This window comes from Salmonella sp. SAL00672, from assembly GCF_046552175.1.
Taxonomy (GTDB): domain Bacteria; phylum Pseudomonadota; class Gammaproteobacteria; order Enterobacterales; family Enterobacteriaceae; genus Salmonella; species Salmonella enterica.
Genome location: NZ_JBGDUQ010000010.1, coordinates 1 through 57,671 on the forward strand (window position 1 = coordinate 1; position 57,671 = coordinate 57,671).

General features: G+C 53.1%; 44 protein-coding genes (1 of these 44 running past the window's edge). 31 read left to right on the top strand and 13 right to left on the bottom strand.

Annotated features, from left to right (window positions below):
• Positions 1–225 precede the first annotated feature (225 nt).
• Both ACLJTG_RS19175 and ACLJTG_RS19180 read right to left on the bottom strand, forming a co-directional pair.
• A complete protein-coding gene (locus tag ACLJTG_RS19175) occupies positions 226–903 on the bottom strand; it encodes a hydrolase (protein ID WP_000097897.1) in 678 nt (225 codons plus the stop codon).
• A gap of 19 nt (positions 904–922) precedes the next feature.
• Complete coding sequence (locus ACLJTG_RS19180; protein WP_000809969.1) at positions 923–1,783, bottom strand: pirin family protein; 861 nt, start codon at positions 1,781–1,783, stop codon at positions 923–925.
• 108 nt (positions 1,784–1,891) lie between these two features.
• Between ACLJTG_RS19180 and ACLJTG_RS19185 the strand changes: the two genes are divergently transcribed.
• Positions 1,892–2,803, top strand: a complete 912-nt coding sequence (locus ACLJTG_RS19185; protein WP_000597928.1) for a LysR family transcriptional regulator — start codon at positions 1,892–1,894, stop codon at positions 2,801–2,803.
• A gap of 90 nt (positions 2,804–2,893) precedes the next feature.
• Here ACLJTG_RS19185 and infA read toward each other — a convergent pair whose 3' ends face one another.
• From infA to trxB, 5 genes are all read right to left on the bottom strand, one after another.
• Positions 2,894–3,112, bottom strand: a complete 219-nt coding sequence (gene infA / locus ACLJTG_RS19190; RefSeq protein WP_001040187.1) for a translation initiation factor IF-1 — start codon at positions 3,110–3,112, stop codon at positions 2,894–2,896.
• Positions 3,113–3,423: 311 nt separating this feature from the next.
• Entirely contained in the window at positions 3,424–4,128 is a 705-nt protein-coding gene (gene aat / locus ACLJTG_RS19195) for a leucyl/phenylalanyl-tRNA--protein transferase (RefSeq protein WP_001241650.1), read from the bottom strand.
• Between the two features lie 44 nt (positions 4,129–4,172).
• A complete protein-coding gene (gene cydC, locus ACLJTG_RS19200; RefSeq protein WP_001202255.1) occupies positions 4,173–5,894 on the bottom strand; it encodes a heme ABC transporter ATP-binding protein/permease CydC in 1,722 nt (573 codons plus the stop codon).
• Positions 5,895–7,661: a heme ABC transporter permease/ATP-binding protein CydD gene (cydD, locus tag ACLJTG_RS19205; protein ID WP_198898289.1), complete on the bottom strand. Its 1,767-nt coding sequence runs from the start codon at positions 7,659–7,661 to the stop codon at positions 5,895–5,897.
• Positions 7,662–7,775: 114 nt separating this feature from the next.
• Positions 7,776–8,744 carry a thioredoxin-disulfide reductase gene (gene trxB, locus ACLJTG_RS19210; RefSeq protein ID WP_000537406.1) on the bottom strand — a complete coding sequence of 323 codons (969 nt, stop codon included), beginning with the start codon at positions 8,742–8,744 and terminating at the stop codon, positions 7,776–7,778.
• Positions 8,745–9,290: 546 nt separating this feature from the next.
• On the opposite strand from trxB, the gene lrp reads away from it, so the two are divergent.
• The 10 genes from lrp to ACLJTG_RS19260 all read left to right on the top strand — a co-directional run bounded on the left by lrp (position 9,291) and on the right by ACLJTG_RS19260 (position 24,894).
• The gene (lrp, locus tag ACLJTG_RS19215) at positions 9,291–9,785 is read left to right on the top strand and encodes a leucine-responsive transcriptional regulator Lrp (RefSeq protein ID WP_000228469.1); all 495 of its coding nucleotides are present in this window, start codon (positions 9,291–9,293) and stop codon (positions 9,783–9,785) included.
• 134 nt (positions 9,786–9,919) lie between these two features.
• Entirely contained in the window at positions 9,920–13,924 is a 4,005-nt protein-coding gene (gene ftsK, locus ACLJTG_RS19220) for a DNA translocase FtsK (protein ID WP_198898290.1), read from the top strand.
• A 142-nt stretch (positions 13,925–14,066) separates the two neighbouring features.
• Positions 14,067–14,678, top strand: coding sequence for an outer membrane lipoprotein chaperone LolA (lolA, locus tag ACLJTG_RS19225; RefSeq protein ID WP_001519746.1), 612 nt, complete (start codon positions 14,067–14,069; stop codon positions 14,676–14,678).
• A gap of 9 nt (positions 14,679–14,687) precedes the next feature.
• Entirely contained in the window at positions 14,688–16,031 is a 1,344-nt protein-coding gene (gene rarA / locus ACLJTG_RS19230) for a replication-associated recombination protein RarA (RefSeq protein WP_000067785.1), read from the top strand.
• 258 nt (positions 16,032–16,289) lie between these two features.
• A complete protein-coding gene (gene serS, locus ACLJTG_RS19235) occupies positions 16,290–17,582 on the top strand; it encodes a serine--tRNA ligase (protein ID WP_000886697.1) in 1,293 nt (430 codons plus the stop codon).
• Between the two features lie 236 nt (positions 17,583–17,818).
• Complete coding sequence (gene dmsA / locus ACLJTG_RS19240) at positions 17,819–20,263, top strand: dimethylsulfoxide reductase subunit A (RefSeq protein ID WP_000850262.1); 2,445 nt, start codon at positions 17,819–17,821, stop codon at positions 20,261–20,263.
• Between the two features lie 10 nt (positions 20,264–20,273).
• The gene (gene dmsB, locus ACLJTG_RS19245) at positions 20,274–20,891 is read left to right on the top strand and encodes a dimethylsulfoxide reductase iron-sulfur subunit DmsB (RefSeq protein WP_000213069.1); all 618 of its coding nucleotides are present in this window, start codon (positions 20,274–20,276) and stop codon (positions 20,889–20,891) included.
• Between the two features lies 1 nt (position 20,892).
• Positions 20,893–21,756 (top strand): dimethyl sulfoxide reductase anchor subunit family protein, encoded by an 864-nt coding sequence (locus ACLJTG_RS19250; RefSeq protein ID WP_000534681.1) that lies wholly within the window; start codon positions 20,893–20,895, stop codon positions 21,754–21,756.
• 350 nt (positions 21,757–22,106) lie between these two features.
• Positions 22,107–23,255 (top strand): MFS transporter, encoded by a 1,149-nt coding sequence (locus ACLJTG_RS19255; RefSeq protein ID WP_000109271.1) that lies wholly within the window; start codon positions 22,107–22,109, stop codon positions 23,253–23,255.
• A 217-nt stretch (positions 23,256–23,472) separates the two neighbouring features.
• Complete coding sequence (locus ACLJTG_RS19260) at positions 23,473–24,894, top strand: APC family permease (RefSeq protein ID WP_001134268.1); 1,422 nt, start codon at positions 23,473–23,475, stop codon at positions 24,892–24,894.
• 291 nt (positions 24,895–25,185) lie between these two features.
• Here ACLJTG_RS19260 and pflA read toward each other — a convergent pair whose 3' ends face one another.
• Positions 25,186–25,983 (bottom strand): pyruvate formate lyase 1-activating protein, encoded by a 798-nt coding sequence (gene pflA / locus ACLJTG_RS19265; RefSeq protein ID WP_000067973.1) that lies wholly within the window; start codon positions 25,981–25,983, stop codon positions 25,186–25,188.
• 118 nt (positions 25,984–26,101) lie between these two features.
• Positions 26,102–26,428 carry a hypothetical protein gene (locus ACLJTG_RS19270; RefSeq protein ID WP_010989001.1) on the bottom strand — a complete coding sequence of 109 codons (327 nt, stop codon included), beginning with the start codon at positions 26,426–26,428 and terminating at the stop codon, positions 26,102–26,104.
• Between the two features lie 130 nt (positions 26,429–26,558).
• Between ACLJTG_RS19270 and sopD2 the strand changes: the two genes are divergently transcribed.
• Entirely contained in the window at positions 26,559–27,518 is a 960-nt protein-coding gene (sopD2, locus tag ACLJTG_RS19275; protein WP_021000120.1) for an SPI-2 type III secretion system effector SopD2, read from the top strand.
• A gap of 75 nt (positions 27,519–27,593) precedes the next feature.
• Here the strand turns inward: sopD2 and pflB are convergent, their stop codons facing one another.
• From pflB to ycaO, 3 genes are all read right to left on the bottom strand, one after another.
• Positions 27,594–29,876 carry a formate C-acetyltransferase gene (gene pflB, locus ACLJTG_RS19280; RefSeq protein ID WP_001292799.1) on the bottom strand — a complete coding sequence of 761 codons (2,283 nt, stop codon included), beginning with the start codon at positions 29,874–29,876 and terminating at the stop codon, positions 27,594–27,596.
• Between the two features lie 59 nt (positions 29,877–29,935).
• Complete coding sequence (gene focA / locus ACLJTG_RS19285) at positions 29,936–30,793, bottom strand: formate transporter FocA (RefSeq protein ID WP_000642539.1); 858 nt, start codon at positions 30,791–30,793, stop codon at positions 29,936–29,938.
• A gap of 404 nt (positions 30,794–31,197) precedes the next feature.
• Entirely contained in the window at positions 31,198–32,958 is a 1,761-nt protein-coding gene (ycaO, locus tag ACLJTG_RS19290) for a 30S ribosomal protein S12 methylthiotransferase accessory factor YcaO (RefSeq protein WP_198898291.1), read from the bottom strand.
• 136 nt (positions 32,959–33,094) lie between these two features.
• On the opposite strand from ycaO, the gene ACLJTG_RS19295 reads away from it, so the two are divergent.
• The 14 genes from ACLJTG_RS19295 (at position 33,095) to ACLJTG_RS19360 (ending at position 49,012) form a co-directional block, all read left to right on the top strand.
• Entirely contained in the window at positions 33,095–33,787 is a 693-nt protein-coding gene (locus tag ACLJTG_RS19295) for a DUF421 domain-containing protein (protein ID WP_000642866.1), read from the top strand.
• Between the two features lie 185 nt (positions 33,788–33,972).
• A complete protein-coding gene (serC, locus tag ACLJTG_RS19300; protein WP_198898292.1) occupies positions 33,973–35,061 on the top strand; it encodes a 3-phosphoserine/phosphohydroxythreonine transaminase in 1,089 nt (362 codons plus the stop codon).
• 70 nt (positions 35,062–35,131) lie between these two features.
• Positions 35,132–36,415 (top strand): 3-phosphoshikimate 1-carboxyvinyltransferase, encoded by a 1,284-nt coding sequence (aroA, locus tag ACLJTG_RS19305; RefSeq protein WP_000445191.1) that lies wholly within the window; start codon positions 35,132–35,134, stop codon positions 36,413–36,415.
• 142 nt (positions 36,416–36,557) lie between these two features.
• Positions 36,558–37,319 (top strand): M48 family metallopeptidase, encoded by a 762-nt coding sequence (locus ACLJTG_RS19310; protein ID WP_000792301.1) that lies wholly within the window; start codon positions 36,558–36,560, stop codon positions 37,317–37,319.
• A 172-nt stretch (positions 37,320–37,491) separates the two neighbouring features.
• Positions 37,492–38,175: a (d)CMP kinase gene (cmk, locus tag ACLJTG_RS19315; protein WP_000125007.1), complete on the top strand. Its 684-nt coding sequence runs from the start codon at positions 37,492–37,494 to the stop codon at positions 38,173–38,175.
• Positions 38,176–38,288: 113 nt separating this feature from the next.
• Complete coding sequence (gene rpsA / locus ACLJTG_RS19320) at positions 38,289–39,962, top strand: 30S ribosomal protein S1 (RefSeq protein ID WP_000140324.1); 1,674 nt, start codon at positions 38,289–38,291, stop codon at positions 39,960–39,962.
• Positions 39,963–40,117: 155 nt separating this feature from the next.
• Positions 40,118–40,402, top strand: coding sequence for an integration host factor subunit beta (ihfB, locus tag ACLJTG_RS19325; protein WP_000167332.1), 285 nt, complete (start codon positions 40,118–40,120; stop codon positions 40,400–40,402).
• A 229-nt stretch (positions 40,403–40,631) separates the two neighbouring features.
• On the top strand, positions 40,632–42,896 hold the full coding sequence (locus tag ACLJTG_RS19330; RefSeq protein WP_023193417.1) for a ComEC family protein: 2,265 nt from the start codon (positions 40,632–40,634) through the stop codon (positions 42,894–42,896).
• A gap of 36 nt (positions 42,897–42,932) precedes the next feature.
• Positions 42,933–44,681 carry a lipid A ABC transporter ATP-binding protein/permease MsbA gene (gene msbA / locus ACLJTG_RS19335; RefSeq protein WP_000551246.1) on the top strand — a complete coding sequence of 583 codons (1,749 nt, stop codon included), beginning with the start codon at positions 42,933–42,935 and terminating at the stop codon, positions 44,679–44,681.
• On the top strand, positions 44,678–45,655 hold the full coding sequence (gene lpxK, locus ACLJTG_RS19340; RefSeq protein WP_000561676.1) for a tetraacyldisaccharide 4'-kinase: 978 nt from the start codon (positions 44,678–44,680) through the stop codon (positions 45,653–45,655). Before msbA ends, lpxK begins: the two co-directional genes overlap by 4 nt.
• A 43-nt stretch (positions 45,656–45,698) precedes the next feature.
• On the top strand, positions 45,699–46,931 hold the full coding sequence (locus ACLJTG_RS19345; RefSeq protein WP_079951481.1) for a winged helix-turn-helix domain-containing protein: 1,233 nt from the start codon (positions 45,699–45,701) through the stop codon (positions 46,929–46,931).
• A 51-nt stretch (positions 46,932–46,982) separates the two neighbouring features.
• Entirely contained in the window at positions 46,983–47,165 is a 183-nt protein-coding gene (ycaR, locus tag ACLJTG_RS19350) for a protein YcaR (protein WP_000350061.1), read from the top strand.
• Complete coding sequence (kdsB, locus tag ACLJTG_RS19355) at positions 47,162–47,908, top strand: 3-deoxy-manno-octulosonate cytidylyltransferase (protein WP_000011576.1); 747 nt, start codon at positions 47,162–47,164, stop codon at positions 47,906–47,908. Before ycaR ends, kdsB begins: the two co-directional genes overlap by 4 nt.
• A gap of 210 nt (positions 47,909–48,118) precedes the next feature.
• A complete protein-coding gene (locus ACLJTG_RS19360) occupies positions 48,119–49,012 on the top strand; it encodes a YcbJ family phosphotransferase (RefSeq protein ID WP_000436889.1) in 894 nt (297 codons plus the stop codon).
• On the opposite strand, the gene elyC is transcribed toward ACLJTG_RS19360, so the two are convergent.
• The gene (elyC, locus tag ACLJTG_RS19365; RefSeq protein ID WP_000899563.1) at positions 48,992–49,768 is read right to left on the bottom strand and encodes an envelope biogenesis factor ElyC; all 777 of its coding nucleotides are present in this window, start codon (positions 49,766–49,768) and stop codon (positions 48,992–48,994) included. The genes ACLJTG_RS19360 and elyC overlap by 21 nt on opposite strands.
• 135 nt (positions 49,769–49,903) lie before the next feature.
• On the opposite strand from elyC, the gene cmoM reads away from it, so the two are divergent.
• The 5 genes from cmoM to ldtD all read left to right on the top strand — a co-directional run.
• Positions 49,904–50,707, top strand: coding sequence for a tRNA uridine 5-oxyacetic acid(34) methyltransferase CmoM (cmoM, locus tag ACLJTG_RS19370; RefSeq protein WP_001154025.1), 804 nt, complete (start codon positions 49,904–49,906; stop codon positions 50,705–50,707).
• Entirely contained in the window at positions 50,700–52,022 is a 1,323-nt protein-coding gene (mukF, locus tag ACLJTG_RS19375) for a chromosome partition protein MukF (protein WP_001288828.1), read from the top strand. The genes cmoM and mukF overlap by 8 nt, the downstream gene beginning before the upstream one ends.
• The gene (gene mukE / locus ACLJTG_RS19380) at positions 52,003–52,707 is read left to right on the top strand and encodes a chromosome partition protein MukE (RefSeq protein WP_000060025.1); all 705 of its coding nucleotides are present in this window, start codon (positions 52,003–52,005) and stop codon (positions 52,705–52,707) included. The genes mukF and mukE overlap by 20 nt, the downstream gene beginning before the upstream one ends.
• Positions 52,707–57,173, top strand: coding sequence for a chromosome partition protein MukB (mukB, locus tag ACLJTG_RS19385; RefSeq protein WP_000572753.1), 4,467 nt, complete (start codon positions 52,707–52,709; stop codon positions 57,171–57,173). Before mukE ends, mukB begins: the two co-directional genes overlap by 1 nt.
• Positions 57,174–57,517: 344 nt before the next feature.
• A protein-coding gene (gene ldtD / locus ACLJTG_RS19390) for a L,D-transpeptidase (RefSeq protein ID WP_079951480.1) crosses the window boundary here: on the top strand, positions 57,518–57,671 show its 5' portion. Its footprint extends 1,694 nt past the window's final position; the window shows 154 of its 1,848 coding nt (coding positions 1–154); the start codon lies at positions 57,518–57,520; its stop codon lies off the right edge, out of view.

A 57,671-nucleotide genomic window follows, 5' to 3' on the forward strand; every position in this document is an offset into this window, starting at 1 on the left:
GGGGATTCGAACCCCCGATACGTTGCCGTATACACACTTTCCAGGCGTGCTCCTTCAGCCACTCGGACACCTCACCATATTGTATTGCTGCCTGACCACTTGGGGGGGCAACGGGGCGCTACTATAGGGAGTTGCGCTAAAACGGTCAAGCAGAATTTACATATTCACTGTCGTTTGCTCATGCAATAGACATAATCCCCGCCCAAACTGGCGCGGGGAGGCAAATTAGCGCTGTGAATCCAACATTTCGTTGTTTTTCACCACATCCTGCGCTTTGCTGTAGCTTTCGATCAGCAGTTGATAGGCCGGGAATACCTGAGTATAAACGTCGGCCCACGCGGCGGCGTCTTCACGGTTCCAGGTGCCTTGCAGCTCAGAGGCGACTGCGGCAGTATCCATCGGTACGACGCCAGCCTGTACGATACGCGCCAGAGTGATTTCCTGCGCCATCTTACTGTAGGTGCCGGATGCGTCGATCACGGCAAATACCTTATAGCCTTCCGCTACCGCGCTAATGGCCGGGAATGCCATGCACACGCTGGTAATCGTCCCGGCAATGATCAGCGTCTTACGACCCGTCGCTTTTACCGCGTTCACGAAATCTTCGTTATCCCAGGCGTTAATTTCACCTTTGCGTGCAATATACTGCGCATGTGGCGCATTAGCGTGGATCTCCGGGATCAGCGGGCCGTTCGGACCTTGCGGTACGGATGCCGTGGTAATGACCGGCATTTTCGCTAACGTCGCCATCTTCGCCAACGCCGCGGCGCGAGCGCGTAATTCCGGCATTGGCATATCGCCTACGGTCTGGAAAAGACCGCTTTGATGATCGATTAAAAGCATCACGGAATCGTTAACATCAATTACCGGGCGCAAACCATTAAAATTAGCAGGACTTGACATCGTGTTCTCCTTCATGTTTTCAGATTTGGCCAAAACGGCCGGAGTTGAAATCGCGGACTGCTTCTGCGATCTCTTGTTTCGTGTTCATAACAAATGGGCCGTAACCCACAATCGGTTCATTCAGCGGCTCGCCTGATAACAGCAATACGCTGGCGTCGCTGCTGGCCTCAAGGTGCAGCGTTTTCCCTTGCTGGCTCAATACCACCAGTTGCGCTTCGTTGACCGGCGTCGTGCCGTTCACCGTGATATTGCCTTTCAGTACCACCAGCGCGGTGCTCCATCCTTCCGGCTGTGCCAATGTAAGCTGGCGATTGCGTTGCAGGCGCATATCCCAGACATTGAGCGGCGAGAAAGTGTGCGCTGGGCCTTTTGTCTCTTCATAACGCCCTGCAATGACCCGCACGACTCCGGCGTCATCCGGTAACGTAACGGTCGGGATAACATCGTGGGTAATGCTTTGATAACCCGGGGTGGTCATTTTGTCCTTCATGGGAAGGTTAACCCACAACTGCACCATTTCCAGTTCGCCGCCCCGACGGGTAAACGCGTCGGAGTGGAACTCTTCATGCAAAATGCCTGCGCCTGCGGTCATCCACTGAACGTCGCCCGGGCCGATAACGCCGCCGCGACCGGTAGAGTCCCGATGCTCGACTTCGCCACTATAAACAATCGTCACGGTCTCGAAACCGCGGTGTGGATGCTCCCCAACGCCGCGTTTTTCATTACCCGGCGTAAATGTGTGCGGCCCGGCATAATCCAGCAGCAGGAAGGGACTCAACTGCTGCGCATGTGACTGATAAGAAAAGAGTGAACGAACCGGAAATCCATCGCCAACCCAGTGCGGGCGAGGTGCGGTATAGACGCCTGTAATCTGTTTCATGGTGTTCTCCTCAGTGGCGTTGTCTTGATGTGAATAAGCTTATATTCATGACAAAAGGTTCGGTAGTGGCTAAAATGGCTCATACCGTTCCATTAATAGGACAATGTAATGATAAAAACGGATCTCAATGATTTTGCGTGGTTTGTGCATGTGGTCGAAGAGGGTGGGTTTGCCGCGGCGGGGCGTGCGCTTGATGAACCAAAATCAAAACTGAGCCGGCGTATTGCGCAACTGGAGGAACGGCTGGGCGTGCGATTGATTCAGCGAACCACCCGGCAGTTTAACGTTACCGAAGTGGGACAAACATTCTATGAGCACTGTAAAGCGATGCTGGTGGAAGCTCAGGCGGCGCAGGATGCCATTGCCGCATTGCAGGTAGAGCCTCGCGGTATCGTGAAGCTGACCTGCCCGGTGACGCTGCTGCATGTACACATCGGCCCAATGCTGGCGAAGTTTATGGCGCGTTATCCTGATGTTTCGCTACAGCTTGAAGCGACCAATCGTCGGGTGGACGTCGTAGGGGAGGGGGTGGATGTGGCGATTCGCGTCAGGCCGCGCCCGTTTGAAGATAGCGACCTGGTGATGCGCGTCCTGGCTGACAGAGGGCATCGCCTGTTTGCCAGCCCGGATCTTATCGCACGGATGGGAATCCCTTCCGCGCCGGCGGAGTTGAGCCATTGGCCAGGGCTAAGTCTTGCATCCGGCAAGCATATTCACCGCTGGGAACTTTATGGCCCGCAGGGCGCACGTGCGGAAGTCCATTTTACCCCGCGTATGATTACTACAGACATGTTGGCGCTACGCGAGGCGGCGATGGCGGGCGTGGGGCTTGTGCAGCTACCTGTCTTAATGGTGAAAGAACAACTGGCCGCCGGTGAACTGGTCGCGGTGCTGGAAGAGTGGGAGCCCCGGCGGGAGGTTATTCATGCTGTGTTCCCATCCCGGCGAGGGCTATTACCTTCCGTACGTGCGTTGGTCGATTTTTTGACGGAAGAGTATGCGCGGATGGTGGAAGAGTAACCTGCTCGTCATTCATCGACTTAATGGACGCAAAAAAGGCCGGTTAAACCGACCTTTTATCCAGCCGCCCTTCAGGGCGTGAGGAGACAATTAGCGACTACGGAAGACAATGCGGCCTTTGCTCAGGTCGTACGGGGTCAGCTCAACGGTCACTTTGTCGCCCGTCAGGATGCGGATGTAGTTCTTACGCATTTTACCGGAGATGTGTGCAGTAACCACGTGACCGTTTTCTAACTCTACGCGGAACATGGTATTAGGTAACGTTTCGAGAACGGTACCTTGCATTTCAATATTGTCTTCTTTGGCCATCTAATCCTCTGGGGTATCACTACCATAATTTGAACCGGCAAGATAATGCCGAACTTCTTTTGATAAGTAAAGATTTGTGCGTTTAAAACACAGCAAACCAGGTTTAGCACATGATTCCGCGATACACGACAACGCCGCGTTATACACCTTTTCCCTGATACTACCGCCTGATGTATCGACATAAGCGCAACATATAAGGGAACGGTGAAATAAACGATGGGCGTTACCTGACAACGGGCTGCGGGATAATGAGCTAAACCAATTCTGCGGCAGCAATTATAACACCCCAATAAAAAATGTGCCGAAAACATTCACTTCCGGGGCAAAAATAATGTCCGCGGCACCCAAAAACGGGAGGCCAGCGGCTGTTGGCGTAAGGCCGCGAGGTGATCGAGGTAGTCACGACGTGGAATTTCAATGGCACCGAGCGAGGCGGTATGACTATTAAGTACCTGACAATCAATAAGTTTACCGCCGTGGCGGGTAAATTCAGCGCAAAAAACCAGCAGTGCGGTTTTAGAGGCATTCTCCTGGCGGCTAAACATCGATTCGCCGCAAAATAGCGCCCCCTGCGAGACGCCATACATCCCGCCGACCAGTTCCCGATCGCGCCACACTTCAATGGAGTGCGCGTGGCCCAATTCATGTAATCGGCGATAGGCTTCCTCAATACCACGCGTTATCCAGGTGCCTTCGTCACGGTGATTGGCGCATCCATCAATGACCCGATCGAAAGCGTAATTGAGCGTCACGCGGTAAGGGGATGCGTTGTGAAAGCGCTTCATGCTGCGACTGAGATGAAACTTTTCAGGCCACAGCACGGCGCGCGGATCGGGCGACCACCACAGAATCGGGTCGCCCGGCGAAAACCACGGGAAAATCCCGTGCTGGTAGGCCATTAACAACCGGGCAGGGCTGAGATCGCCGCCCAGCGCCAGTAAACCGTTAGGCTCGCGTAAAGCGCCTTCCGGCGAAGGGAAGGCGATAGAATGTCGGGAAAGCTGAACCAGACGCATGACGGCGAAACTCCAGTACGCAAGTCGGATCGTTCAATAATAGCTTACAGACGTTGTTTAAACTGATAATAGCGCCCTTGTCCGGCTAACAATTCTGCATGAGTGCCTCGCTCAATGATGTGCCCGTCGTCCATTACGATGATTTGATCAAAACGGGCCAGGCCGCGCAAACGGTGAGTCACCATCAGGACGGTTTTTTCGCGCATCACATCGGCAAGTAATTCCAGCATTTCGCTCTCGGTGGTCGCATCCAGCCCCTCAGTGGGCTCATCCAACAGCATTAACGGAGCATCATGCAACAGCGCGCGGGCGATGGCCAGACGACGAAGTTCGCCGCCGGATAGCAGGCGACCGCCTTCGCCGAGCCAGCTATTAAGCCCACTATCTTCGAGCAGATTTTCGAGGCCGACGCGACGCAGCATGTCGGAAAGGGCTTCGTCGCTGGCATTGGGCGCCGCCAGTAATAAATTATCACGCAGCGTGGCGCTGAACAGGTGGACACGCTGCGGCACCACGCTGATAGTCCGGCGTAAGGCGGATTCGCTCAGCGAGGATAGCGGAAGATCGTTGAGCAGAATTTCGCCTTGTTGCGGGTCCCAGGCGCGGGTGAGTAGCTGCAACAGCGTTGATTTTCCGCAGCCGGTACGCCCCAGAATAGCGACATGCTCGCCAGGATTAGCCTGTAATGAGAGGGCATTGAGCGCATTAATCGGCTGGTCGGGATAACGAAACGAAACGTCCCGCAGGGTGAGTGTGACCTTTTCCGGCGCGGGAGTTTCTGCTTGCGGAAAGGTCACCTCCGGTTTTTGCTCCGTTAATTCAGTGATACGAAGCGCAGAGGCGATAACCTGCCCCAGATGCTGGAATGCGCCGGTAACGGGCGCAAGCGCCTCGAAAGCCGCCAGCGCGCAGAAGACAAACAGCGCGATGAGCGCGCCGGGCTGCGTATTGCCGCCAACGCCGCCGGAGGCCATCCACAACATTAACATCACCGCCAGCGCACCAATCAGCAGCATTAACGCCTGCGATAAGGCGGTGAGTTCAGACTGTCGGCGTTGGGCCTCATGCCATTGTAATTCGGTGGCTTCCATTTGCGCCCGATAGCGTTTGCTGGCGCCAAAAATGGTGAGTTCCGCCTGGCCCTGTAACCATGACGTGAGCTGCTGGCGATACTGACCTCGTAGATGCGTCAGATTTTGGCCGGTATTTTTGCCGGCGCGATAAAACACCGGCGGCATAATAAACAGCGTCAACAGCATAATGCCGCCCAGCGTGATCGCCAGCGTCACGTCGAGAACGCTAAGCCCCAGGGTGACAATCATAATCACTACAAAAGCGCCGACCAGCGGGGAGATGACGCGCAAATAGAGATGGTCCAGCGTGTCGACGTCGGCAACGATGCGGTTCAGCAGTTCACCTTGCTGATAACGCGCCAGACCCGCGGGGGAGAGCGGTAAAAGTTTGCTGAAGGTATAAATACGCAGATGTTGCAGCACGCGGAACGTGGCGTCATGACTTACCAGACGTTCAAAATAACGACCGGCGGTACGGGTAATGGCCGCGCCGCGCACGCCGGCCGCCGGGAGCATATAGTTAAAACTGTAAATTCCCGCGAAGCCTGCGATAGCGGACGCGGACAGGAACCAGCCGGAAAGCGTCAGCAGCCCGATACTGGCAAGCAGGGTCAGGATTGCCAGCGCAATTCCCAGCGTTAGCATCCATTTGTGGCGTTTATAAAGCGTCAGATAAGGGAGTAGCGCGCGCATTTAAATATCCTCCTGACGGTGAGCCAATAACGTCGCAAAAGCGCCGTTGGCGGCGCTGAGTTCGGCATAGCTGCCTTGTTCGACAATCGCGCCATCTTGCATAACCCAGATAGCGTCCCAGTCGGCGAGATCTTCCAACTGATGCGTCACCATTAATGTGGTCTGGCGTTTTGACGCCGCTTTTAACGCCTGCATGACGCGTTGCTCGCTGTGAGCGTCCAGGCTTGCCGCCGGTTCATCCAGCAGTAGCAGTTGACAGGGATTAAGTAGCGCGCGGGCGACCGCTACACGCTGTGCCTGGCCGACGGAAAGTCTGCTGGCATGATTGCCGAGCGGGGTGTCTACTCCCTGCGGCAGCAGCGGTAAAAACTCGCTTACCCATGCGGCGTCAAGCGCGGCATAAAGTTCCTGCTCGCTGGCGTCCGGGCGCGCCAGTAATACATTTTCGCGTAGCGTCGCTGCAGGTAATTGCGGGTTTTGTCCGACCCAGGAGAGATGCTGGCGCCAGGATTCCGGCGAGAGATCGCGAAGCTCGACACCGTTAATACGCAAAGAGCCCTGATAGGAGAGAAAACCGGATAATACATTCAACAGAGAGCTTTTACCGGAACCGCTGCGTCCTACCAGGACGGCGCGTTCTCCTGCCGCTAATGAGAAATTCAGCGGCCCGGCAAGCGTTTTGCCTTCTGGCGAGGTGATAATAAGATTGACTGCGTCAATGGTTACAGGTTCGTTTTCCGCCAGCTCAACTTCGCCGCGCGCCGGGTGGGCGAGGGGTGTTTCCAGAAACGTCTTCAGACTATCCGCCGCGCCAACCGCCTGCGCCTTAGCATGGTAAAACGTGCCGAGGTCGCGTAACGGCTGGAAAAACTCCGGCGCGAGGATCAAGGCGAGGAACCCGGCGGCGAGCGTCACGCCGGTACCGTAATGACCAAAGTTCAGTTCGCCCAGGTAAGAGAAGCCAAAATAAACGGCGACCAGCGCAATAGAAAGCGAGGTGAAAAATTCCAGCACGCCGGAAGATAAAAAGGCGAGGCGCAGTACTTCCATCGTGCGCTGACGAAAATCCTGCGATGCTGCGCGAATGCTTTCGGTTTCCGCTTCTCCACGACCGAAAATTCGCAGCGTTTCCATCCCGCGCAGACGGTCAAGAAAATGGCCGCTTAGCCGGGCAAGCGCCAGGAAATTGCGGCGGTTGGCGTCAGCCGCGCCCATCCCCACCATTACCATAAATAGGGGAATGAGCGGGGCGGTGCCCAGCAGAATCAGCGCCGCCGCCCAGTTTGACGGGAAAATCGCCGCCACGATTAAGAGCGGTACGCAAACGGCAAGCGCCATTTGCGGCAGATAGCGCGCATAATAGTCATGCATATCGTCAATCTGCTCCAACACCAGCGTCGCCCAGCTACCGGCGGGCTTGCCCTGAATCCAGGCAGGGCCGGCTTGCTGCAGACGATCCAACACCTGACGGCGGATTTCAAAGCGAATATGTTGTCCGGCATGAAAACCGACGCGCTCGCGCAACCACACCACCCAGGCGCGAAGGACAAAGACCAGTATCAGCAGGATAAAAGGGAGCAACAGCGCTTCCCGTGGAATGTTCTCCATGATCATATGTTGCAGGATACGCGCCATGATCCAGGCCTGAGCGACAATTAATACGCCACTCATGAACCCCAACAGGCGGGAAATATTCAACCACCGTTGGGAGATTACGCTTTGCTGTTTTAACCAGCGGGTCAGCTCTTTTTGACGGGTTTTATTCATTGCACGCTTAGCAGGTGAGTTATTAGAATTTCAGGCAGGGGCAATGTTACAACGACGCAAAAATAAAGGCGACTTATAGTCGCCTTTTTTACTTTTGTTACTGATTTGTAAAAACTATTTGCTCGCGTCGGCCAGACCATCGAGATAGCGTTCGGCATCCAGCGCCGCCATACAGCCCGTACCTGCAGAGGTGATCGCCTGACGGTAAATATGATCCATAACGTCACCCGCCGCGAATACGCCAGGGATGCTGGTTTGTGTGGCGTTGCCATGGGTGCCGGACTGAACTTTGATATAACCATTTTCCAGCTCAAGCTGGCCTTCGAAGAGCGCCGTGTTTGGGCTATGGCCGATGGCTACGAAAAGTCCGGCGATGTCCAGAGTCTCGATATTATCGCTCTGCTGCGTGTCGCGAAGACGCAGACCAGTAACGCCCATCTGATCGCCGGTCACTTCTTCCAGCGTCCGGTTGGTGTGCAGGATGATATTGCCATTTTCGACTTTATCCATCAGGCGCTTAATGAGAATTTTTTCAGCGCGGAAACCGTCACGGCGATGGATAAGGTGCACTTCCGAAGCGATGTTGGACAGATAAAGCGCTTCTTCAACCGCGGTGTTGCCGCCGCCGATCACCGCCACTTTCTGATTGCGGTAGAAGAAACCGTCGCAGGTTGCGCAGGCGGAAACGCCGCGCCCTTTAAAGGCTTCTTCCGATGGCAGCCCCAGATAGCGCGCGGAAGCGCCGGTCGCAATGATCAACGCATCACAAGTGTACTCTGCGCTGTCACCTGTCAGACGGAACGGACGATTTTGCAGATCCACTTTGTTGATGTGATCAAAGATTATCTCGGTTTCAAATTTTGCCGCATGTTCATGCATGCGTTCCATCAGCAGCGGGCCGGTCAAATCGTTTGGATCGCCGGGCCAGTTTTCCACTTCCGTCGTGGTAGTCAGTTGACCGCCTTTTTCCATACCGGTAATAAGTACCGGCTGTAAATTTGCGCGCGCGGCATACACCGCCGCGGTATATCCCGCCGGTCCTGAGCCCAGAATAAGCAGCTTACTGTGTTTGGTCGTGCCCATGAGATCCCCATAGTTGTTGGCAGACAATGAGCAGAATTGTAGGGAATTTACAGACGTAAAAAAAGAGCATAACGATTTTGTTAACAATATGTGTAATAGCATGAACCGATGAACGACCGCGACAGCGACGTTATCATCACAAACTTTAATTAAAATCGGTAACTTATAAGGTGACGAAATGACAGTTTACCGCCCTCTCTAATGAATAACTGGCATGTTGTACTAAAAATCGATGTTTTGCTTTGACAATCACCTGCTGTTTTGCGAAAACATTCGAGGAAGAAAAAAACTGTGTTATGTATGTGCTGCATAATCATGCATGTAAATACCATGTTTACCGGGCTAGTGAAATCTACGCATGGCGTGGACAGACGCCATTCGTGATGTCGATAGCTGCCGTGAGGCAACGGTCTTCTCACCATAGACCAGGCATTGCGCGCCGTTAATCCCTCTGGGTTTCGGTCTATTGTGATGGGCAGCGACTCTGAACAGTGATGTGAGTAGAGTCAGGCAGGAGTAGGGAAGGAATACAGAGAGACAATAATAATGGTAGATAGCAAGAAGCGCCCTGGCAAAGATCTCGACCGTATCGATCGTAACATTCTTAATGAACTGCAAAAGGATGGGCGTATTTCCAACGTCGAGCTTTCTAAACGAGTAGGACTTTCGCCGACACCTTGCCTTGAGCGTGTGCGTCGGCTGGAGCGACAGGGGTTTATCCAGGGCTATACGGCGCTGTTGAACCCGCATTATCTGGATGCGTCACTTCTGGTATTCGTTGAGATTACCTTAAATCGCGGCGCGCCGGATGTGTTTGAACAGTTTAATGCCGCCGTGCAAAAGCTTGAAGAGATTCAGGAGTGTCATTTGGTTTCCGGCGATTTCGACTACCTGTTGAAAACCCGTGTACCGGATATGTCAGCGTATCGAAAACTATTGGGAGAGACGTTGCTGCGCTTGCCAGGTGTGAACGACACCCGAACTTACGTAGTGATGGAAGAGGTAAAACAGAGTAATCGTCTGGTTATTAAGACACGCTAACACGGAACAGGTGCAAAATCGCCGTAGTTTGATTACACTCCTGTTAATCCATACAGCAACAGTGCCGGGGCAACCCGGTGCTGTTGTCCGTTTTAGCATCGGGCGGGAAAAGCCTGGAACCTGGAGAGCCTTTTTTGAGCCAGGAATATACTGAAGACAAAGACGTCACATTGACGAAGTTAAGCAGCGGGCGCCGACTTCTGGAAGCGTTGTTGATACTTATTGCCCTTTTTGCCGTCTGGTTGATGGCGGCCTTGTTGAGCTTTAACCCTTCGGACCCCAGTTGGTCGCAAACCGCCTGGCATGAACCCATCCATAATTTAGGCGGCGCGCCGGGCGCGTGGCTGGCCGATACACTGTTCTTTATTTTTGGCGTAATGGCCTACACCATCCCTGTCATTATTGTCGGCGGGTGTTGGTTTGCGTGGCGTCATCAGTCTACGGATGATTACATCGACTATTTTGCTGTGTCGCTACGCCTTATCGGCGTGCTGGCGCTGATTCTCACTTCCTGCGGACTGGCGGCCATTAATGCCGACGATATCTGGTATTTCGCCTCCGGCGGCGTAATTGGCAGCCTGTTAAGCACCACGCTGCAGCCGTTGTTGCATAGTAGCGGCGGAACGATAATGCTTCTCTGTATTTGGGCTGCCGGGCTGACGCTCTTTACCGGCTGGTCCTGGGTCAGTATCGCCGAAAAATTAGGCGGCTGGCTGCTTAATATACTGACCTTCGCCAGCAACCGTACCCGGCGTGATGATACGTGGGTTGACGACGAAGAGTATGATGACGAATACGATGAAGAAACCGACGGCGTGCAGCGTGAATCTCGCCGGGCGCGTATTTTGCGCGGCGCGTTGGCGCGTCGTAAGCGACTGGCTGAAAAATTCAGCAATCCACGGGGCCGTCAGACCGATGCCGCGCTCTTTTCCGGCAAACGGATGGATGATGACGAGGACATTCAGTATAGCGCGCGCGGCGTCGCTGCCGATCCGGACGACGTTCTGTTTTCGGGCAACCGTGCGACGCAGCCGGAATATGATGAATATGATCCGCTGTTAAACGGCCATTCTGTCACCGAACCGGTCGCCGCCGCTGCGGCTGCAACCGCCGTCACCCAGACGTGGGCAGCGTCCGCCGATCCCATAATGCAAACGCCGCCCATGCCGGGGGCTGAGCCGGTTGTCGCGCAACCGACCGTGGAGTGGCAGCCCGTACCGGGGCCGCAAACCGGCGAACCGGTTATCGCGCCTGCGCCGGAGGGGTATCAGCCGCATCCGCAATATGCTCAACCGCAAGAGGCGCAAAGTGCGCCGTGGCAGCAACCTGTGCCTGTCGCTTCCGCGCCGCAATACGCCGCGACGCCAGCGACCGCAGCAGAATATGACTCTCTTGCGCCGCAGGAAACACAGCCGCAATGGCAGGCGCCGGATGCCGAACAACACTGGCAGCCGGAGCCGACCCATCAGCCGGAGCCGGTTTATCAGCCGGAGCCGATAGCGGCTGAACCTTCCCACATGCCGCCGCCGGTTATCGAACAGCCGGTTGCCACCGAGCCTGAACCTGACACAGAAGAGACCAGACCCGCCCGTCCTCCGCTTTACTATTTTGAAGAGGTGGAAGAGAAACGCGCCCGTGAGCGCGAACAACTGGCGGCATGGTATCAACCGATTCCGGAGCCGGTAAAAGAGAACGTGCCGGTCAAACCTACGGTATCTGTCGCGCCGTCCATACCGCCAGTGGAAGCGGTAGCCGCCGCCGCGTCGCTTGACGCAGGTATTAAGAGTGGCGCCCTGGCAGCAGGCGCCGCGGCCGCTGCGCCTGCATTTAGTCTGGCTACCGGCGGCGCGCCGCGTCCGCAGGTGAAAGAGGGGATTGGTCCGCAACTGCCGCGTCCGAACCGCGTTCGCGTGCCGACCCGACGGGAACTGGCATCGTACGGTATTAAGCTGCCGTCACAGAGGATTGCAGAAGAAAAAGCCCGCGAGGCGGAGCGCAATCAGTACGAGACGGGCGTGCAGCTCACCGATGAAGAAATAGATGCAATGCATCAGGACGAGTTAGCCCGTCAGTTTGCGCAGTCGCAGCAGCATCGTTATGGTGAGACGTATCAGCACGATACTCAACAGGCAGAAGATGACGATACCGCTGCGGAAGCTGAATTAGCCCGCCAGTTTGCCGCTTCGCAACAGCAGCGCTATTCCGGCGAGCAACCCTCTGGCGCGCAGCCGTTCTCACTGGACGATCTGGATTTCTCGCCAATGAAAGTATTGGTTGATGAAGGTCCGCACGAACCGCTGTTCACGCCGGGTGTCATGCCCGAGTCAACGCCTGTTCAGCAACCGGTAGCGCCGCAGCCTCAGCCACAGTACCAGCAGCCGCAGCAGCCGGTAGCGCCGCAGCCGCAGTATCAGCAGCCGCAACAGCCGGTAGCGCCTCAGCCGCAGTATCAGCAGCCGCAACAGCCGGTAGCGCCGCAGCCGCAGTATCAGCAGCCGCAACAGCCGGTAGCGCCGCAGCCACAGTATCAGCAGCCGCAGCAGCCGGTAGCGCCGCAGCCACAGTATCAGCAGCCGCAACAGCCGACAGCGCCGCAAGACAGCCTGATCCACCCGCTGTTGATGCGTAACGGCGACAGTCGTCCATTACAGCGTCCGACGACGCCGCTGCCTTCGTTAGATCTTCTGACGCCGCCGCCGAGCGAAGTTGAACCGGTAGATACCTTTGCGCTGGAACAAATGGCGCGTCTGGTTGAAGCGCGTCTGGCGGATTTCCGCATTAAAGCTGATGTGGTGAACTATTCGCCAGGCCCGGTCATTACTCGCTTTGAACTCAATCTGGCCCCGGGCGTTAAAGCGGCGCGTATCTCCAACCTTTCCCGGGATCTGGCGCGCTCATTGTCAACGGTAGCCGTACGCGTTGTGGAAGTCATTCCAGGCAAACCTTACGTAGGGTTGGAATTGCCGAACAAGAAACGGCAAACCGTTTATCTGCGCGAAGTGTTGGATAACGCCAAATTCCGCGAGAATCCGTCGCCGCTTACCGTGGTGTTAGGTAAGGATATCGCGGGCGATCCGGTAGTGGCGGATCTGGCGAAAATGCCTCACCTGCTGGTGGCCGGTACGACCGGTTCCGGTAAGTCGGTCGGGGTTAACGCCATGATCCTCAGTATGCTGTATAAAGCGCAGCCGGAAGACGTTCGCTTTATCATGATCGACCCGAAAATGTTAGAACTTTCGGTCTATGAAGGTATACCGCATCTGCTGACGGAAGTTGTTACCGACATGAAAGACGCGGCTAACGCGTTACGCTGGAGCGTCAATGAGATGGAGCGTCGCTATAAGCTGATGTCCGCGCTCGGCGTGCGTAATCTGGCTGGTTATAACGAGAAAATCGCCGAAGCGGCCCGCATGGGACGCCCGATTCCGGACCCGTACTGGAAGCCGGGCGACAGTATGGATGTTCAGCATCCGGTTCTGGAAAAACTGCCGTATATCGTGGTACTGGTTGATGAATTTGCCGACCTGATGATGACCGTCGGTAAAAAAGTTGAAGAGTTGATCGCGCGTCTGGCGCAGAAAGCGCGCGCTGCGGGGATTCACCTGGTACTGGCGACGCAGCGTCCGTCGGTCGATGTGATTACTGGTTTAATTAAAGCCAACATTCCAACCCGTATCGCTTTTACCGTATCCAGCAAGATCGACTCCCGCACCATTCTTGATCAGGGTGGCGCTGAGTCGCTGTTAGGTATGGGGGACATGCTCTACTCCGGACCAAACTCCACCATGCCGGTACGTGTCCATGGGGCGTTTGTGCGTGACCAGGAAGTCCATGCGGTGGTGCAGGACTGGAAAGCGCGCGGTCGTCCGCAATATGTGGATGGCATTACCTCCGACAGCGAAAGCGAAGGTGGCGGTGGCGGTTTTGACGGCGGCGAAGAATTAGATGCGCTATTCGATCAGGCCGTTAATTTCGTCACCCAGAAGCGTAAAGCGTCCATTTCCGGCGTTCAGCGTCAGTTCCGCATCGGCTATAACCGTGCGGCGCGTATTATCGAACAGATGGAAGCGCAGGGTATTGTCAGCGCTCAGGGGCATAACGGTAATCGTGAAGTGCTGGCTCCGCCGCCTTTTGAGTAAACCTGTAAGCCGGATGGCGCTGTGCAGGCTGCCATCCGGCAACAAAATTCAGTATTTTCTTCTTTCCTCATGCTGATTTTTGGCCTGGAATAGAAAGCAAAAGGAGCTCCTGGTCGGGAGTGTCGAAACCTGAGGAATAATGATGAAAAAAATGGCAATCGCCTGTGCATTACTTTCAAGCGTTGTAGCCAGCAGCGTATGGGCTGACGCCGCCAGCTCTCTGAAAAGCCGTCTGGATAAAGTGAGCAGCTTTCATGCCACCTTTACTCAAAAAGTCACCGATGGCAGCGGTGCCGCGGTGCAGGAGGGACAGGGTGATTTATGGGTTAAGCGGCCAAATCTATTCAACTGGCATATGACGCAACCTGACGAGAGTATTCTGGTTTCTGACGGCAAAACGTTATGGTTCTATAACCCGTTTGTAGAACAGGCTACCGCCACGTGGTTGAAAGATGCCACCGGAAATACACCGTTTATGCTGATTGCCCGCAACCAGGCCAGCGACTGGCAGCAGTATAATATTAAGCAGGATGGCGATAATTTTGTGCTGACGCCGAAAGCCAGCAACGGCAATCTGAAACAGTTCACCATCAATGTGGGACGCGACGGGACTATCCACCAGTTTAGCGCCGTAGAACAAGACGATCAGCGTAGCGCCTATCAGCTAAAATCCCAGCAAAACGGCGCGGTTGATCCGTCAAAATTTACGTTTACTCCGCCGCAAGGGGTAACGATAGACGACCAACGTAAGTAGAGGCGATGAGTGAGCAATCTGTCGCTCGATTTTTCTGATAATACGTTTCAACCGCTGGCCGCGCGAATGCGGCCGGAAAATTTAGCACAGTATATCGGCCAGCAGCATTTGCTGGCCGCAGGTAAACCGTTGCCTCGCGCTATTGAGGCCGGGCATCTGCACTCCATGATTTTATGGGGGCCGCCAGGGACGGGGAAAACCACGCTCGCTGAAGTGATCGCCCGCTACGCCAGCGCCGATGTCGAGCGTATTTCCGCCGTCACTTCTGGGGTAAAAGAGATTCGCGAAGCTATTGAGCGCGCCCGCCAGAATCGTAATGCCGGACGCCGTACCATCCTGTTTGTCGATGAAGTGCATCGCTTTAACAAAAGCCAACAGGACGCCTTTTTACCGCATATCGAAGATGGCACTATCACCTTTATCGGCGCGACCACGGAAAATCCCTCTTTTGAGCTGAACTCGGCGCTATTGTCGCGAGCGCGGGTCTATCTGCTGAAATCGTTGACCACTGACGATATTGAGCAAGTACTGGACCAGGCGATGCAGGACAAAACGCGTGGTTACGGCGATCAGGATATCGTGTTACCAGATGAGACACGGCGAGCGATTGCTGAGTTGGTCAATGGCGACGCGCGGCGCGCCTTAAATACGCTGGAAATGATGGCTGATATGGCGGAGGCGGATGACAGCGGCAAACGCGTTTTATTGCCCGCCTTGTTGACCGAGATCGCCGGCGAGCGCAGCGCGCGTTTTGATAACAAAGGCGATCGCTTCTACGATCTTATTTCCGCCTTACATAAATCAGTGCGCGGCAGCGCGCCGGATGCCGCCCTCTATTGGTATGCCCGTATCATTACCGCGGGAGGCGATCCGCTGTACGTGGCGCGTCGCTGCCTGGCGATTGCCTCGGAAGATGTGGGTAATGCCGATCCGCGCGCGATGCAGGTCGCCATTGCCGCATGGGATTGTTTTACCCGCGTTGGCCCGGCTGAAGGCGAAAGGGCGATCGCGCAGGCTATCGTTTATCTCGCCTGCGCGCCGAAGAGCAACGCCGTCTATACCGCCTTTAAGGCTGCGCTGGCCGACGCGCGCGAACGTCCTGATTATGACGTTCCTGTCCATCTGCGTAATGCGCCAACCAAACTGATGAAAGAGATGGGCTATGGCCAGGAGTACCGCTATGCCCACGATGAGCCCAATGCCTATGCTGCGGGTGAAGTGTACTTCCCGCCGGAAATCGCGCAAACGCGCTATTATCATCCGACAAATCGTGGTCTGGAAGGCAAGATTGGCGAAAAGCTCGCCTGGCTGGCTGAACAGGATCAAAATAGCCCCACAAAACGCTACCGCTAGTGTAAACGTTGCGGTAAGGTTATCTCTAAATATGATGCTCCAGGTATCATGGCGTTGATGATGAATCTCGTTATGCCTGATAGCACGTTGCTTATGAGGTCCGCGGGTATAGCGCAATGGATGCGTTGTTGCTGTCGTCGGTCAGGTAAGGCGAAAACGTCGCTATTACGTAAACGCGGTTTACGTTCATCAATACAATCAGAGGCGATCATCAATTGATCGCGTTTCCTTTTATTATTCGATAAGCACAGGATAAGCATGCTCGATCCCAATCTGCTGCGTAATGAGCCAGACGCAGTCGCTGAAAAACTGGCACGCCGGGGCTTTAAGCTGGATGTAGATAAGCTGCGCGCTCTTGAAGAGCGTCGTAAAGTTTTGCAGGTCAACACGGAAAACCTGCAGGCGGAGCGTAATTCTCGATCGAAATCCATCGGCCAGGCGAAAGCGCGCGGGGAAGATATCGAGCCTTTACGCCTGGAAGTGAATAAACTGGGCGAAGAGCTGGATGCGGCGAAAGCCGAGCTGGATACCTTGCTGGCGGAGATCCGCGATATCGCACTGACCATCCCAAACCTGCCTGCGGATGAAGTGCCGGTAGGTAAAGATGAAAACGACAACGTTGAAGTCAGCCGCTGGGGTACCCCGCGTGAGTTTGATTTTGAAATCCGCGATCACGTCACCTTAGGGGAAATGCACTCCGGCCTCGACTTTGCCGCCGCGGTTAAGCTGACCGGCTCCCGTTTTGTGGTGATGAAAGGACAGATTGCGCGTATGCATCGCGCATTGTCGCAGTTCATGTTGGATCTGCATACGGAACAGCACGGCTATAGCGAAAACTACGTGCCGTATCTGGTTAACCACGACACGCTGTATGGCACCGGTCAACTGCCGAAATTCGCAGGCGACTTGTTCCATACCCGTCCGCTGGAAGAAGAAGCAGACAGCAGCAACTATGCTTTGATCCCGACGGCGGAGGTTCCGCTGACCAATCTGGTACGCGATGAAATCATCGACGAAGATCAACTGCCGATTAAAATGACGGCGCATACGCCTTGTTTCCGTTCTGAAGCAGGTTCTTATGGTCGTGATACCCGTGGCCTGATTCGTATGCATCAGTTTGACAAAGTTGAGATGGTGCAGATCGTTCGCCCGGAAGATTCTATGGCTGCGTTGGAAGAGATGACCGGCCACGCGGAAAAAGTGCTCCAGCTACTGGGACTGCCGTACCGTAAAATCATTCTGTGCACTGGCGATATGGGCTTCGGCGCCTGCAAAACCTATGACCTCGAAGTCTGGGTTCCGGCGCAGAATACCTACCGCGAGATCTCTTCCTGCTCTAACGTCTGGGACTTCCAGGCGCGTCGTATGCAGGCACGTTGTCGCAGCAAGTCCGACAAAAAGACCCGTCTGGTCCATACCCTGAATGGTTCTGGTCTGGCGGTAGGTCGTACCCTGGTGGCTGTGATGGAAAACTATCAGCAGGCTGATGGCCGCATTGAAGTGCCGGAAGTATTACGTCCGTACATGAACGGACTGGAATATATCGGCTAATCCTCGCTTTCTCCTCTTCTAAAAAGCGCCTTCGGGCGCTTTTTTTATGCCAGTTTGATACCGGACAATAATCCCTACCCTATTAGGGGTAATACTGATTTCGAATGAAGGTCAGTTTTTAACACTATTTTTCTATTTTTTCGATATATATCAGACTTTATAGCGAAGTTGTCGCTATATAAAATTCTATACATCGTTTTATTGTTTTTTTATTGTGAGCAGCAGAGTGAGCCCTTATGAAAACTAAGATCCCTGATGCCGTGCTGGCAGCCGAGGTGAGCCGTCGTGGTTTAGTCAAAACCACCGCGATAGGCGGCCTGGCGATGGCCAGTAGCGCATTTACCCTGCCATTTACCCGCATCGCTAACGCCGCAGAGGCGATAAGCCCGACGAAAACCGACGAGAAAGTCGTCTGGAGCGCCTGTACGGTAAACTGTGGCAGCCGTTGTCCGCTACGTATGCATGTTGTGGATGGCGAAATCAAATATGTAGAAACGGATAATACCGGAAACGATGATTACGATGGCTTGCATCAGGTTCGCGCCTGCCTGCGCGGTCGTTCTATGCGTCGTCGCGTCTATAACCCGGATCGGCTCAAGTATCCGATGAAGCGCGTCGGCGCGCGCGGCGAAGGTAAATTTGAGCGTATTAGCTGGGACGAAGCCTACGATATCATTGCCACCAATATGCAGCGTCTTATCAAAGAGTATGGCAACGAGTCCATTTATCTGAACTATGGCACGGGTACGCTGGGCGGCACTTTGACACGTTCATGGCCGCCAGGAAAAACGCTGGTCGCTCGTCTGATGAACTGCTGTGGCGGTTATCTGAACCACTACGGTGATTACTCTTCCGCGCAAATCGCAGCGGGTCTGAATTACACCTATGGCGGCTGGGCGGATGGCAATAGTCCATCCGACATTGAAAACAGTAAGCTGGTGGTGTTGTTTGGTAATAACCCTGGCGAAACCCGCATGAGCGGGGGCGGTGTAACCTATTATCTTGAACAGGCGCGGCAGAAATCAAACGCGCGGATGATCATTATCGACCCTCGTTACACCGACACTGGCGCTGGTCGCGAAGATGAGTGGATTCCGATTCGTCCAGGTACCGATGCGGCGCTGGTCAATGGTCTGGCATATGTCTTAATCACCGAGAACATGGTCGATCAGCCGTTCCTGGATAAATATTGCGTCGGTTATGACGAAAAAACCTTGCCTGCCAGCGCGCCGAAAAACGGTCACTACAAAGCCTATATTCTGGGCCAGGGTAAAGACGGTATCGCGAAGACGCCGGAGTGGGCGGCGCAAATTACCGGTATCCCGGCGGATCGCATTATTAAGCTGGCGCGAGAAATCGGCAGCGCTAAACCCGCCTATATTTGCCAGGGGTGGGGGCCACAACGTCATGCTAATGGAGAAATCGCCACGCGCGCCATCTCGATGCTGGCGATCCTGACGGGTAATGTTGGGATTAACGGCGGTAACAGCGGCGCGCGCGAAGGGTCTTATGCCCTGCCATTTGAACGTATGCCCACGTTAGAAAACCCGGTTGAAACCAGCATCTCCATGTTTATGTGGACCGATGCCATTGAACGCGGCCCGGAAATGACGGCGCTGCGTGATGGCGTGCGGGGTAAAGATAAGCTGGACGTGCCGATCAAAATGATCTGGAACTATGCTGGCAACTGTTTGATTAACCAGCACTCTGAGATTAACCGCACCCACGAAATCCTGCAGGATGACAAGAAATGCGAAATGATCGTCGTTATCGACTGTCATATGACTTCGTCGGCAAAATACGCCGATATTCTGTTACCGGATTGCACTGCTTCTGAGCAGATGGACTTTGCGCTGGATGCCTCCTGCGGAAACATGTCTTACGTTATCTTCACTGACCAGGCAATTAAACCGCGCTTCGAGTGTAAGACGATTTATGAGATGACCAGCGAACTGGCGAAACGTCTTGGCGTGGAACAACAGTTTACCGAAGGACGGACGCAAGAAGAGTGGATGCGTCATCTGTACGAACAGTCGCGTAAATCCATTCCGAATCTGCCCACCTTTGAGGAGTTCCGTAAGCAAGGCATCTTCAAACAGCGCGACCCCGAAGGCCACCATGTCGCCTATAAAGACTTCCGCGAAGATCCGCAAGCGAATCCACTTACAACGCCATCGGGCAAGATTGAAATCTATTCACAGGCGTTGGCGGATATCGCCGCTACCTGGGAGCTGCCGGAAGGCGACGTGATCGATCCATTACCGATCTACACGCCAGGTTTTGAAAACTATAACGATCCGCTAACGGATAAATTCCCGCTGCAGTTGACGGGTTTCCACTATAAAGCGCGTGTGCATTCCACTTATGGCAACGTAGACGTACTGAAAGCCGCCTGTCGCCAGGAAATGTGGATTAACCCAATGGATGCGCAGAAACGCGGTATCAACAATGGTGATAAAGTCCGCATCTTCAACGATCGCGGCGAAGTACACATCGAGGCTAAAGTGACGCCGCGCATGATGCCGGGCGTGGTCGCCCTGGGAGAAGGCGCATGGTATGACCCGGATGCAAAACGCGTGGATCAGGGCGGATGTATTAACGTACTGACGACCCAACGTCCTTCTCCGCTGGCGAAGGGGAACCCGTCACATACGAACCTCGTTCAGGTTGAAAAGGCGTAAGGAGTAACCGATGACAACCCAGTATGGATTTTTTATTGATTCCAGCCGTTGCACCGGTTGCAAAACCTGCGAACTGGCCTGCAAGGACTACAAAGATTTGACCCCGGATGTCAGCTTCCGCCGCATTTATGAGTATGCGGGTGGCGACTGGCAGGAGGATAACGGCGTCTGGCACCAGAACGTCTTTGCCTACTATCTCTCCATCTCCTGTAACCACTGCGAAGACCCGGCCTGTACCAAAGTCTGTCCGAGCGGCGCGATGCACAAGCGCGATGACGGTTTTGTGGTGGTGAACGAAGAGGTCTGTATCGGCTGCCGCTACTGCCACATGGCCTGCCCGTACGGCGCGCCGCAGTACAACGCGGCCAAAGGTCATATGACCAAGTGCGACGGCTGTTATGACCGGGTGGCGGAAGGCAAAAAGCCGATCTGCGTCGAATCCTGCCCGCTGCGGGCGCTGGATTTCGGCCCGATAGACGAACTGCGCAAAAAACACGGTGAGCTGGCTGCCGTCGCGCCGTTGCCGCGCGCGCATTTCACGAAGCCGAATATTGTGATTAAACCCAACGCCAACAGCCGCCCGACCGGGGACACCACCGGTTATCTGGCCAATCCGAAGGAGGTATAAGATGGGAAGTGGATGGCATGAATGGCCGTTGATGATCTTCACGGTCTTTGGTCAGTGCGTGGCCGGTGGTTTTATTGTTCTGGCTCTGGCGCTGATGAAGGGCGACCTGCGCGCGGAAACGCAGCAGCGGGTGATCGCCTGTATGTTTGGTCTGTGGGTGCTGATGGGGATTGGCTTTATCGCCTCGATGCTGCATCTGGGCTCGCCGATGCGCGCGTTTAACTCGCTTAACCGCGTGGGTGCTTCCGCACTGAGCAATGAAATTGCCAGCGGCTCGGTGTTTTTTGCGGTCGGCGGGATTGGCTGGCTGCTGGCGGTACTGAAAAAGCTGCCGCCGGCACTGCGCACACTCTGGCTGATTATCACGATGGTACTGGGCGTCGTCTTCGTCTGGATGATGGTACGCGTCTATAACAGCATCGATACAGTACCGACCTGGTATAGCGTCTGGACGCCGCTGGGCTTCTTCCTGACGCTCTTTATGGGTGGCCCGCTACTGGGTTATCTGCTGCTGCGCATCGCAGGCGTGAACGGTTGGGCGATGCGTCTGTTGCCTGCGGTTTCGGTGCTGGCGCTGGTGGTTATTGCCATTATGGTGGCCATGCAGGGCGCGGAACTGGCGACGATTCACAGTTCCATTCAGCAGGCGTCTGCTCTGGTGCCGGATTATGGTTCGCTGATGGCCTGGCGTATGGTGCTGCTTGCGGCGGCGTTGTGCTGCTGGATTGTGCCACAGTTAAAAGGGTATCAACCTGCGGTACCGTTGCTCTCTGTCGCCTTCATTCTGATGCTGGCGGGGGAATTGATTGGCCGCGGCGTATTCTATGGGCTGCATATGACCGTGGGCATGGCGGTAGCCAGCTAACGCGTTGACGCGCATTCGGCCTGCAGAACGTGCAGGCCGAATACGCCTTTAGCCGCCCATCAATCTAAGGAATATAACCGGGGCGTAGAAGGCGCATATAAATCCATAGAGAAGAAAACGAAGCTAAAGGAACCATGAAATTTTTCGACTGAACAAAACGCCGATTTTGCGGGTTAGATCAATAAAAACAAGGGGATGAATTTTTAGCCTTTCAATATATTCACGCGCAGAATAAGTAAATCAAATCGATAGTCTCAAAACTTGCGGATCGCCCATGCGGAGCCGATTGACAATGTTTTTGGCGATGGCATGATGCGCATGAAATTTGAACTTCCTCACGGTTTTTATTCATGTCCACCTATACCCGTCCCGTCATGCTTTTGCTGTGCGGGCTACTTTTGTTGACCCTGGCCATTGCGGTACTGAATACGCTTGTGCCGCTGTGGCTTGCTCAGGCAAACCTTCCGACCTGGCAGGTGGGGATGGTCAGCTCGTCTTATTTTACCGGCAATCTGGTCGGGACGTTATTTACCGGGTATTTAATTAAACGCATTGGGTTTAACCGTAGCTATTATCTTGCCTCGCTGATCTTCGCCGCGGGTTGTGTCGGATTGGGGGTGATGGTGGGGTTCTGGAGCTGGATGAGCTGGCGTTTTATTGCCGGCATCGGCTGCGCCATGATTTGGGTGGTTGTCGAAAGCGCGTTGATGTGCAGCGGAACCTCGCATAATCGCGGGCGCCTGCTGGCTGCCTATATGATGGTCTATTACATGGGGACCTTTCTTGGACAATTATTGGTCAGTAAAGTATCTGGTGAATTGCTGCACGTCCTTCCCTGGGTGACCGGAATGATTCTGGCGGGAATTCTGCCGCTACTCTTTACCCGAATTGTAAATCAGCAAACGCAGGCACGTCATTCCTCTTCTATTAGCGCCATGCTGAAGCTACGCCAGGCGCGTCTTGGCGTGAATGGTTGTATTATTTCCGGCATTGTTCTTGGTTCATTATATGGCCTGATGCCGTTATATCTGAAGCATCAGGGGATGGCTAACGCCAGCATCGGTTTCTGGATGGCGGTGCTGGTGAGTGCCGGTATTTTGGGGCAATGGCCAATGGGACGTCTGGCGGACAAATTTGGTCGCTTGCTGGTGTTACGCGTACAGGTATTCGTTGTCATACTCGGCAGTATTGCCATGTTAACCCAGGCGGCGATGGCGCCAGCTCTGTTTATTCTGGGGGCGGCGGGTTTTACGCTTTATCCCGTTGCAATGGCCTGGGCCTGTGAAAAAGTCGAACACCACCAGCTTGTGGCAATGAACCAGGCGCTGTTGTTAAGTTATACGGTAGGGAGCCTGTTGGGGCCGTCTTTTGCTGCGATGTTAATGCAGAATTATTCAGATAATCTGCTGTTTATTATGATCGCCAGCGTATCGTTTATTTATCTGCTGATGCTGTTACGTAACGCCGGCCAGACGCCTAATCCTGTCGCCCACATCTGACTGTTCTCTGAATCGTATGCAGGACGTGAGTCTTGCATACTCTTTGTTTATGTTTTACGTAAAATAATTGACCTGCATAATTTTCTTGCTTTACTGAAAAATAAAATGTGCCGAAGGTTATAATTTTGCGCTCCTCTATTTTCTCTCTTCGTCTTTACCGCGCATAATCCCCCGCTTCATTTATAGTAATAGCATTGTGTTCACGAAGGATCGCGTTATGCCGAATGTGCAGGAAAAACAGTTGCGATGGTACAACATCGCCCTGATGTCGTTTATTACCGTTTGGGGATTCGGCAATGTTGTCAATAACTATGCTAACCAGGGGTTAGTGGTTGTCTTCTCCTGGGTGTTTATTTTTGCGCTCTATTTTATTCCTTATGCCTTAATCGTGGGGCAACTGGGCTCAACCTTCAAAGAGGGAAAAGGGGGCGTCAGTACCTGGATTAAGCATACGATGGGGCCGGGGTTGGCTTACCTTGCGGCATGGACCTATTGGGTCGTGCATATTCCCTACCTGGCGCAAAAGCCGCAGGCGATACTCATTGCATTGGGATGGGCTTTAAAAGGCGACGGCTCGTTGATAAAAGAATATACCGTCGTTGCCTTGCAGGGGTTGACGCTGGCATTGTTTGTTTTCTTTATGTGGGTTGCTTCCAGGGGGATGAAATCGCTAAAGGTTGTTGGGTCTGTGGCCGGGATTGCCATGTTTATCATGTCAATTTTATATGTTGTGATGGCAGTGACCGCGCCAGCAATTACAAACGTTGAAATTGCGACCACTAACATCACCTGGCAGTCATTTATTCCTCATATCGATTTTACCTATATCACCACCATCTCTATGTTGGTCTTTGCGGTTGGTGGGGCAGAGAAGATCTCGCCTTATGTCAACCAGACGCGGAATCCAGGAAAAGAATTTCCGAAGGGGATGCTCTTTTTAGCCGTCATGGTTGCGGTCTGCGCTATCCTCGGTTCGTTGGCGATGGGAATGATGTTTGATTCCCGGCATATACCTGACGATTTAATGACCAATGGGCAATATTATGCATTCCAGAAATTGGGTGAGTATTACCATATGGGTAATTCATTAATGGTGATTTATGCCATTGCCAATACTCTGGGGCAAATCGCCGCGCTGGTGTTTTCTATTGATGCGCCACTGAAAGTTTTACTGGGTGATGCAGACACTAAATATATCCCGCAGCGCTTATGTCGTACTAACGCTTCAGGTACGCCTGTTAACGGTTATTTGCTGACATTAGTGTTGGTCGCTATCTTGATTATGTTGCCAACGCTTGGCATCGGCGATATGAACAACCTGTACAAATGGCTGCTTAATCTCAACTCAGTTGTTATGCCGCTGCGCTATCTGTGGGTATTTGTCGCCTTTATTGCCGTCATTCGACTGGCGCAAAAGTACAAACCCGAATATGTGTTTATTCGCAACCGGGCGTTGGCGTTAACTGTGGGAATATGGTGTTTTGCCTTCACCGCGTTTGCCTGCCTTACCGGTATTTTCCCCAAAATGGAGGCGTTCACGCCGGAGTGGACATTCCAGCTGACGTTGAACATCGTGACGCCTTTTGTCCTGGTCGGGTTGGGATTAATTTTCCCACTGCTGGCGCGTAGAAACACATAACGACGCTCTTTTCCACGGCGCTCCTGTCAGGCGAGCGCCTTTTAAGGTTACAGGTGCCTGGGTTCCTGGCGGAGACCACGGTATTAACAGGCGCCGGGGCAGCAATAGTTGTCAGACCTTCAACCCAGCAGCAGATAAGCGACTCTGTATTTAATACCTGGTAAGCGCAATATTGTTAACCAGGCCTGTCTGATGGCGGGGTCGGGTATTTTAGCGGTAAGAGCGTTATCCAGACAGCAAAACGGCTACCGTCATGGGTAGCCGTTTAAAAGCGGATAAGATAGCAGGCGATTAATACATCACTTTATGACCATACTGCTCAAGAATACCCTTTACACGCTCCATGGTCTCTTTTTTAGGCGGCTTCACGCCATCCAGTTTATATTCTTCGCCCATTGCCACCCATTTATGTTTGCCCAGCTCATGATAGGGCAGCAGTTCGATTTTTTCGACATTACCCATATCGCGGGTAAACTCGCCCAGGCGATGCGCGGAATCATCGTCGTCAGACCAGCCGGGAACGACAACGTAACGGATCCAGACCTTCACATTTTTCTTTGATAAATACTGCGCGAATTCCAGCGTCCGGTGATTAGAGACACCGACCAGATTCTGGTGGATCTCATCATTCATCTGCTTGAGATCGAGCATCACCAGATCGGTAACGTCCAACAGTTCATCAATCACCGGGTCATAACGGCGCACAAAGCCGTTGGTGTCGAGACAGGTGTGGATACCTTCTTTTTTACAGGCGCGAAACCAGTCGCGTACAAATTCTGCCTGCAAAATGGCCTCGCCGCCGGATGCCGTCACGCCGCCGCCAGAAGCATTCATAAAATGCCGATAGGTCACCACCTCTTTCATTAAGTCTTCAACGGTGATTTCTTTACCGCCATGCGTATCCCATGTGTCGCGGTTATGGCAATACAGGCAGCGCATCAGGCAGCCCTGAAAAAAGGTAATAAAGCGGATGCCTGGGCCATCAACGGTGCCACAGGACTCAAAGGAGTGAATGCGACCAATAACCGGCTTTTTATCAGCAGTTACTGCAACACTTTCATTTGTAATACAATTGGTTAAGTTACTCATATCGCTTCGGCTAGCTCTAAATAACATGGGGTTTATGGACACATTCCGGGCATGTTGAGCACCCTGGTAAGGGGGTTGCATCCTGTAAAAAAGCGGTACTGCGAGCGTAAATTTTGGACTACAGAATGTGTGGCTGTTCCAGAATGTGCTGCAATGGAGCTATTTTACCTCTATTCAGTATAAAATATACGGCAAATCTATGCTGCATAACTCGCACCGCCAGAAATTCTGGCTCATTCATCAGCTCGTAACGCCTCAACCGCAATACATACTGCAAGTGTATCATCCATAGCGCCCTGGTTTTACTGTTTATGATCCGCCTCTTTTTTCGAATGGTTGGCGCCGTTTTGTTGTGGTCAGAACGAAAATAATTCTCAACATAATTCAGATGTGTCCAAAGAACGTTATGCGCTGTCCAGCGCCTGGCGTCGCATTCAACGCGCAATCAGGTGTAAATCTGATGTCATTTCTAAACCCAGGCTGATTCAATCTCTTAAATAGAGTGTGGTTTTAATCAAAAAATGAGAGCAACGGATTGGATCTTGCTTTCGCGGTAAATAATCAAGGGAGTTATTATGCCAGTTACGTTAAGTTTTGGTAATCGTCATAACTATGAAATTAATCATTCACGGCTAGCCCGTTTGATGAGTCCTGATAAAGAAGAAGCGCTATACATGGGGGTATGGGATAGATTTAAGGACTGCTTCAGAACACACAAAAAACAAGAGGTGCTGGAGGTATTATATACACTCATCCATGGATGTGAACGTGAAAATCAAGCTGAACTTAATGTTGATATAACCGGCATGGAGAAGATACATGCCTTTACACAATTAAAAGAATATGCTAATCCATCTCAACAAGACCGCTTTGTTATGCGTTTTGATATGAATCAGACACAAGTTTTATTTGAGATTGATGGCAAGGTTATTGATAAATGTAATTTGCATCGTCTCCTCAATGTTTCAGAAAACTGTATTTTTAAAGTGATGGAAGAAGATGAAGAAGAGTTGTTTCTTAAAATATGTATTAAGTATGGAGAAAAAATTGCTCGCTATCCAGAATTATTAGAAGGATTTGCTAATAAACTTAAAGATGCAGTTAATGAGGATGATGACGTTAAGGATGAAGTTTATAAGCTTATGCGATCTGGAGAAGATCGAAAAATGGAATGTGTTGAATGGAATGGTACTCTTACTGAAGAGGAGAGGAATAAACTACGCTGTCTTCAAATGGGGTCTTTTAATATTACTACCCAATTTTTTAAAATAGGTTACTGGGAATTAGAGGGGGAAGTCCTGTTTGATATGGTTCATCCAACACTTAGCTATCTGCTACAAGCATATAAACCGTCATTGTCATCTGATTTAATAGAAACTAACACCATGCTGTTTTCTGATGTATTAAATAAGGATTATGATGATTATCAAAATAATAAAAGAGAAATTGATGCTATTCTAAGAAAAATATATAGATCACATAATAACACTTTATTTATAAGTGAAAAGTCGAGTTGTCGCAATATGCTTATATAAAAAGTCATTAAAAAGGCCCCACTGATATGGAGCCTTTTTTGTACGCTTTTTATGGCGTAATTTCAGTCAAACCCATTACATGGTCTGCGTGAAGGTACGAGTAATAACGTCCTGCTGCTGTTCTTTCGTCAGGGAGTTAAAACGTACTGCGTAACCAGATACACGGATGGTCAGCTGCGGATATTTTTCCGGATGTTCCATCGCGTCCAGCAGCATTTCACGGTTCATGACGTTGACGTTCAGGTGCTGACCGCCTTCGATGGACGCTTCGTGGTGGAAGTAACCATCCATCAGACCTGCCAGGTTAGTCTTACGAACTTCGTCGTCTTTACCCAGTGCGTTCGGAACGATAGAGAAGGTATAAGAAATACCATCTTTCGCGTAAGCAAACGGCAGTTTAGCAACGGAGGTCAGAGAAGCGACAGCGCCTTTCTGGTCACGACCGTGCATCGGGTTAGCACCTGGTCCGAACGGCGCGCCAGCGCGACGACCATCCGGGGTGTTACCGGTTTTCTTACCATACACAACGTTAGAAGTGATGGTCAGAACAGACTGCGTCGGGATAGCGCCACGGTAGGTGGTCAGTTTCTGAATTTTCTTCATGAAACGTTCTACCAGGTCAACCGCCATGTCATCTACACGAGCGTCGTTGTTACCAAACTGCGGGTATTCGCCTTCGATTTCGAAGTCGATAGCCAGACCATCTTCGTCACGAATCGGTTTAACTTTCGCATATTTGATGGCAGACAGGGAGTCAGCAGCAACGGACAGACCTGCGATACCACACGCCATGGTGCGGATAACGTCACGGTCGTGCAGCGCCATCAGAGAGGCTTCGTAGCTGTACTTGTCGTGCATGTAGTGGATAACGTTCAGCGCGGTGACATACTGTTTAGCCAGCCAGTCCATGAAGTGATCCATGCGATCCATCACTTCGTCGAAGTTCAGAACATCGCCTTTGATCGGTTCGGATTTCGGACCAACCTGCATTTTCAGTTTTTCATCAACGCCGCCGTTGATAGCGTACAGCATGGTTTTCGCCAGGTTTGCACGCGCACCGAAGAACTGCATTTGTTTACCAACGATCATCGGGCTTACGCAGCATGCGATAGCGTAGTCATCGTTGTTGAAGTCCGGACGCATCAGGTCATCGTTCTCGTACTGCAGAGAAGAGGTGTCGATGGAGACTTTAGCGGCGAATTTCTTGAAGTTCAGCGGCAGTTTTTCAGACCACAGAACGGTGATGTTCGGCTCCGGAGACGGCCCCATGGTGTACAGGGTGTTCAGGAAACGGAAGCTGTTTTTGGTGACCAGAGTACGGCCATCAACGCCCATACCGCCGATAGATTCGGTTGCCCAAATCGGGTCGCCGGAGAACAGTTCATCATATTCAGGAGTACGCAGGAAGCGAACCATACGCAGTTTCATGACCAGGTGGTCAATCATTTCCTGTGCGTCTTGCTCGGTGATTTTGCCTGCTTTCAGGTCACGTTCGATGTACGCATCCAGGAAGGTGGATACACGACCGAAGGACATTGCTGCGCCGTTCTGAGATTTAACCGCAGCCAGGTAACCGAAGTAAGTCCACTGGATTGCTTCCTGAGCGTTAGTCGCCGGACCAGAGATATCGCAGCCGTATTTAGCTGCCATTTCTTTGATCTGACCCAGAGCGCGGTGCTGTTCAGCGATTTCTTCACGCAGACGGATAGTCGCTTCCAGATTTACGCCGTTTTCCAGATCGGATTGCAGAGACGTAAACTGCGCGAATTTGTCTTTCATCAGGTAGTCGATACCGTACAGCGCTACGCGACGGTAGTCACCGATGATACGGCCACGGCCATACGCATCCGGCAGACCGGTCAGAACGCCGGATTTACGGCAACGCAGGATGTCCGGAGTATAAACGTCGAATACGCCCTGGTTGTGGGTCTTACGGTATTCGGTGAAGATTTTTTTGATCATTGGGTCCAACTCGCGATTGTACGCTTTGCAGGAACCTTCAACCATTTTGATGCCGCCGAACGGGATAATCGCACGCTTCAGCGGAGCTTCAGTCTGCAGACCAACAATTTTCTCAAGCGCTTTGTTGATGTAGCCAGCGTCGTGAGAAGTGATGGTGGAAGCAACGGAGGTGTCAAAGTCAACAGGCGCGTGAGTGCGGTTTTCCTGTTTAACGCCTTCCATTACGCTGTCCCACAGCTTGGTGGTCGCGTCAGTAGCGCCAGCCAGGAAGGACTCGTCACCCTCATACGGAGTGTAGTTTTTCTGAATGAAGTCACGGACGTTTACTTCATTCTGCCAGTCACCTTTGGTAAAACCTTCCCAGGCTGTGGCTAACTTTTCATTAAGCTCGGACATGTAACACCTACCTTCTTAAGTGGATTTTTTATTTACTGCGTGTAATGGGCATCAACAGATTAATGATGCTCGTTACCACGCAGGTAAATGACCCAGTATGTCAACCCGACCAACAAACCGCCGCCGATAATATTACCGATCGTGACCGGAATCAGGTTATCAGTGATGAAGCTCATCACGGTCAGGTGAGAAAAACTTTCCGGAGACGAACCGACCGCGGTCCAAAACTCCGGTGTAGCGAAATCGCGTATTACAATACCCATAGGAATCATAAACATGTTTGCGATACTGTGCTCAAAACCGCTGGCGACAAACATGGCGACGGGCAGTACCATGATGAACGCTTTGTCCATCAGGCTACGACCTGAGTAGCTCATCCACACGGCCAGACAAACCATCAGGTTCGCCAGAATACCGAGGCAGACAGCTTCAATAAAAGTGTGGTGCATTTTGTGGTCGGCGGTTTGCAGGACGTTAAGTCCCCATTGACCGTTGGCAGTCATATACTCGCCGGAAAGCCACATCAGTAACACGAAAAGCAGAGCGCCAATCAGGTTACCAAAATAGACGTTTAACCAGTTTTTAGCCAGTTGCCCCCAAGTGATGCGACCGCTAGCTTTAGCTACAACGATCAGAACAGTAGAGGTGAAGAGATCAGCGCCGCAAATAACACAGAGAATCAGTCCCAAAGAGAAACAGATACCCCCGATAAGTTTCGCCATGCCATAAGGCATCGCGCCAGTACCGGTTGTCGCAGTAATATAAAAAACAAAGGCAATTGAAATGAATACGCCGGCGGTAATCGCCAGATAGAAAGTCTTAAGCGGATGTTTCGTTGCTTTATAGACGCCTGCTTCTTCAGCCACTTTGGCCATTGCTGCAGGGAGTAAAAGGTCAAAAGGGTTGTCAGCTTTCACACTAACTCTCTCTTTATTAAGTCGGCGACGAGATACTAACAAAGCATTATAGATGAGAATTTGATATAGATCATATCTCGCCTGGCTTATAGGCCCGTAAGTCGCATGGCTTTTATGCAATTACGGTGTAACTTTTTGATTATCCTAATAAAAATAAATTTTAAAAATTATAAATAGAGTTGAATTTTTTCCTGACTCCTCCTGCTGCACGGTTAATTAATATGGAGTAATCAACAAATAAAGTAACATCACTATGTCAATTAATTTAATATCAACAACCAATATTTAACCTTGTTATTACATTTTTCGCCGTTTAGCGAAAATAAATAAAACGGGGCCGCAAAGGCGCCCCGTAATATAACGCAGCCGAGAGGGTAAACCTACCCTAAGTCACTCATATGGCCTTATTTTGACCAGTATGCCGCTTTCGCACGCTGTAATTTATCATACGCTTTTAACAAGGACTGATGCGCCGGGAACGCTTGTAGATCGTGGTCGACAGCCGGTAGTCCATAAAAAGCCGCTTCACCGCTAAGCGCGGCGCTGGCGGCCTCTACAGCCTCTGCGCCATACATTTTTATAAAAGCATTGAGATATTGCAGTGGCTGACGCGCATCTTCTTGCGACAGGAGCAGCAGAGTTTGCAGGCAACGGTAATAGTTTGCGCGTGCCGGACTAAAGACCGACGAATTGAACTCCATCGTCCATTCTGTCCAGATTAGCGCCTGCTCCAAATCGCCGCCCGCTAACGCTAACATTGCTTTTAATTCGCCGACGCGCAGTGTATACCAACCATTGTCCGCTCCGGTCGCCAGACCCAACAGTTCACGCACGCGGGTGAAATCGTCAAAACCTTCTTCATCCAATTGTTCAATCAGATTGAGATAATCTTCTTTATTCCAGGCGCTACCGGGCAGCGAAAGCAGAGTCTCACGAAGATGGCTACCCATATTGTTGTTGGCCAGCCACAGATCTTCGGCAGGATAAATATCAGACATTCCCGGTACGATAATACGACAGGCGTATACGCCGAGATGCTCGTAATCGGCAATGTAAACCTCTTTATCTTCAGCAGCAAAGATGGCCATCAGCGTGGCGAATTCTTCTTCGGTAGTGCCGGAAAAACTCCAGTCCGTGAACGGATAATCGGCGTCCTGTTTGAACAGATCCCAGGAAATCAGGCCGCTGGAGTCGATGAAGTGGGTCTCCAGATTAGTGTGCTCCGCGACTTCTTCATCATCGAACGTTGGTGGCGTGAAGACATCAAGATCTTTCAGACCGCGTCCCTGGAGTAGCTCGGTCACTGTACGCTCCAGCGCAACGCCAAAGTCAGGATGGGCGCCAAAAGAAGCAAAGCAGGTACCGTTAGCCGGGTTGAACAGCACGACGCAGATAACCGGATACTTACCGCCCAGCGAGCCGTCATAGGCGAAAATCGGGAAACCCTCGGCTTCCAGCGTGGCGATTGACTCCATTACCGCCGGATAACGCGCCATCACCTCTGCGGGAATCTCCGGCAGACTGATACTTTCCGCAATGATGCGATTTTTCACATAACGCTCGAAGACTTCCGACAGTCCCTGAACGCGGGCTTCACTACGCGTATTGCCGGCGGACATTCCGTTAGAGACGTACAGGTTGCCGATGATATTCATCGGAATATACACGGTCTGGTTATCGGACTGACGGGTAAATGGCAGGCCGCAGACGCCGCGAGCTTCATTGCCGGACTGAAGATCAATTAACTGGCTTCCGGTGAGTTCATTTTCCGGATCGTAAAACGCGCGCAGACGGGCATCAAGCAAGCCTTCCGGTACGTCGTCATTTTCAGTCAGCGGAAACCACTTTTCGTTCGGATAATGCACGAATGGCCCGTTGGCGATCGTTTCGCCAAGCCAGAAATCAGCAAAAAAGTAGTTGGTTGACAGACGCTCGAAGTATTCGCCCAGCGCCGAGGCCAGCGCCGCTTTTTTGGTCGCGCCTTTTCCGTTGGTAAAGCATAACGCGCACTCTTTATCGCGAATATGCACTGACCAGACGTTTGGCACCGGGTTCAGCCAGGAGGCCTCTTCGATGTGAAAGCCGAGGTCGAGTAACTTTTGCTGGAAGCGGGCGATGGAGTCTTCCAGCGCGGCGTCTTTGCCGGGAATAAATGTTTGCGTCATGAAAATCACTTTTGTCGTACGGAAAGCGCGCAATGATACGGGTTTTATGTGACGGGCGCTATCTCGCCGGGACATCGGCGGAAATAAAAGTATTGGCTATGCTTTTACACTGGCATTCACAGGAAGAGCATAAAAAATGAAAGCATTTGATTTGCAACGAATGGCGCTGGATAACGTGCCGGTAGCGTTTTTGGGGGAAGTGGCGCTGCGTAGCTTTTACACCTTTGTTCTGGTGTTTCTTTTCTTAAAGGTGACAGGACGACGCGGCGTACGGCAAATGTCGCTTTTTGAAGTGCTGATCATTTTGACATTGGGATCGGCGGCAGGCGACGTCGCGTTTTATGATGACGTTCCGATGCTCCCTGTTCTGGTGGTATTCATCACCCTGGCGCTGCTCTATCGCCTGGTCATGTGGCTGATGGCGCATAGTGAAAAGTTGGAAGATCTGCTGGAAGGCAAGTCGGTGGTCATTGTTGAAGACGGCGAACTGGCGTGGGAAAAACTGCAGCGCTCGAACATGACGGAGTTTGAATTTTTTATGGAGCTTCGCTTGAATGGCGTTGAGCAACTGGGGCAGGTCAGACTGGCCATCCTGGAGACAAACGGACAAATCAGCGTCTATTTCTTTGAAAATAAAGACGTTAAGCCGGGGTTAAGCATTCTTCCTGAGCACTGTACGCCACGCTTTATCGTGGCGCCGGAGGCTGGCGACTATGCCTGCGTACGTTGCAGTGAAGTGATACGCATGAACGCCGGGGAAAAGCAATTATGTCCGCGCTGCGCAAATCCAGAATGGACGAAGGCAAGCCGGGCTAAACGCGTTGTTTAACAGCGAAAATATCGGATTTATACGGTTAATCCGGAAGATTCTGTTGTGTGACGAATGCCGCATTTTCTCCTCGCATTGTTTTACCCATTGCGGCGCGTGTCACTGAATGATAAAACCGATATTCACATGAATAACGTTTGCCTGATGTCTGTCAGGCAGGAAACAATGCAGCGTGGTGAGGGGAAATGGCTCAGGTCTTTAATTTTAGTTCAGGTCCGGCGATGCTACCGGCGGAAGTACTTAAACTGGCGCAACAGGAACTGCGTGACTGGCACGGTCTTGGTACGTCGGTAATGGAAATTAGCCATCGAGGCAAAGAGTTTATCCAGGTCGCTGAAGAGGCGGAGCAGGATTTTCGCGATCTCCTTAATATCCCCTCCAACTATAAAGTTTTATTTTGTCACGGCGGCGGTCGCGGGCAGTTTGCTGGCGTGCCGCTCAATCTGCTGGGCGATAAAACCACGGCGGATTATGTCGATGCTGGTTACTGGGCGGCGAGCGCCATCAAAGAAGCCAAAAAATACTGTGTTCCGCAGATTATCGACGCCAAAATCACCGTGGACGGCAAACGTGCCGTGAAACCGATGCGCGAGTGGCAGCTTTCCGATAACGCCGCTTATTTACACTATTGCCCGAATGAGACCATTGACGGCATCGCCATCGATGAAACGCCGGATTTTGGCCCGGAGGTGGTCGTCACGGCGGACTTTTCTTCTACCATCCTGTCTGCGCCGCTGGACGTCTCTCGCTATGGCGTAATTTATGCTGGCGCGCAGAAGAATATCGGTCCGGCAGGACTGACGCTGGTTATCGTCCGGGAGGATCTGTTAGGCAAGGCGCATGAGAGCTGCCCGTCCATCCTCGACTACACCGTCCTGAGTGATAACGACTCGATGTTTAATACGCCGCCGACTTTCGCCTGGTATCTTTCCGGTCTGGTGTTCAAATGGTTGAAAGCGCAGGGCGGCGTGGCGGCGATGCACAAAATCAATCAGCAAAAAGCGGAGTTGCTGTACGGTGTGATTGATAACAGCGATTTCTACCGTAACGATGTCGCACAGGCCAACCGTTCGCGGATGAATGTTCCGTTCCAGTTAGCGGACAATACGCTGGACAAGGTCTTTCTGGAAGAGTCTTTCGCCGCCGGTCTGCACGCCTTAAAAGGGCACCGTGTTGTTGGCGGTATGCGCGCCTCTATCTATAACGCCATGCCGATTGAAGGGGTAAAAGCGCTGACCGATTTCATGATCGATTTTGAGCGTCGCCACGGCTAATACGTTTCTTTTTTCATCCCCATGGCCAGTCTGTGGGGTTTTTATTTCTGTTTTTTGAGAGTTGAGTTTCATGGAATCCCTGACGTTACAACCCATCGCGCGGGTCGATGGCGCCATTAATTTACCTGGCTCCAAAAGTGTTTCAAACCGTGCTTTGCTCCTGGCGGCTTTAGCTTGTGGTAAAACCGTTCTGACGAATCTGCTGGATAGCGATGACGTCCGCCATATGCTCAATGCCCTGAGCGCGTTGGGGATCAATTACACCCTTTCTGCCGATCGCACCCGCTGTGATATCACGGGTAATGGCGGCGCATTACGTGCGCCAGGCGCTCTGGAACTGTTTCTCGGTAATGCCGGAACCGCGATGCGTCCGTTAGCGGCAGCGCTATGTCTGGGGCAAAATGAGATAGTGTTAACCGGCGAACCGCGTATGAAAGAGCGTCCGATAGGCCATCTGGTCGATTCGCTGCGTCAGGGCGGGGCGAATATTGATTACCTGGAGCAGGAAAACTATCCGCCCCTGCGTCTGCGCGGCGGTTTTACCGGCGGCGACATTGAGGTTGATGGTAGCGTTTCCAGCCAGTTCCTGACCGCTCTGCTGATGACGGCGCCGCTGGCCCCTAAAGACACAATTATTCGCGTTAAAGGCGAACTGGTATCAAAACCTTACATCGATATCACGCTAAATTTAATGAAAACCTTTGGCGTGGAGATAGCGAACCACCACTACCAACAATTTGTCGTGAAGGGAGGTCAACAGTATCACTCTCCAGGTCGCTATCTGGTCGAGGGCGATGCCTCGTCAGCGTCCTATTTTCTCGCCGCCGGGGCGATAAAAGGCGGCACGGTAAAAGTGACCGGAATTGGCCGCAAAAGTATGCAGGGCGATATTCGTTTTGCCGATGTGCTGGAGAAAATGGGCGCGACCATTACCTGGGGCGATGATTTTATTGCCTGCACGCGCGGTGAATTGCACGCCATAGATATGGATATGAACCATATTCCGGATGCGGCGATGACGATTGCCACCACGGCGCTGTTTGCGAAAGGAACCACGACGTTGCGCAATATTTATAACTGGCGAGTGAAAGAAACCGATCGCCTGTTCGCGATGGCGACCGAGCTACGTAAAGTGGGCGCTGAAGTCGAAGAAGGGCACGACTATATTCGTATCACGCCGCCGGCGAAGCTCCAACACGCGGATATTGGCACGTACAACGACCACCGTATGGCGATGTGCTTCTCACTGGTCGCACTGTCCGATACGCCAGTTACGATCCTGGACCCTAAATGTACCGCAAAAACGTTCCCTGATTATTTCGAACAACTGGCGCGAATGAGTACGCCTGCCTAAGTCTTCTGTTGCGCCAGTCGACGGGCTGGCGCGCCGAGTCCGTATTCGCACTATTTTTATAATTATGACTAATGCTAATTTGTTGATGATTTAACACATTGATTTATGTGTTTTTTATAATAGTTATCAACGGAAGATTAGTATGAAAAATAAATCATTACTACTGGCGGTGGCGATTTCCGCCACGCTACTGGCAGGATGTAAAAATGGCGTGAATGGCAATTTAATCGCCAGTTCAGGCATGTCAGCCTACAAAGCCGCCACACTGTCCGATGCGGATGTTAAGGCATTATCTAATAATGCCTGTAAACAAATGGACAGCGAGAATCAACTGGCAGGTTCGAAAAGCAAATACACCAAACGTCTGAGCAAAATCGCCAAAGCGCTGGGTAACAACATTGACGGTACGCCGGTTAGCTATAAAGTCTATATGACCAGCGATATCAACGCATGGGCGATGGCGAACGGTTGCGTTCGCGTATACTCCGGCCTGATGGATCTGATGACCGATAATGAAATTGAAGGCGTACTGGGCCATGAACTGGGCCATGTCTCTTTAGGGCACTCTCGCAAGGCAATGCAGACCGCTTATGCCACGCTGGCGGCTCGCGATGCGATTTCCGCCACCAGCGGCGTCGCAGCGCAGCTTTCCCAGTCTCAATTGGGCGATCTGGCGGAAGGCGTCATCAATTCGGCGTTTTCTCGCAGTCAGGAGTCGGATGCGGATGACTTCTCTTACGATCTGCTGAAAAAACGCGGGATTAACACCCAGGGCTTAGTCACGGCATTCGATAAATTCGCCACAATGGACGCAGGTCATGCAAAATCATTGATGGACTCCCACCCGGCTTCAGCCGATCGCGCGCAGCATATGCGCGACAGAATTGCCGAAGATAAAAAGTAAATCATTGTCATCTTTCGGGCTGGTTTCTCGCCGGCCCGCTATAATTGCGCAATTATTCCGCATCTGATTACAGACAAAACTGGTTTTTGCACGCAACGTTAACGGTCGCGAGCGTTGGCGCGTATAATGCGCGGCGTTTACGTTAACGGTACGCCTGTTTAAGGAGATAAAGATGACGGCAATTGCCCCGGTAATAACCATTGATGGCCCAAGCGGTGCAGGTAAAGGCACCTTGTGCAAAGCAATGGCGGAAGCATTGCAATGGCATCTGCTGGATTCCGGCGCGATATACCGCGTACTGGCGCTGGCGGCATTGCATCACCATGTCGATCTCGCCTCTGAAGATGCGCTGGTGCCGCTGGCGTCCCATCTGGACGTGCGTTTCGTCTCAACGGACGGCAACCTGGAAGTTATCCTGGAAGGCGAGGACGTTAGCGGCGAAATCCGTACGCAGGAAGTCGCGAACGCGGCATCCCAGGTGGCGGCATTCCCACGCGTGCGTGAAGCGCTTCTTCGCCGCCAACGCGCATTCCGCGAAGCGCCTGGTTTAATCGCCGATGGACGCGATATGGGGACCGTGGTCTTCCCGGATGCGCCGGTAAAAATTTTCCTTGACGCCTCCTCGGAGGAACGTGCGCATCGACGTATGCTACAGTTGCAGGAGAATGGCTTTAGTGTTAACTTTGAACGCCTTTTGGCCGAGATCAAGGAACGCGACGATCGCGATCGTAATCGCGCTGTAGCGCCGTTAGTTCCTGCTGCTGATGCATTAGTTTTGGATTCTACCCGATTAAGCATTGAGCAAGTGATTGAAAAAGCGTTACAATATGCGCGCCAAAAATTGGCTCTCGCTTAAATGCGACCGAATTTGTAGTACCCCCGTTGCAAAGGATTGACAGCGGGTATGTTAAACAACCCCATCCGGCACGGAGCCAGGTGGACGTTAAATATGAAACCTGAAGATTAAACATGACTGAATCTTTTGCTCAACTCTTTGAAGAATCCTTAAAAGAAATCGAAACCCGCCCGGGTTCCATCGTTCGTGGTGTTGTTGTTGCTATCGACAAAGACGTAGTACTGGTTGACGCCGGTCTGAAATCTGAGTCTGCCATTCCGGCTGAGCAGTTCAAAAACGCCCAGGGCGAACTGGAAATCCAGGTTGGTGACGAAGTTGACGTTGCTCTGGATGCAGTAGAAGACGGCTTCGGTGAAACTCTGCTCTCTCGTGAGAAAGCTAAACGTCACGAAGCATGGATCACGCTGGAAAAAGCTTACGAAGATGCTGAAACTGTTACCGGTGTTATCAACGGCAAAGTTAAGGGTGGCTTCACTGTTGAGCTGAACGGTATTCGCGCGTTCCTGCCAGGTTCTCTGGTAGACGTTCGTCCGGTGCGTGACACTCTGCACCTGGAAGGCAAAGAGCTTGAATTCAAAGTAATCAAGCTGGACCAGAAACGTAACAACGTTGTGGTTTCTCGTCGTGCCGTTATCGAATCCGAAAACAGCGCAGAACGCGATCAGCTGCTGGAAAACCTGCAGGAAGGCATGGAAGTTAAAGGTATCGTTAAGAACCTCACTGACTACGGTGCATTCGTTGATCTGGGCGGCGTTGACGGCCTGCTGCACATCACTGATATGGCATGGAAACGCGTTAAGCATCCGAGCGAAATCGTGAACGTTGGCGACGAAATCAACGTGAAAGTGCTGAAATTCGACCGCGAGCGTACCCGTGTATCCCTGGGCCTGAAACAGCTGGGCGAAGATCCGTGGGTTGCTATCGCTAAACGTTATCCGGAAGGTACCAAACTGACCGGTCGCGTGACCAACCTGACCGACTACGGCTGCTTCGTTGAAATCGAAGAAGGCGTTGAAGGCCTGGTTCACGTTTCCGAAATGGACTGGACCAACAAAAACATCCACCCGTCCAAAGTGGTTAACGTTGGCGACGTAGTGGAAGTGATGGTTCTGGATATCGACGAAGAACGTCGTCGTATCTCCCTGGGTCTGAAGCAGTGCAAATCTAACCCGTGGCAGCAGTTCGCAGAAACCCACAACAAGGGCGACCGCGTTGAAGGTAAAATCAAGTCTATCACTGACTTCGGTATCTTCATCGGCCTGGACGGCGGCATCGACGGCCTGGTTCACCTGTCTGACATCTCCTGGAACGTTGCAGGCGAAGAAGCAGTTCGTGAATACAAAAAAGGCGACGAAATCGCTGCAGTTGTTCTGCAGGTTGACGCAGAACGTGAACGTATCTCCCTGGGCGTTAAACAGCTCGCAGAAGATCCGTTCAACAACTGGGTTGCTCTGAACAAGAAAGGCGCTATCGTAACCGGTAAAGTCACTGCAGTTGACGCGAAAGGCGCAACCGTAGAACTGGCTGACGGCGTTGAAGGTTACCTGCGTGCTTCTGAAGCATCCCGTGACCGCGTTGAAGATGCGACTCTGGTTCTGAGCGTTGGCGACGACGTTGAAGCTAAATTCACCGGCGTTGATCGTAAAAACCGCGCAATCAGCCTGTCTGTTCGTGCGAAAGACGAAGCTGACGAGAAAGATGCCATCGCAACTGTTAACAAACAGGAAGATGCAAACTTCTCTAACAACGCAATGGCTGAAGCATTCAAAGCAGCTAAAGGCGAGTAATCCTCTGAAACTTCGGGTCTTTTAGTCCGAAGTATAACGAGATTACTTGACAGATTGCAGGTTTCGGCCTGTAATCAAGCACTAAGGGCGGCTACGGCCGCCCTTAATCAATCTCACGGCTGCAGCCAATTTGCCTTTAAGGAACCGGAGGAATTATGACCAAGTCAGAATTGATTGAAAGACTTGCAACCCAGCAATCTCACATTCCCGCTAAGGCGGTTGAAGACGCGGTAAAAGAGATGCTGGAGCATATGGCCTCGACTCTTGCGCAGGGCGAGCGTATTGAAATCCGCGGTTTCGGCAGTTTTTCTTTGCATTACCGCGCGCCTCGTACCGGACGTAACCCCAAGACCGGCGATAAAGTGGAACTGGAAGGAAAATACGTTCCTCACTTTAAACCGGGTAAAGAACTGCGCGATCGCGCCAATATTTACGGTTAAGTTTTAACGCAAAACTTGAACCCGAAAAAAGCACCGTCAGGGTGCTTTTTTCATTTATACGCCGTCAGGCGTAAACGCTATTCGACCGAAAACTGGAAAACGTTTCGCATTTTTTGCTGCGTCTTACATTTATCAGGTAAAAAACCTGGAATCCGCGCCGTATAGCACAAAATCCCCTCCAGACAATGGCGTCCTGAACCTGCACACTTTCCCGCACAGGGAGGTGTCTATGAAGATAACGACGGTCAGCGTATGCGTAGTATGCGGCATACTTCCGCTCATGATATTGCCAGTATTACCTGACACGTGGATTCTCGCGGTGCTGTTTTGTCTGGCATGTTTGCTTTGCCTCATACCCCATCACTATGCGCGCTACGCGGCATTAACTTTGCTCTTTTTCATGTGGGGGATATTTGCCGCCAGGCAGGCCATCTGGGCGGGAAACGTCCTGCCCGCCGCGACGCAGGAGGCGACAGTCGTCATTACTGCCACCGATCATATGACCACTCATTATGGGCGAATCACCCATTTGCGCGGAAAGCCGCTCTTTCCTGCTGTAGGGATTGTCCTGCATGGCCAGTACTTACCCACGGAAGTGTGTGCCGGGCAACAGTGGGCGATGACGCTGAAGGTCAGAGCGGTACACGGACAGCTTAACGAAGGCGGTTTTGATAGCCAACGTTACGCGCTGGCGCAGCACCAACCGTTGACCGGGCGTTTTCTACAGGCTAAAGCGATTAACCCTGAGTGTAGCTTGCGTGGGCGCTATCTTGCTTCGCTTCGCGCTACGCTTGCGCCTTATCCGTGGCAGCAGGTTATTCTGGCGTTGGGAATGGGGGAGCGGGGAGCGGTGTCGCAGGAGGTGAAGGCCGTTATGCGCGATACGGGGACGGCCCATTTGATGGCGATTTCCGGCCTGCATATCGCTTTTGCCGCGTTATTGGCTGCCGGATTAATCCGTGGCGGACAATTCTTTTTGCCGGTCAGATGGATTCGTTGGCAGACGCCATTGCTGGGCGGCATTCTTTGCGCGATATGTTATGCCTGGCTTACCGGCTTACAACCGCCTGCGCTGCGCACGGTGGCGGCGCTGAGCGTCTGGGGAGGATTAAAATTAAGCGGACGACAGTGGAGCGGCTGGCAAGTCTGGTGCTGCTGTCTGGCCGCGATTATTTTCGCCGATCCTGTGGCGGTTATATCACAAAGTCTTTGGCTGTCAGCATTTGCGGTTGCCGGCCTGTTATTCTGGTATCAGTGGTTTCCTGCGCCAAACGGAAATTTTCCACGAGGCTTACGCTGGTTGCTTAACCTGCTTCACCTACAGGCAGGCATTACACTTCTGCTTTTGCCTCTCCAGGTGGCGCTTTTTCATGGCATAAGCGTTACCGCAATGCTGGCGAATCTTTTTGCCGTACCCTGGGTCACATTTGTGACGGTTCCGCTCATCCTGGCGGGAATGATTCTGCATTTAACCGGGCCGTTTTTTCTTGAAGAGTGGGTATGGTACCTGACCGATCGCGCGTTAGCCGCGCTATTTTACCTGTTGAATGCTTTACCGCAGGGCTGGGTGAATATTGATAACCGTTGGCAGTGGCTGACGTTTTTGCCCTGGCTAATGCTTATCGCGTGGCGATTAAACGTCTGGCGTACCTGGCCGGCGGTCTGTTTATGCGGGTTATTGTTGATGAGCTGGCCACTCTGGCGGCCGATAAACGCCAGTGGATGGCAGGTGCATATGCTGGATGTTGGTCAGGGGCTGGCGATAGCGATCGTCAGGGGCGATAAAGTAATACTCTACGATACCGGTCGGGCATGGCCGGAGGGCGACAGCGGGCAACAGGTTATTATTCCCTGGTTGCGCTGGCATAATCTGACGCCGGAGGGCGTTATTTTGAGTCATGAGCATCTGGATCATCGGGGCGGGCTGCGTTCGCTACAGCAGGTCTGGCCGTCAATGTGGATTCGCAGCCCGTTAGGCTGGCAGGGACATTTGCCCTGTTTTCGCGGCGAGCAGTGGCAATGGCAGGGGCTAACGTTTCAGGCGCACTGGCCGTTACGCGAAAGTGCCGATCGAGGAAATAACCGCTCCTGTGTGGTCAAAGTGGATGACGGCGTACATAGCATCCTGCTCACGGGCGATATTGAAGCGGGCGCTGAACAAAAAATGCTAAGTCGTTACTGGCGACATCTTGCGGCGACGTTTATCCAGGTGCCGCATCATGGTAGTAATACGTCGTCGTCGCTACCATTTATTCAGCGCGTACATGGTGAAGCGGCGCTGGCGTCCGCATCGCGCTATAACGCATGGCGGCTGCCGTCCCGCAAGGTAAAACAGCGCTACCGACAGCAGGCGTATCAGTGGTTTGATACACCCCACCAGGGGCAAATTTCGCTGCTGTTTTCTCCGCAGGGCTGGCGCATACAAGGCTTACGGGATCAAATTTTACCTCGCTGGTATCATCAGTGGTTTGGCGTGTCCGAGGATAACGGGTAGAATATGCGGCTATTTCAACAAATGCTGGTTTTTTGAATGCATAACGATAAAGATCTCTCTACGTGGCAGACCTTCCGCCGACTGTGGCCAACCATAGCGCCTTTTAAAGCAGGTCTGATCGTGGCGGGCATAGCGTTAATTCTCAACGCAGCCAGCGATACCTTCATGCTATCGCTCCTCAAGCCATTACTGGATGATGGTTTCGGTAAAACGGATCGCTCAGTGTTGCTGTGGATGCCGCTGGTGGTTATTGGGCTGATGATATTACGAGGCATCACTAGCTATATCTCCAGCTACTGTATTTCATGGGTGTCAGGCAAGGTGGTAATGACCATGCGCCGTCGCCTGTTTGGCCATATGATGGGAATGCCCGTCGCCTTCTTTGATAAACAGTCTACCGGTACGCTGCTGTCGCGTATTACTTACGATTCAGAACAGGTTGCCTCTTCTTCATCTGGCGCACTGATTACCGTGGTGCGTGAAGGGGCATCGATCATCGGATTGTTTATCATGATGTTCTATTACAGCTGGCAGTTGTCGATCATCCTGGTTGTTTTAGCGCCGATTGTGTCGATTGCGATTCGCGTTGTCTCAAAGCGGTTCCGCAGCATCAGTAAAAATATGCAGAACACGATGGGACAAGTGACTACCAGCGCTGAACAAATGCTGAAAGGACACAAAGAGGTACTGATTTTTGGCGGTCAGGAAGTCGAAACTAAACGCTTTGATAAAGTCAGCAATAAGATGCGACTGCAAGGCATGAAAATGGTCTCTGCCTCGTCAATTTCCGATCCTATCATTCAGCTCATTGCCTCGCTGGCGCTGGCGTTTGTCCTCTATGCTGCGAGCTTCCCAAGCGTAATGGATAGCCTGACGGCAGGGACCATCACCGTGGTGTTCTCCTCCATGATCGCGCTGATGCGTCCATTAAAATCGCTGACAAACGTTAACGCGCAGTTCCAGCGTGGGATGGCGGCTTGTCAAACGTTGTTTGCGATTCTGGATAGCGAACAGGAGAAAGATGAAGGTAAACGTGTCATTGACCGCGCGACCGGCGATCTCGAATTCCGCAATGTGACGTTTACTTACCCGGGCCGTGAAGTGCCGGCATTGCGTAACATCAATTTGAAAATTCCTGCCGGGAAAACCGTGGCGCTGGTGGGGCGTTCCGGATCGGGTAAATCAACTATCGCCAGTCTGATCACCCGTTTCTACGATATTGATGAAGGGCACATCCTGATGGATGGTCACGATCTACGCGAATACACTCTGGCCTCTCTACGTAATCAGGTGGCGCTGGTTTCGCAAAACGTGCATCTGTTTAACGACACGGTCGCTAATAACATTGCTTATGCCCGGACGGAAGAATACAGCCGCGAGCAGATTGAAGAGGCGGCGCGCATGGCCTATGCCATGGACTTTATCAATAAGATGGATAATGGCCTGGATACCATCATCGGCGAAAACGGCGTACTGCTTTCCGGCGGTCAGCGCCAGCGTATCGCGATCGCCCGCGCCTTACTGCGCGACAGCCCGATTCTGATCCTTGATGAAGCTACGTCCGCGCTGGATACCGAATCTGAACGTGCGATTCAGGCAGCGTTGGATGAGCTGCAGAAAAACCGTACCTCTCTGGTGATTGCGCACCGTCTCTCCACCATCGAACAGGCGGATGAGATCGTTGTAGTCGAAGACGGTATTATCGTTGAGCGCGGCACTCATAGCGAGCTGCTGGCGCAACACGGCGTTTACGCCCAGCTACATAAGATGCAATTTGGCCAATGATTGCGCGTATCTGGTCGGGTGAATCCCCGCTATGGCGGTTACTGCTGCCGCTCTCCTGGCTGTATGGCCTGGTGAGCGGGGCGATTCGTCTGAGCTATAAGCTTGGTTTTAAACGCGCCTGGCGAGCGCCGGTACCGGTGGTTGTGGTAGGGAATCTTACGGCTGGCGGTAACGGTAAAACCCCCGTAGTCATTTGGCTGGTGGAAAAGCTGCAACAGCGTGGCGTGCGCGTGGGGGTCGTTTCCCGCGGCTACGGCGGGAAAGCTGCCGCTTATCCGCTGCTCCTGACGCCTGAGACGACAACCGCAGAAGCGGGAGATGAACCGGTATTGATTTATCAGCGGACCGGCGCGCCTGTCGCGGTGGCGCCTGAACGCGCCGCGGCGGTGAAAGCGATTCTGGCGGCGCATAATCTGCAGATTATTATCACCGACGATGGGTTGCAGCATTACCGACTCGCGCGAGATATTGAAATTGTGGTGATTGACGGGGTGCGCCGTTTTGGCAACGGCTGGTGGCTTCCTGCCGGCCCTATGCGCGAACGCGCCAGTCGCCTGAAAACCGTGGACGCCGCTATCGTCAATGGCGGCGTCGCCCGGGCAGGCGAAATACCCATGCAGCTAGCGCCTGGACTGGCGGTGAACTTACGTACGGGAGCGCGTTGCGATGTAGCGCAGCTGAGCAATATTGTGGCGATGGCGGGCATCGGTCATCCGCCGCGCTTTTTCGCCACGCTGGAAGCCTGTGGCGCGCATCCGCAAAAGTGTGTCCCGCTGGCGGATCATCAAACGCTCGCCCCTGCTGACGTTCAGGCGTTGGTCGGTGAAGGACAGACCCTGGTAATGACGGAAAAAGACGCGGTGAAATGCCGTGCTTTTGCCGAAGATAACTGGTGGTTCTTACCGGTTGATGCGCGTTTGTCCGGTGAGCAGCCTGATAAGTTGCTTGAACATATCACCTCGCTGGTTCGCTAGCGTCCCCCAATGCAGCGGCAGTGATGAATTTATGGAGTCATGAATGTCATTGCCGTACCTTTCTCTTTCCCAGGCCCGGTGTCTTCACCTTGCTGCGCAGGGGCTATTGAAAAAGCCGCGCCGTAACGCGCTGCCTGGCGATGTTCTTGCCGCCATCTCACGCATGGCGTTGCTGCAAATTGATACCATCAATGTTGTCGCACGTAGCCCCTATCTGGTGCTGTTTAGCCGTCTCGGTTCGTACCCGCAGGCCTGGCTGGATGAGGCGCTGCGACGCGGCGAGTTAATGGAATACTGGGCGCATGAGGCCTGTTTCTTACCACGCCGCGACTTTAAACTTATCCGCCATCGTATGCTGTCGCCGGAAAAGATGGGCTGGAAATATCGCGCGGCATGGATGCATGAGCACGCGGAAGAAATAGAACAGCTAGTGCGGCATATTCAGGAGCACGGTCCGGTGCGTTCTGCCGATTTTGAACATGCGCGGAAAGGCGTCAGCGGCTGGTGGGAATGGAAACCACATAAACGCCACCTTGAGGGTTTATTTACCGCCGGAAAAGTCATGGTTGTTGAGCGGCGTAATTTTCAACGTGTATATGATTTAACGCCCCGTGTGATGCCGCACTGGGATGATGAACGCGATGGACTGTCACAGTCGCAGGCGGAAAACCTGATGCTGGATAATAGCGCGCGCAGTCTGGGGATTTTCCGTGAACAGTGGCTGGCGGATTACTACCGCCTGAAACGTCCTGACCTGAAGGGATGGCGGGAGAGCCGGGCGGAACAGCAGCAGATTATTCCGGTCGAGGTGGAAACGTTGGGGCGGATGTGGCTTCATGCCGATCTTCTTTCGCAACTGGAACCGGCGCTGAATAACGCCTTAAAGGCGACCCATAGCGCAGTGCTGTCGCCTTTCGATCCTGTGATATGGGATCGCAAGCGGGCAGCGCAGCTTTTCGGATTTAACTATCGGCTGGAATGTTATACGCCTGCGGCGAAGCGCCAGTACGGTTATTTTGTGCTGCCGCTATTATACCAGGGCCGTTTAGTCGGGCGAATGGACGCCAAAATGCACCGTAAAACGGGGGTACTTGAGGTTATCTCGCTGTATCTGGAGGACGATATTCGCCCTGGCGTTAGTCTGCAAAAAGGAATCTGGCAGGCCATTAGTGCGTTTGCTGCCTGGCAACGGGCATCGCGCGTGACGCTGGGACAATGTCCGCCAGGCCTGTTTAGCGCCATGCGTCATGGCTGGGAAATAGACCCTGCACCCTAACCGATTATGTTAATATTGAAGGATTCACAATCCGGTCCATCTGGAGGAACTATGGATCATCGTCTGCTTGAAATCATCGCCTGCCCGGTATGTAACGGCAAACTCTGGTATAACCAGGAACAGCAAGAATTAATTTGCAAACTGGACAATCTCGCTTTCCCGTTACGCGACGGCATTCCTGTATTGCTGGAAAATGAAGCTCGCGCCCTGACATCTGATGAGAGTAAATCATGAGTTTCGTCGTCATCATTCCGGCCCGTTTTTCATCTACCCGACTGCCAGGCAAACCATTAGTGGATATTAATGGTAAGCCCATGATTGTTCATGTCCTGGAGCGGGCGCGCGAATCTGGCGCGGAACGCATTATTGTCGCGACCGATCATGAAGACGTGGCTCGTGCGGTAGAAGCGGCTGGCGGCGAAGTGTGCATGACGCGCGCCGATCACCAGTCCGGCACCGAACGGTTGGCGGAAGTGGTAGAGAAGTGCGGATTCAGCGACGATACCGTTATTGTGAACGTTCAGGGCGATGAGCCGATGATCCCGGCGGTTATTATTCGCCAGGTCGCGGAAAATCTGGCGCAGCGCCAGGTTGGCATGGCGACGCTGGCGGTGCCGATTCACAGCGCCGAAGAAGCGTTTAACCCGAATGCGGTAAAAGTCGTGTTGGATGCCGAAGGCTATGCGCTTTACTTTTCCCGGGCGACGATTCCCTGGGATCGCGACCGCTTTGCAAAAAGTCTGGAAACGGTAGGGGATACTTGCCTGCGCCATCTGGGCATTTACGGCTATCGCGCGGGTTTTATCCGCCGTTACGTGAGCTGGCAACCCAGCCCGCTGGAACATATTGAAATGCTGGAGCAACTCCGTGTGCTGTGGTACGGCGAAAAAATTCATGTCGCCGTCGCCAAAGCGGTGCCCGGCACGGGCGTAGACACCGCCGACGACCTGGAGCGCGTGCGCGCTGAAATGCGTTAACATGATCCTGTTCATGATCGTCTTAGACGGTCATGAACAGCGCGGTATGATAGCGCAAAGATGAATACTCACGTCTGCTCATCAGTGGCGGCTTTCTCGTACCGTTACGATTTTCCTCATTTTTCTTTTCTTCCCTTGATCTGATACGGGTGACATCTGTCCATACGACGCTCATTATTAAAGCAGTAGCACTAATGGGGGTAATCTGGAATGGAACAGTTGCGGGCCGAACTCAGTCATTTGTTGGGTGAAAAACTTAGCCGTATAGAGTGCGTGAATGAGAAAGCGGATTCCGCATTGTGGTCATTATATGACAGCCAGGGCATTCCGATGCCGCTGATGGCGCGAAGTTTTACCACTCCCGGCGTTGCGCAGCAACTGGCATGGAAAACCTCAATGCTGGCGCGTAGCGGTACGGTGAGGATGCCGGTAATCTATGGCGTATTGACGCATGAAGAGCATCCTGGTCCGGATGTGCTGCTACTGGAACGACTGCGCGGTGTGCCGGTCGAGGCGCCGGCGCGCACTCCGGAACGCTGGGAACAGCTAAAAGATCAGATTGTCGAAGGGCTGTTAGCCTGGCATCGGCAGGATAGCCGCGGTTGCGTTGGCGCCGTAGACCATACTCAGGAGAATATCTGGCCTTCCTGGTATCGTCAGCGGGTGGAGGTGCTGTGGACGACGCTAAATCAGTTCAGCAATACCGGCCTGACGATGCAGGACAGACGCATTCTGTTTCGTACCAGAGAATGTCTTCCTTCGTTATTTGAAGGGTTTAACGACAACTGCGTACTGGTGCATGGCAACTTCTGCCTGCGCAGTATGCTTAAAGACGCCCGTAGCGATCAGCTTCTGGCGATGGTCGGCCCCGGGCTGATGCTGTGGGCGCCGAGAGAGTTCGAACTGTTTCGCCTGATGGATAATCCATTGGCGGAGGGATTGCTTTGGCATTATCTGCAACGCGCGCCAGTGGCGGAGTCCTTCATCTGGCGGCGTTGGCTCTATGTGCTGTGGGACGAGGTTGCGCAATTGGTCAATACCGGACGTTTTAACCGTACCAATTTTGATCTGGCGGCGAAATCATTACTCCCCTGGCTTGCCTGATATGCCTTTCAGCCATTGCCAAAGTCGCCCTAATGTTTCATACCCAGCGCGATCGCTGTGCATCAGCCAGACCGGGGACGGAATTGCCCGCTCCCAGGGATTGAGCGGCGAATCGATCGCCAACTGATTCGCCGGCGCGGGAAGCGGATTCAGCCCGGCATGCTGAAAGAAAATCATCGCACGCGGCAAATGCGAGGCGGAGGTTACCAACAGGAAAGGGGCGTCGCCGATGGCCTGCTTAACGGCGGCGGCTTCTTCTTCCGTATCTTTTGGCTTATCCAGCGTAATAATATCGCTACGCGGTACGCCCAGTGACTGCGCCACCCGCGCACCGACTTCCGCCGTGCTTACCGTATTGGTTTTTGCTACGCCGCCGGTAAAAATCAGCCTGGCTCCCGGATTCGCGCGCCACAGCCGAATGCCTTCCGCCAGCCGCGGCAAGCTGTTGTTAATTAAATTAGAGCTCGGCGCCCACTGCGGGTTCCAGGTATAGCCGCCGCCGAGAACCACAATATATTCCACCTTTTGCGGACCCTGCCAGGTAGGGTAGCGGTTTTCTATCGGACGCAGCAGATGGTCAGAGACGGGTTGCAGGCTTAATAGCAATAGCGCCAGCCAACCTACGCTGATAAATACTTTTCCGGTCTTCTGAAAGCGGCTAAACCAGAGCAGCGCCAGGCCGACGCCAATCATCAGCAACATCAGCGGAAGCGGCAATAACATACCGCCAATCACTTTCTTTAGCGTAAAAAGCATCCTTTTTGGTTCCTTTTTTAACCATATAGCGGAGGATTAACGGTGATATTACACCAGACAGGTTCATTCTGGCCGCGGCTGTGACAAAATAGCGGTTTTATCAGATAACGCCTGAGCCAGCCTGTGGAGAGTCCGATGCAGGATCGCAATTTTGATGACATTGCTGAAAAGTTTTCCCGTAACATTTACGGCACGACCAAAGGACAACTGCGGCAAGCCATTCTGTGGCAAGACCTGGATCGCGTGCTGGAGGAGATTGGCGGGCGGAAACTGCGGGTGCTGGATGCCGGCGGCGGCGAAGGGCAAACGGCGATTAAGATGGCGGAACGCGGCCATCAGGTAACATTATGCGATCTGTCTGGCGAAATGATCGCCCGCGCGCGGCAGGCGGCCGAGGCAAAAGGTGTGAGCAAAGACATGCATTTTATACAATGCCCGGCTCAGGACGTCGCTTCGCATTTGGAAAGCCCGGTTGATCTGATATTGTTTCATGCTGTGCTGGAGTGGGTAGCCGATCCTGTCGGCGTATTAGAAACGCTCTGGTCAGTATTGCGCCCTGGCGGCGCGCTGTCGTTGATGTTCTATAACGCTAACGGTTTGCTGATGCACAATATGGTGGCGGGTAATTTTGACTACGTGCAGGCGGGGATGCCTAAACGCAAGAAGCGCACGCTGTCGCCTGACTACCCGCGCGACCCCGCGCAGGTGTACCAGTGGCTGGAGGCGATTGGCTGGCAGATTACCGGTAAAACCGGCGTGCGTGTGTTTCATGATTATCTGCGTGAAAAACACCAGCAGCGTGACTGTTATGAGACCCTGGTCGAACTGGAAACGCGTTATTGCCGCCAGGAGCCGTATATTAGCCTTGGGCGCTACATTCATGTCACCGCGATTAAAAGCCCGGCGCTAGCCGCAGATGCAAGGATAACCTATGAGTGAATTTTCCCAGACAGTCCCCGAACTGGTTGCCTGGGCCAGAAAAAACGACTTTTCCATCTCGCTGCCGGTAGACAGACTTTCCTTTCTGCTGGCGGTCGCCACGTTGAACGGCGAACGCCTTGACGGCGAGATGAGTGAAGGCGAGCTGGTGGATGCATTCCGCCATGTGAGTGATGCGTTTGAGCAAACCAGCGAAACCATCGGCGTGCGCGCGAACAACGCGATTAACGATATGGTGCGTCAACGTCTGCTGAACCGCTTTACCAGCGAGCAGGCGGAAGGCAATGCGATTTACCGATTAACCCCGCTCGGGATTGGCATCACCGATTACTACATTCGTCAACGCGAATTCTCTACGCTGCGTCTTTCTATGCAGTTGTCGATTGTGGCCGGCGAATTGAAGCGCGCGGCGGATGCGGCAGCGGAGGGTGGCGATGAGTTCCACTGGCATCGCAATGTTTACGCGCCATTGAAATATTCGGTAGCGGAGATTTTCGACAGTATCGATCTCACCCAGCGCATCATGGATGAACAGCAGCAGCAGGTGAAAGACGATATCGCACAACTGCTGAATAAAGACTGGCGGGCGGCGATTTCCAGCTGTGAACTGCTGCTTTCCGAAACGTCCGGTACGCTGCGCGAGTTGCAGGATACGCTGGAGGCGGCGGGCGATAAGCTGCAGGCTAACCTGCTGCGCATTCAGGATGCCACGATGACGCACGACGATCTGCATTTTGTCGACAGGCTGGTGTTTGACTTACAAAGTAAACTCGACCGCATTATCAGTTGGGGTCAGCAGTCTATTGATTTATGGATCGGCTACGATCGTCACGTGCATAAATTTATCCGTACCGCGATCGATATGGATAAAAACCGTGTCTTCGCCCAGCGGTTACGCCAGTCCGTGCAGACTTATTTTGACGATCCCTGGGCGCTAACCTACGCGAATGCCGATCGTCTGCTGGATATGCGCGATGAAGAGATGGCGTTGCGTGACGATGAAGTCACCGGGGAGTTGCCGCCGGATCTGGAATATGAAGAGTTTAACGAGATCCGCGAGCAGTTAGCGGCCATCATTGAAGAACAGCTGGCTATCTACAAAACCAGACAAACGCCACTGGATCTTGGGCTGGTGGTGCGCGAGTATCTGGCGCAATACCCGCGCGCGCGTCATTTCGACGTGGCGCGTATTGTTATCGATCAAGCGGTACGTCTTGGCGTAGCGCAAGCAGATTTCACCGGACTGCCAGCCAAATGGCAGCCGATTAATGATTACGGAGCCAAGGTACAGGCGCATGTCATTGACAAATATTGAACAAGTGATGCCGGTTAAGCTGGCGCAGGCGCTGGCGAATCCGTTATTTCCGGCGCTGGATAGCGCATTACGTTCGGGCCGCCACATCGGGCTGGACGAACTGGATAATCATGCCTTTCTGATGGATTTTCAGGAATACCTGGAAGAGTTTTACGCGCGTTATAACGTGGAGTTGATTCGCGCGCCGGAGGGGTTCTTCTACCTGCGTCCGCGTTCTACCACGCTTATTCCGCGCTCGGTGTTATCCGAACTGGATATGATGGTCGGTAAAATTCTCTGCTACCTCTATCTTAGCCCGGAGCGTCTGGCCAACGAAGGGATCTTTACTCAGCAGGAGTTGTACGACGAGCTGCTTACCCTTGCGGACGAAGCCAAACTGCTAAAGCTGGTGAATAACCGCTCGACGGGATCTGACGTTGATCGTCAGAAACTGCAGGAAAAGGTGCGTTCTTCTTTAAACCGCCTGCGTCGTTTGGGCATGGTATGGTTTATGGGCCACGACAGCAGCAAATTCCGCATTACCGAATCGGTCTTCCGCTTTGGCGCGGATGTCCGTGCCGGCGACGATCCTCGCGAGGCGCAGCGTCGTCTCATCCGCGACGGGGAAGCGATGCCCATTGAAAACCATCTGCAACTTAATGATGAGACCGAAGAGAGTCAGCCGGACAGTGGAGAGGAAGAATAATGATTGAACGCGGTAAATTTCGCTCGCTAACGCTGATTAACTGGAACGGTTTTTTTGCCCGCACTTTTGACCTGGATGAACTGGTCACGACGTTATCCGGGGGCAACGGCGCCGGGAAATCCACGACGATGGCGGCGTTCGTCACGGCGCTGATCCCGGATCTCACATTACTGCACTTTCGTAACACCACGGAAGCCGGCGCCACCAGCGGTTCGCGCGATAAAGGTCTGCACGGTAAGCTGAAGGCGGGTGTCTGTTACTCCATGCTCGACACCATTAATTCCCGTCATCAGCGGGTGGTGGTCGGCGTGCGTCTGCAGCAGGTCGCTGGGCGCGATCGCAAAGTGGACATCAAACCGTTCGCTATTCAGGGGCTGCCGATGTCGGTACAGCCGACACAACTGGTGACGGAGACATTAAACGAACGTCAGGCGCGCGTACTGTCGCTTGCTGAGCTGAAAGACAAGCTTGACGAGATGGAAGGCGTGCAGTTTAAGCAGTTTAACTCCATCACCGATTATCATTCGCTGATGTTTGACTTAGGGATTATCGCCCGTCGTCTGCGCTCCGCTTCCGATCGTAGTAAATTCTATCGTTTGATAGAGGCCTCGCTGTACGGCGGGATCTCCAGCGCCATTACCCGATCGCTACGCGATTATTTATTGCCGGAAAACAGCGGCGTGCGCAAGGCATTCCAGGATATGGAAGCGGCGCTGCGCGAGAACCGACTCACGCTGGAAGCGATTCGTGTTACCCAATCCGATCGCGATCTGTTTAAGCATTTGATCAGCGAAGCCACCGATTATGTGGCGGCAGATTATATGCGCCACGCCAATGAGCGTCGGGTTCACCTTGATCAGGCGTTGGCGTTTCGACGCGAACTGTACACATCGCGCAAGCAGCTGGCGGCGGAGCAGTACAAGCACGTCGATATGGCCCGTGAGTTGGGCGAACATAACGGTGCCGAAGGTTCTCTTGAGGCGGATTACCAGGCGGCGAGCGATCACCTGAATCTGGTGCAAACCGCGCTGCGTCAGCAGGAAAAAATTGAACGCTATGAAGCGGATCTTGAAGAGCTGCAGATTCGACTCGAAGAGCAAAACGAAGTGGTGGCGGAAGCCGCCGAAATGCAGGACGAAAATGAAGCGCGTGCCGAAGCCGCCGAGCTGGAAGTCGATGAACTCAAAAGCCAGCTTGCGGATTACCAGCAGGCGCTGGATGTACAGCAAACGCGCGCGATTCAGTATAACCAGGCGATATCAGCGCTTTCCCGCGCTAAAGAACTTTGCCATCTACCGGATCTAACGCCGGAAAGCGCCGCCGAATGGCTGGATACTTTCCAGGCAAAAGAACAGGAAGCTACGGAAAAACTGCTGTCGTTGGAACAAAAAATGAGCGTGGCGCAAACCGCGCACAGTCAGTTTGAGCAGGCTTATCAGCTGGTAGCGGCGATCAACGGCCCGCTGGCGCGTAGCGAAGCCTGGGACGTGGCGCGCGAGCTGTTACGGGACGGCGTGAACCAGCGTCATCTGGCGGAACAGGTACAGCCGCTGCGGATGCGCCTGAGCGAACTGGAACAGCGGCTGCGCGAGCAGCAAGAGGCGGAACGTCTGCTGGCGGAGTTCTGTAAGCGACAGGGCAAAAATTTTGATATTGACGAACTGGAAGCGCTGCATCAGGAGCTGGAAGCCCGCATCGCGTCCTTGTCTGATAGCGTGTCGTCAGCCAGCGAACAGCGTATGGCCTTGCGTCAGGAACAGGAACAGCTTCAGTCGCGTATTCAACATCTGATGCGGCGTGCGCCCGTCTGGCTGGCGGCGCAGAATAGCCTGAACCAGCTTAGCGAACAGTGCGGCGAGGAGTTTACGTCCAGCCAGGAAGTGACCGAATACCTGCAACAGCTGCTGGAGCGTGAGCGCGAAGCCATTGTCGAACGCGACGAAGTGGGCGCGCGTAAAAATGCGGTTGATGAAGAGATCGAACGTTTAAGCCAGCCGGGCGGTGCGGAAGATCAGCGTTTGAATGCGCTGGCGGAGCGTTTTGGCGGGGTACTGCTGTCGGAAATCTACGATGATGTCAGCCTTGAAGATGCGCCGTACTTTTCCGCACTGTATGGCCCGTCGCGCCATGCGATCGTCGTACCGGATTTATCGCAAATAGCCGAACAGCTTGAAGGTCTGACCGACTGCCCGGAAGATCTGTACCTGATCGAAGGCGATCCGCAGTCTTTTGATGACAGCGTATTCAGCGTTGACGAGCTGGAAAAGGCGGTGGTCGTGAAAATTGCCGACCGTCAGTGGCGTTATTCGCGTTTCCCGTCGCTGCCTATTTTTGGCCGTGCGGCGCGCGAGAACCGTATTGAAAGTCTCCATGCGGAACGGGAAGTGCTTTCCGAGCGCTTTGCCACGCTCTCGTTTGACGTGCAGAAAACCCAGCGTTTGCACCAGGCGTTCAGCCGTTTTATCGGTAGCCACCTTTCCGTTGCCTTTGAGGACGATCCGGAAGCGGAAATTCGCCGACTGAACGGGCGTCGCGTCGAGCTGGAACGCGCGTTGGCGACGCATGAAAGCGACAACCAGCAGCAGCGCCTTCAGTTTGAGCAGGCGAAAGAGGGCGTTTCCGCGCTTAACCGTTTGCTGCCGCGGCTGAATTTATTGGCCGATGAAACGCTGGCCGATCGGGTCGATGAAATTCAGGAACGGTTGGATGAGGCGCAGGAAGCGGCGCGATTTGTGCAGCAATATGGCAACCAGTTAGCCAAACTGGAGCCGGTGGTTTCCGTTCTGCAAAGCGATCCGGAACAGTTTGAGCAGTTAAAAGAAGACTATGCCTGGTCGCAGCAAATGCAGCGTGACGCGCGCCAGCAGGCTTTTGCGCTGGCTGAAGTCGTCGAACGTCGGGCGCATTTCAGCTATTCCGACTCGGCGGAAATGCTGAGCGGCAACAGCGATCTCAATGAAAAGCTGCGCCAGCGGCTGGAGCAGGCGGAAGCCGAGCGTACCCGCGCCCGCGAAGCGCTGCGCAGCCATGCCGCGCAGTTAAGTCAGTACAGCCAGGTCCTGGCCTCGCTAAAAAGCTCTTACGACACGAAAAAAGAGCTGCTTAACGATTTGCAGCGCGAATTACAGGATATTGGCGTTCGCGCCGACAGCGGGGCGGAAGAGCGCGCCCGCCAGCGTCGCGATGAACTGCACGCTCAGTTGAGCAATAACCGTTCGCGTCGCAATCAGCTTGAGAAAGCGCTCACCTTCTGCGAAGCGGAGATGGAGAACCTGACCCGTAAGCTGCGCAAGCTGGAGCGCGATTATCATGAAATGCGCGAGCAGGTTGTGACCGCGAAAGCCGGCTGGTGCGCAGTCATGCGGATGGTGAAAGACAATGGCGTGGAACGCCGTCTGCACCGTCGTGAGCTGGCTTATCTGTCGGCGGATGAACTGCGCTCCATGTCGGATAAGGCGTTGGGCGCGCTGCGCCTGGCCGTCGCGGATAACGAACATCTGCGCGACGTATTGCGTCTGTCGGAAGATCCGAAACGCCCGGAACGTAAAATCCAGTTCTTTGTGGCCGTTTACCAGCATCTGCGCGAGCGTATTCGTCAGGATATTATTCGTACCGACGATCCGGTTGAAGCCATTGAACAAATGGAGATTGAGCTGAGCCGTCTGACGGAAGAGCTGACATCGCGTGAGCAAAAGCTAGCGATCAGTTCCCGCAGCGTGGCAAACATTATCCGCAAGACTATCCAGCGTGAGCAGAACCGTATCCGTATGCTGAACCAGGGTTTGCAAAGCGTCTCGTTTGGACAGGTGAATAGCGTGCGGTTAAACGTCAACGTGCGTGAAACGCATGCCACCTTGCTGGATGTGCTTTCAGAACAGCAGGAGCAGCACCAGGATCTGTTTAACAGCAATCGTCTGACCTTCTCCGAAGCGCTGGCGAAACTGTACCAGCGTCTGAATCCGCAGATCGATATGGGGCAACGCACGCCGCAGACCATCGGCGAGGAGCTGCTGGACTACCGTAACTATCTGGAAATGGAAGTTGAAGTTAACCGTGGGTCCGACGGCTGGCTGCGTGCGGAATCCGGCGCGCTATCAACGGGGGAAGCTATCGGGACCGGGATGTCAATTCTGGTGATGGTGGTGCAAAGCTGGGAAGACGAAGCGCGCAGACTGCGCGGGAAAGATATTTCGCCATGTCGCCTGCTGTTCCTCGATGAAGCGGCGCGTCTGGATGCGCGCTCTATCGCCACGCTGTTTGAACTATGCGAACGTTTGCAGATGCAGCTCATCATCGCTGCGCCGGAAAACATCAGTCCGGAGAAGGGCACGACGTATAAACTGGTGCGTAAAGTGTTTCAGAATACTGAGCATGTTCATGTTGTCGGGCTGCGTGGCTTTGCGCCGCAGCTTCCGGAAACGCTTCCCGGTACGCAAACGGAAGATACGCCTTCAGAAGCGAGTTAAACACGGCAGAAACGATGAAGTGCCCGATGGCGCCTCGCTTATCAGGCAAGGCCGGATAAATCGGTTACGCCGCCATCCGGTACAACAAGTTCTGTTTTATCATTAGCCTGGGGCGGCGAAAGCCGCCTTTTTCTTTATCTGAAAAATCTCTCCGGGTAGTGCATTTTCTTTAAACTTCTTTACATTAGGTTAGGCAAAAACGTAACGAACTTTATATACTGGAGTTAAGCCTGACGAGTGAGCAGGCTGACTCGTCATACTAAACAAAAGCATTGGTTGCGGTTGACCCGCGCTGCGGGCAGCGCAGTCATGCGGAGTATGATAACGAAAACAGGGGGCAAGGGATGTTGCTTAATAAGATGTGTGGTCGTTGTCTGTCGGCAATCAGTTTATGCCTGGCCGTAACATTCGCTCCACTGTTCAATGCGCAGGCCGATGAGCCTGAAATGATACCTGGCGATAGCGCCGTTGCCGCGACGGATCAGGCTGGGCCGCAGA

Excerpts from the sequence above, each read along its gene's own strand:
- trxB (WP_000537406.1), bottom strand. The coding sequence starts at position 8,744 with ATGGGCACGACCAAACACAGTAAGCTGCTTATTCTGGGCTCAGGACCG.
- lpxK (WP_000561676.1), top strand. The coding sequence starts at position 44,678 with ATGATTGCGCGTATCTGGTCGGGTGAATCCCCGCTATGGCGGTTACTG.
- mukF (WP_001288828.1), top strand. The coding sequence starts at position 50,700 with ATGAGTGAATTTTCCCAGACAGTCCCCGAACTGGTTGCCTGGGCCAGA.
- ACLJTG_RS19330 (WP_023193417.1), top strand. The coding sequence starts at position 40,632 with ATGAAGATAACGACGGTCAGCGTATGCGTAGTATGCGGCATACTTCCG.
- ACLJTG_RS19360 (WP_000436889.1), top strand. The coding sequence starts at position 48,119 with ATGGAACAGTTGCGGGCCGAACTCAGTCATTTGTTGGGTGAAAAACTT.
- pflA (WP_000067973.1), bottom strand. The coding sequence starts at position 25,983 with ATGAGTAACTTAACCAATTGTATTACAAATGAAAGTGTTGCAGTAACT.
- aat (WP_001241650.1), bottom strand. The coding sequence starts at position 4,128 with ATGCGTCTGGTTCAGCTTTCCCGACATTCTATCGCCTTCCCTTCGCCG.
- cydC (WP_001202255.1), bottom strand. The coding sequence starts at position 5,894 with ATGCGCGCGCTACTCCCTTATCTGACGCTTTATAAACGCCACAAATGG.
- pflB (WP_001292799.1), bottom strand. The coding sequence starts at position 29,876 with ATGTCCGAGCTTAATGAAAAGTTAGCCACAGCCTGGGAAGGTTTTACC.
- ACLJTG_RS19175 (WP_000097897.1), bottom strand. The coding sequence starts at position 903 with ATGTCAAGTCCTGCTAATTTTAATGGTTTGCGCCCGGTAATTGATGTT.
- ihfB (WP_000167332.1), top strand. The coding sequence starts at position 40,118 with ATGACCAAGTCAGAATTGATTGAAAGACTTGCAACCCAGCAATCTCAC.
- ACLJTG_RS19345 (WP_079951481.1), top strand. The coding sequence starts at position 45,699 with ATGTCATTGCCGTACCTTTCTCTTTCCCAGGCCCGGTGTCTTCACCTT.
- rpsA (WP_000140324.1), top strand. The coding sequence starts at position 38,289 with ATGACTGAATCTTTTGCTCAACTCTTTGAAGAATCCTTAAAAGAAATC.
- serC (WP_198898292.1), top strand. The coding sequence starts at position 33,973 with ATGGCTCAGGTCTTTAATTTTAGTTCAGGTCCGGCGATGCTACCGGCG.
- mukB (WP_000572753.1), top strand. The coding sequence starts at position 52,707 with ATGATTGAACGCGGTAAATTTCGCTCGCTAACGCTGATTAACTGGAAC.
- infA (WP_001040187.1), bottom strand. The coding sequence starts at position 3,112 with ATGGCCAAAGAAGACAATATTGAAATGCAAGGTACCGTTCTCGAAACG.
- cydD (WP_198898289.1), bottom strand. The coding sequence starts at position 7,661 with ATGAATAAAACCCGTCAAAAAGAGCTGACCCGCTGGTTAAAACAGCAA.
- ycaO (WP_198898291.1), bottom strand. The coding sequence starts at position 32,958 with ATGACGCAAACATTTATTCCCGGCAAAGACGCCGCGCTGGAAGACTCC.
- ycaR (WP_000350061.1), top strand. The coding sequence starts at position 46,983 with ATGGATCATCGTCTGCTTGAAATCATCGCCTGCCCGGTATGTAACGGC.
- mukE (WP_000060025.1), top strand. The coding sequence starts at position 52,003 with ATGTCATTGACAAATATTGAACAAGTGATGCCGGTTAAGCTGGCGCAG.
- cmoM (WP_001154025.1), top strand. The coding sequence starts at position 49,904 with ATGCAGGATCGCAATTTTGATGACATTGCTGAAAAGTTTTCCCGTAAC.
- lolA (WP_001519746.1), top strand. The coding sequence starts at position 14,067 with ATGAAAAAAATGGCAATCGCCTGTGCATTACTTTCAAGCGTTGTAGCC.
- ACLJTG_RS19310 (WP_000792301.1), top strand. The coding sequence starts at position 36,558 with ATGAAAAATAAATCATTACTACTGGCGGTGGCGATTTCCGCCACGCTA.
- elyC (WP_000899563.1), bottom strand. The coding sequence starts at position 49,768 with ATGCTTTTTACGCTAAAGAAAGTGATTGGCGGTATGTTATTGCCGCTT.
- kdsB (WP_000011576.1), top strand. The coding sequence starts at position 47,162 with ATGAGTTTCGTCGTCATCATTCCGGCCCGTTTTTCATCTACCCGACTG.
- ACLJTG_RS19180 (WP_000809969.1), bottom strand. The coding sequence starts at position 1,783 with ATGAAACAGATTACAGGCGTCTATACCGCACCTCGCCCGCACTGGGTT.
- serS (WP_000886697.1), top strand. The coding sequence starts at position 16,290 with ATGCTCGATCCCAATCTGCTGCGTAATGAGCCAGACGCAGTCGCTGAA.
- ACLJTG_RS19185 (WP_000597928.1), top strand. The coding sequence starts at position 1,892 with ATGATAAAAACGGATCTCAATGATTTTGCGTGGTTTGTGCATGTGGTC.
- ACLJTG_RS19250 (WP_000534681.1), top strand. The coding sequence starts at position 20,893 with ATGGGAAGTGGATGGCATGAATGGCCGTTGATGATCTTCACGGTCTTT.
- lrp (WP_000228469.1), top strand. The coding sequence starts at position 9,291 with ATGGTAGATAGCAAGAAGCGCCCTGGCAAAGATCTCGACCGTATCGAT.
- ACLJTG_RS19255 (WP_000109271.1), top strand. The coding sequence starts at position 22,107 with ATGTCCACCTATACCCGTCCCGTCATGCTTTTGCTGTGCGGGCTACTT.
- sopD2 (WP_021000120.1), top strand. The coding sequence starts at position 26,559 with ATGCCAGTTACGTTAAGTTTTGGTAATCGTCATAACTATGAAATTAAT.
- msbA (WP_000551246.1), top strand. The coding sequence starts at position 42,933 with ATGCATAACGATAAAGATCTCTCTACGTGGCAGACCTTCCGCCGACTG.
- dmsB (WP_000213069.1), top strand. The coding sequence starts at position 20,274 with ATGACAACCCAGTATGGATTTTTTATTGATTCCAGCCGTTGCACCGGT.
- ACLJTG_RS19295 (WP_000642866.1), top strand. The coding sequence starts at position 33,095 with ATGAAAGCATTTGATTTGCAACGAATGGCGCTGGATAACGTGCCGGTA.
- cmk (WP_000125007.1), top strand. The coding sequence starts at position 37,492 with ATGACGGCAATTGCCCCGGTAATAACCATTGATGGCCCAAGCGGTGCA.
- dmsA (WP_000850262.1), top strand. The coding sequence starts at position 17,819 with ATGAAAACTAAGATCCCTGATGCCGTGCTGGCAGCCGAGGTGAGCCGT.
- ACLJTG_RS19260 (WP_001134268.1), top strand. The coding sequence starts at position 23,473 with ATGCCGAATGTGCAGGAAAAACAGTTGCGATGGTACAACATCGCCCTG.
- aroA (WP_000445191.1), top strand. The coding sequence starts at position 35,132 with ATGGAATCCCTGACGTTACAACCCATCGCGCGGGTCGATGGCGCCATT.